The 57,671-nt window shown below is 70.9% G+C and carries 47 protein-coding genes and 1 pseudogene (2 of these 48 running past the window's edge); 26 read left to right on the plus strand and 22 right to left on the minus strand.

Annotation, left to right across the window (positions count from 1 at the left end; translation table 11 throughout):
* The 4 genes in view from STSP_RS15375 to STSP_RS15390 are tightly spaced (at most 20 nt apart) and all read right to left on the minus strand, a layout consistent with a single transcriptional unit that may run on beyond the window.
* Positions 1-729: the 5' portion of an ABC transporter ATP-binding protein gene (locus STSP_RS15375; protein ID WP_067277539.1), read on the minus strand. It extends 21 nt beyond the left edge of the window; only the first 729 of its 750 coding nucleotides appear in the window; it begins with the start codon at positions 727-729; its stop codon lies off the left edge, out of view.
* A gap of 3 nt (positions 730-732) precedes the next feature.
* Entirely contained in the window at positions 733-1,635 is a 903-nt protein-coding gene (locus tag STSP_RS15380; RefSeq protein WP_198547351.1) for an ABC transporter ATP-binding protein, read from the minus strand.
* Positions 1,625-2,617 (minus strand): branched-chain amino acid ABC transporter permease, encoded by a 993-nt coding sequence (locus tag STSP_RS15385; protein ID WP_067277542.1) that lies wholly within the window; start codon positions 2,615-2,617, stop codon positions 1,625-1,627. The genes STSP_RS15380 and STSP_RS15385 overlap by 11 nt, the downstream gene beginning before the upstream one ends.
* Before the next feature lie 20 nt (positions 2,618-2,637).
* A complete protein-coding gene (locus STSP_RS15390) occupies positions 2,638-3,627 on the minus strand; it encodes a branched-chain amino acid ABC transporter permease (protein ID WP_067277544.1) in 990 nt (329 codons plus the stop codon).
* A 330-nt stretch (positions 3,628-3,957) separates the two neighbouring features.
* Here STSP_RS15390 and STSP_RS15395 point away from each other — a divergent pair, with 330 nt between their 5' ends.
* The 4 genes from STSP_RS15395 (at position 3,958) to STSP_RS15410 (ending at position 9,132) form a co-directional block, all read left to right on the plus strand.
* Complete coding sequence (locus STSP_RS15395; RefSeq protein WP_078067194.1) at positions 3,958-5,505, plus strand: NCS1 family nucleobase:cation symporter-1; 1,548 nt, start codon at positions 3,958-3,960, stop codon at positions 5,503-5,505.
* Positions 5,506-5,857: 352 nt separating this feature from the next.
* Positions 5,858-6,709, plus strand: coding sequence for a helix-turn-helix domain-containing protein (locus STSP_RS15400; RefSeq protein ID WP_067277547.1), 852 nt, complete (start codon positions 5,858-5,860; stop codon positions 6,707-6,709).
* A gap of 206 nt (positions 6,710-6,915) precedes the next feature.
* A complete protein-coding gene (locus STSP_RS15405) occupies positions 6,916-8,361 on the plus strand; it encodes a S1 family peptidase (RefSeq protein WP_067277551.1) in 1,446 nt (481 codons plus the stop codon).
* A 108-nt stretch (positions 8,362-8,469) separates the two neighbouring features.
* Complete coding sequence (locus STSP_RS15410; protein ID WP_067277553.1) at positions 8,470-9,132, plus strand: 4'-phosphopantetheinyl transferase family protein; 663 nt, start codon at positions 8,470-8,472, stop codon at positions 9,130-9,132.
* A 71-nt stretch (positions 9,133-9,203) separates the two neighbouring features.
* Here the strand turns inward: STSP_RS15410 and STSP_RS15415 are convergent, their stop codons facing one another.
* On the minus strand, positions 9,204-10,112 hold the full coding sequence (locus STSP_RS15415) for a hypothetical protein (protein ID WP_408646297.1): 909 nt from the start codon (positions 10,110-10,112) through the stop codon (positions 9,204-9,206).
* Between the two features lie 265 nt (positions 10,113-10,377).
* On the opposite strand from STSP_RS15415, the gene STSP_RS15420 reads away from it, so the two are divergent.
* Complete coding sequence (locus tag STSP_RS15420) at positions 10,378-11,034, plus strand: MerR family transcriptional regulator (RefSeq protein ID WP_078067196.1); 657 nt, start codon at positions 10,378-10,380, stop codon at positions 11,032-11,034.
* A gap of 60 nt (positions 11,035-11,094) precedes the next feature.
* On the opposite strand, the gene ku is transcribed toward STSP_RS15420, so the two are convergent.
* Positions 11,095-12,219 carry a non-homologous end joining protein Ku gene (gene ku, locus STSP_RS15425; RefSeq protein WP_067277818.1) on the minus strand — a complete coding sequence of 375 codons (1,125 nt, stop codon included), beginning with the start codon at positions 12,217-12,219 and terminating at the stop codon, positions 11,095-11,097.
* A 51-nt stretch (positions 12,220-12,270) separates the two neighbouring features.
* Between ku and ligD the strand changes: the two genes are divergently transcribed.
* Together ligD and STSP_RS15435 are read left to right on the plus strand one after the other, a co-directional pair.
* A complete protein-coding gene (ligD, locus tag STSP_RS15430) occupies positions 12,271-13,152 on the plus strand; it encodes a non-homologous end-joining DNA ligase (RefSeq protein WP_067277559.1) in 882 nt (293 codons plus the stop codon).
* A gap of 11 nt (positions 13,153-13,163) precedes the next feature.
* A complete protein-coding gene (locus tag STSP_RS15435) occupies positions 13,164-14,075 on the plus strand; it encodes an ATP-dependent DNA ligase (RefSeq protein ID WP_232789655.1) in 912 nt (303 codons plus the stop codon).
* 111 nt (positions 14,076-14,186) lie between these two features.
* On the opposite strand, the gene STSP_RS15440 is transcribed toward STSP_RS15435, so the two are convergent.
* On the minus strand, positions 14,187-14,990 hold the full coding sequence (locus tag STSP_RS15440; protein WP_067277827.1) for a nuclease-related domain-containing protein: 804 nt from the start codon (positions 14,988-14,990) through the stop codon (positions 14,187-14,189).
* A 282-nt stretch (positions 14,991-15,272) separates the two neighbouring features.
* Between STSP_RS15440 and STSP_RS15445 the strand changes: the two genes are divergently transcribed.
* The 3 genes from STSP_RS15445 to STSP_RS15455 all read left to right on the plus strand — a co-directional run bounded on the left by STSP_RS15445 (position 15,273) and on the right by STSP_RS15455 (position 18,594).
* Positions 15,273-15,632 carry an SH3 domain-containing protein gene (locus STSP_RS15445; protein ID WP_067277561.1) on the plus strand — a complete coding sequence of 120 codons (360 nt, stop codon included), beginning with the start codon at positions 15,273-15,275 and terminating at the stop codon, positions 15,630-15,632.
* An 83-nt stretch (positions 15,633-15,715) separates the two neighbouring features.
* The gene (locus STSP_RS15450; RefSeq protein WP_067277562.1) at positions 15,716-17,074 is read left to right on the plus strand and encodes an FtsW/RodA/SpoVE family cell cycle protein; all 1,359 of its coding nucleotides are present in this window, start codon (positions 15,716-15,718) and stop codon (positions 17,072-17,074) included.
* A complete protein-coding gene (locus tag STSP_RS15455; RefSeq protein ID WP_078067197.1) occupies positions 17,071-18,594 on the plus strand; it encodes a penicillin-binding transpeptidase domain-containing protein in 1,524 nt (507 codons plus the stop codon). The genes STSP_RS15450 and STSP_RS15455 overlap by 4 nt, the downstream gene beginning before the upstream one ends.
* Before the next feature lie 248 nt (positions 18,595-18,842).
* On the opposite strand, the gene STSP_RS15460 is transcribed toward STSP_RS15455, so the two are convergent.
* Both STSP_RS15460 and STSP_RS15465 read right to left on the minus strand, forming a co-directional pair.
* Entirely contained in the window at positions 18,843-20,996 is a 2,154-nt protein-coding gene (locus tag STSP_RS15460) for a sensor histidine kinase (protein ID WP_078067198.1), read from the minus strand.
* Positions 20,997-21,193: 197 nt separating this feature from the next.
* On the minus strand, positions 21,194-22,309 hold the full coding sequence (locus STSP_RS15465; RefSeq protein WP_067277830.1) for a ferritin-like domain-containing protein: 1,116 nt from the start codon (positions 22,307-22,309) through the stop codon (positions 21,194-21,196).
* 185 nt (positions 22,310-22,494) lie between these two features.
* On the opposite strand from STSP_RS15465, the gene STSP_RS15470 reads away from it, so the two are divergent.
* The 4 genes from STSP_RS15470 to STSP_RS15485 all read left to right on the plus strand — a co-directional run bounded on the left by STSP_RS15470 (position 22,495) and on the right by STSP_RS15485 (position 25,901).
* On the plus strand, positions 22,495-23,424 hold the full coding sequence (locus STSP_RS15470; RefSeq protein WP_067277567.1) for an AurF N-oxygenase family protein: 930 nt from the start codon (positions 22,495-22,497) through the stop codon (positions 23,422-23,424).
* A gap of 38 nt (positions 23,425-23,462) precedes the next feature.
* Positions 23,463-24,137, plus strand: coding sequence for a TetR/AcrR family transcriptional regulator (locus STSP_RS15475; RefSeq protein WP_067277569.1), 675 nt, complete (start codon positions 23,463-23,465; stop codon positions 24,135-24,137).
* A 10-nt stretch (positions 24,138-24,147) separates the two neighbouring features.
* Complete coding sequence (locus STSP_RS15480; RefSeq protein ID WP_067277571.1) at positions 24,148-24,429, plus strand: hypothetical protein; 282 nt, start codon at positions 24,148-24,150, stop codon at positions 24,427-24,429.
* Positions 24,430-24,719: 290 nt separating this feature from the next.
* Positions 24,720-25,901, plus strand: a complete 1,182-nt coding sequence (locus STSP_RS15485) for a C40 family peptidase (protein ID WP_067277573.1) — start codon at positions 24,720-24,722, stop codon at positions 25,899-25,901.
* A 213-nt stretch (positions 25,902-26,114) separates the two neighbouring features.
* Here STSP_RS15485 and STSP_RS15490 read toward each other — a convergent pair whose 3' ends face one another.
* From STSP_RS15490 to STSP_RS15510, 5 genes are all read right to left on the minus strand, one after another.
* On the minus strand, positions 26,115-27,368 hold the full coding sequence (locus tag STSP_RS15490) for a styrene monooxygenase/indole monooxygenase family protein (protein WP_067277603.1): 1,254 nt from the start codon (positions 27,366-27,368) through the stop codon (positions 26,115-26,117).
* Positions 27,369-27,478: 110 nt separating this feature from the next.
* Complete coding sequence (locus STSP_RS15495) at positions 27,479-28,123, minus strand: GTP-binding protein (protein WP_067277606.1); 645 nt, start codon at positions 28,121-28,123, stop codon at positions 27,479-27,481.
* Positions 28,104-28,511: a DUF742 domain-containing protein gene (locus STSP_RS15500; RefSeq protein WP_067277607.1), complete on the minus strand. Its 408-nt coding sequence runs from the start codon at positions 28,509-28,511 to the stop codon at positions 28,104-28,106. Before STSP_RS15500 ends, STSP_RS15495 begins: the two co-directional genes overlap by 20 nt.
* The gene (locus STSP_RS15505; RefSeq protein ID WP_067277833.1) at positions 28,508-28,993 is read right to left on the minus strand and encodes a roadblock/LC7 domain-containing protein; all 486 of its coding nucleotides are present in this window, start codon (positions 28,991-28,993) and stop codon (positions 28,508-28,510) included. The genes STSP_RS15500 and STSP_RS15505 overlap by 4 nt, the downstream gene beginning before the upstream one ends.
* Before the next feature lie 77 nt (positions 28,994-29,070).
* On the minus strand, positions 29,071-32,139 hold the full coding sequence (locus STSP_RS15510) for a nitrate- and nitrite sensing domain-containing protein (protein WP_456300504.1): 3,069 nt from the start codon (positions 32,137-32,139) through the stop codon (positions 29,071-29,073).
* 695 nt (positions 32,140-32,834) lie between these two features.
* On the opposite strand from STSP_RS15510, the gene STSP_RS15515 reads away from it, so the two are divergent.
* A complete protein-coding gene (locus tag STSP_RS15515) occupies positions 32,835-33,620 on the plus strand; it encodes a protein phosphatase 2C domain-containing protein (RefSeq protein ID WP_067277835.1) in 786 nt (261 codons plus the stop codon).
* A 195-nt stretch (positions 33,621-33,815) separates the two neighbouring features.
* On the opposite strand, the gene STSP_RS15520 is transcribed toward STSP_RS15515, so the two are convergent.
* Positions 33,816-34,343: a MarR family winged helix-turn-helix transcriptional regulator gene (locus STSP_RS15520; RefSeq protein WP_078067200.1), complete on the minus strand. Its 528-nt coding sequence runs from the start codon at positions 34,341-34,343 to the stop codon at positions 33,816-33,818.
* Positions 34,344-34,899: 556 nt separating this feature from the next.
* On the opposite strand from STSP_RS15520, the gene STSP_RS15525 reads away from it, so the two are divergent.
* From STSP_RS15525 to STSP_RS15550, 6 genes and pseudogenes are all read left to right on the plus strand, one after another.
* On the plus strand, positions 34,900-35,208 hold the full coding sequence (locus tag STSP_RS15525; RefSeq protein ID WP_067277611.1) for a site-specific integrase: 309 nt from the start codon (positions 34,900-34,902) through the stop codon (positions 35,206-35,208).
* A gap of 183 nt (positions 35,209-35,391) precedes the next feature.
* Positions 35,392-36,354 (plus strand): site-specific integrase, encoded by a 963-nt coding sequence (locus STSP_RS15530; protein ID WP_067277613.1) that lies wholly within the window; start codon positions 35,392-35,394, stop codon positions 36,352-36,354.
* A gap of 162 nt (positions 36,355-36,516) precedes the next feature.
* A complete protein-coding gene (locus STSP_RS15535) occupies positions 36,517-38,235 on the plus strand; it encodes a hypothetical protein (protein ID WP_157902841.1) in 1,719 nt (572 codons plus the stop codon).
* Entirely contained in the window at positions 38,232-40,328 is a 2,097-nt protein-coding gene (locus STSP_RS40205; RefSeq protein ID WP_067277617.1) for a hypothetical protein, read from the plus strand. Before STSP_RS15535 ends, STSP_RS40205 begins: the two co-directional genes overlap by 4 nt.
* Positions 40,325-40,723 (plus strand): hypothetical protein, encoded by a 399-nt coding sequence (locus STSP_RS15545; RefSeq protein WP_067277619.1) that lies wholly within the window; start codon positions 40,325-40,327, stop codon positions 40,721-40,723. Before STSP_RS40205 ends, STSP_RS15545 begins: the two co-directional genes overlap by 4 nt.
* 229 nt (positions 40,724-40,952) lie before the next feature.
* A pseudogene (locus STSP_RS15550) lies at positions 40,953-41,135 on the plus strand (IS256 family transposase); the annotation flags it as partial.
* A 337-nt stretch (positions 41,136-41,472) separates the two neighbouring features.
* On the opposite strand, the gene STSP_RS15555 reads toward STSP_RS15550, so the two are convergent.
* From STSP_RS15555 to STSP_RS15580, 6 genes are all read right to left on the minus strand, one after another.
* On the minus strand, positions 41,473-43,263 hold the full coding sequence (locus STSP_RS15555; protein WP_067277624.1) for a coagulation factor 5/8 type domain-containing protein: 1,791 nt from the start codon (positions 43,261-43,263) through the stop codon (positions 41,473-41,475).
* 146 nt (positions 43,264-43,409) lie between these two features.
* Positions 43,410-44,876, minus strand: a complete 1,467-nt coding sequence (locus tag STSP_RS15560; protein WP_067277841.1) for a glycoside hydrolase family 32 protein — start codon at positions 44,874-44,876, stop codon at positions 43,410-43,412.
* A gap of 47 nt (positions 44,877-44,923) precedes the next feature.
* Positions 44,924-45,802: a carbohydrate ABC transporter permease gene (locus STSP_RS15565; protein ID WP_067277625.1), complete on the minus strand. Its 879-nt coding sequence runs from the start codon at positions 45,800-45,802 to the stop codon at positions 44,924-44,926.
* Positions 45,799-46,641 (minus strand): carbohydrate ABC transporter permease, encoded by an 843-nt coding sequence (locus STSP_RS15570; protein ID WP_067277627.1) that lies wholly within the window; start codon positions 46,639-46,641, stop codon positions 45,799-45,801. The genes STSP_RS15565 and STSP_RS15570 overlap by 4 nt, the downstream gene beginning before the upstream one ends.
* A gap of 169 nt (positions 46,642-46,810) precedes the next feature.
* Positions 46,811-48,220 (minus strand): ABC transporter substrate-binding protein, encoded by a 1,410-nt coding sequence (locus tag STSP_RS15575; protein ID WP_067277629.1) that lies wholly within the window; start codon positions 48,218-48,220, stop codon positions 46,811-46,813.
* Positions 48,221-48,313: 93 nt separating this feature from the next.
* Positions 48,314-49,375 (minus strand): LacI family DNA-binding transcriptional regulator, encoded by a 1,062-nt coding sequence (locus STSP_RS15580; protein ID WP_067277635.1) that lies wholly within the window; start codon positions 49,373-49,375, stop codon positions 48,314-48,316.
* Positions 49,376-49,726: 351 nt separating this feature from the next.
* On the opposite strand from STSP_RS15580, the gene STSP_RS15585 reads away from it, so the two are divergent.
* Both STSP_RS15585 and STSP_RS15590 read left to right on the plus strand, forming a co-directional pair.
* Positions 49,727-50,521, plus strand: coding sequence for an SDR family oxidoreductase (locus tag STSP_RS15585; protein WP_067277638.1), 795 nt, complete (start codon positions 49,727-49,729; stop codon positions 50,519-50,521).
* Positions 50,522-51,254: 733 nt separating this feature from the next.
* Positions 51,255-52,115 (plus strand): lysozyme, encoded by an 861-nt coding sequence (locus STSP_RS15590; protein WP_067277640.1) that lies wholly within the window; start codon positions 51,255-51,257, stop codon positions 52,113-52,115.
* A gap of 123 nt (positions 52,116-52,238) precedes the next feature.
* On the opposite strand, the gene lon is transcribed toward STSP_RS15590, so the two are convergent.
* Positions 52,239-54,656, minus strand: a complete 2,418-nt coding sequence (gene lon, locus STSP_RS15595) for an endopeptidase La (RefSeq protein WP_067277643.1) — start codon at positions 54,654-54,656, stop codon at positions 52,239-52,241.
* Between the two features lie 386 nt (positions 54,657-55,042).
* Between lon and STSP_RS15600 the strand changes: the two genes are divergently transcribed.
* The 3 genes in view from STSP_RS15600 to STSP_RS15610 are tightly spaced (at most 33 nt apart) and all read left to right on the plus strand, a layout consistent with a single transcriptional unit that may run on beyond the window.
* Positions 55,043-55,792, plus strand: coding sequence for an SAM-dependent methyltransferase (locus STSP_RS15600; protein WP_067277648.1), 750 nt, complete (start codon positions 55,043-55,045; stop codon positions 55,790-55,792).
* Complete coding sequence (locus tag STSP_RS15605) at positions 55,789-57,015, plus strand: DUF3626 domain-containing protein (RefSeq protein ID WP_067277651.1); 1,227 nt, start codon at positions 55,789-55,791, stop codon at positions 57,013-57,015. The genes STSP_RS15600 and STSP_RS15605 overlap by 4 nt, the downstream gene beginning before the upstream one ends.
* Before the next feature lie 33 nt (positions 57,016-57,048).
* Positions 57,049-57,671: the 5' portion of a spermine/spermidine synthase domain-containing protein gene (locus tag STSP_RS15610; RefSeq protein WP_067277653.1), read on the plus strand. Its footprint extends 70 nt past the window's final position; 623 of the gene's 693 nt are visible here — the first part of the coding sequence; it begins with the start codon at positions 57,049-57,051; its stop codon lies beyond the right edge, outside the window.

Raw genomic sequence — 57,671 nt, forward strand, 5'->3', positions numbered from 1 at the left:
GCCCAGGTAGCACGCGATCACCTTCTCGTCGTGCAGCAGATCCGTGCCCCGGCCCGTGTACGCGTTGCGGCCCTGGTCGAGGACATAGCCGCGGTGGCAGATCTGCAGGCATCTGCGGGCGTTCTGCTCGACCATCAGCACGGCGACGCCCGCGCCGTTGATCTCCCTGACCCGGTCGAAGACGTGGTCCTGATGCAGGGGGGACAGGCCGGCGGACGGCTCGTCGAGCAGCAGCAGCTGCGGCTCGGTCATCAGCGCACGCGCCATCGCCAGCATCTGCCGCTCGCCGCCGGACATCGAGCCGGCCTTCTGCCTCCGGCGGGCGGCCAGGACGGGGAAGAGCTCCTCGACGGCCGCGGCCCGCCGCGCGTAGTCCCGGGGCCGCAGATAGACGCCCATCCGGAGGTTCTCCTCGACGGTCAGCGAGGCGAACACGTTCTGCAGTTGCGGTACGTAGCCCACGCCCCGGCGGACCAGTTCGTGCGCCGGCCGGCCGGTGACGTCCTCGCCGTTCAGCCGCACGGTGCCGGCGCGCACGCGGAGCAGGCCGAACACCGCCTTGGCCAGGGTCGACTTGCCCGCTCCGTTGGGCCCGATGACACCGACCAGCTCGCCGGGGCCCACCTCGATGCTGCAGCCGCGCAGGACGTCGACGCCCGGGAGGTACCCGGCGACGATGCCTTCGGCCGCCAGCACCGGCGTGTTCCTCTCCCGCTTGTTGGCCCGCATCGGCTACTCCTCCTCCGTCGCCTCCGGCTCGTCGTGTCGTCTGCCCAGGTAGGCGTCCACGACGGCCGGGTTGCGGCCGATCGTGTGCGGTGGGCCCTCGGCCACCAGGCGGCCGTCGGCCATGACGGCGACCCAGTCGCTGATGCCCATCACCACGTCCATGTCGTGCTCGACGAAGCAGACGGTCAGCCCCTCGTCGCGCAGCTCGGTGATGTGGCCGAGCAGCGACTGGGTCAGTGCGGGATTCACCCCGGCCACCGGCTCGTCGAGCAGCACCATGACCGGCCGGGCCATGAGCGCGCGGGCCAGTTCGAGGAGTTTGCGCTGTCCGCCGGAGAGCGTGCCCGCGTGGTCGTCGCGCAGCGGCCCGAGCCGGAACCGCTCCAGCATCTCGTCGGCGCGCTCCTCGATCTGCCGTTCCTGGCCGCGCCACAGCGGCGGCAGCAGCGCGGGCAGCAGCCGCTCGCCGCGCTGCCCGGTGGCCGCGAGCTTCAGGTTCTCCAGGACGGTGAGCCGGGCCAGGGTCCGGGTGAGCTGGAACGTACGGACGAGTCCGCGCCGCGCCACCCGGTGTGCGGGGCGGCCGGTGAGCGGGTGTCCGTCGAACCACCAGCGGCCGCCGGCGGCCCGGTCGAAGCCGCTCACCACGTTGAACAGCGTCGTCTTGCCCGCGCCGTTGGGCCCGATCAGCGCCGTGATGGTGCCCCGCTGCACCTCCAGGTGGCCGACCCGTACGGCGGTGATGCCGCCGAAGCTGCGGGTGACCTGGTCCATGACGAGCAGCGGGTCGGGCTTGCGCACGCCGGGCTCGGGCGCGACCCCGGCAAGGCGGCCGGTGGCTGCGGTACCGCCAGGACCGGCCGCAGTGCCCGGGGTGCGCCCCGAGGACGCCTGGTCAGCGGCCACTGAGCAGCATCTCCTTCCGGCTGCCGAGGATGCCCTGCGGCCGGAACGTGACCAGCAGGATCAGGGCCAGCCCGACCAGCGCGAAGCGCACGGCACCGACCTCCGACGTGCTGATCAGCTCCGGCGACACGTACCCGGCGTCGATGGCCTGCCGCAGCGCGCTGTCCAGGAACGTGAGCACGAACCAGAAGAGGACCGAGCCGACGACCGGGCCCAGGATCCGCCCGGCGCCGCCGAGGACGAGCAGGGTGTAGAGGAAGAAGGTGACGGCCGGGTCGAAGCTGTCCGGGTTCACCGACTGCACCTGGATGGCCTGGAGCATGCCGGCGGCGGCACCGATCACGCCGCCGATGACCAGGCTCTGCATCTTGCAGGCGTAGACGTTCTTGCCGAGGCTGCGCGCGGCGGTCTCGTCCTCGCGGATCGCGCGGACGACCCGGCCCCACGGGCTGCGGACCAGCAGGGCGAGCAGCACTCCGGTCACCGCGACCAGGGTCCAGCCGACGGTCAGCACCCACAGATCGCGGGCGCTGAAGCGCACCAGCCACACCCCGTACGTACCGCGCGGGATCGGGCTGAGGGCGTAGAACTCGTTCGCGAACCGCTGCAGTCCGAACACGCCGCCCGTGACGGGCTCGGCCCAGCTGGACCGGTAGAACAGCCGCAGCGTCTCCCCCGCCGCGATCGTGGTGATCGCGAGATAGTCGGCGCGCAGCCGCAGCGTGGGCAGGCCGAGCAGCAAGGCCAGTACGACGGCGGAGGCGAGACCGGCCAGGATGCCAAGCCACAGAGGGCCGCCCCAGGTCGCCACCGTGACCGCGAGCCCGTAGCCGCCGACCAGCATGAAGCCGACCTGCCCGAAGTTCAGCAGCCCGGTGTAGCCGAAATGCAGGTTCAGGCCCATCGCGGCCAGCGCGTAGACGGCGGCGATCGGGCCGATGCCGGAACGCAGGGCGTCGGAGACGATGACCGAGATGTCCATGGCGCACTCCCCTGCCGCCCTCAGCCGACGCGTTCCGCGCGGCCGAGGATGCCCTGCGGCCGCACCAGCAGGACGACGATGAGCACGAGCAGCGCCCACGCGTACTGCAGGTCGACCGGGAACCACAGCGTGGACATCTGCGCGACGACGCCGATGACGAGGCTGCCCGCCATCGCGCCGTAGGCGGAACCGAGCCCGCCCAGGATGATCCCGGCGAACATCATCAGCAGCAGCTTGAAGCCCATGTCCCAGGTGACGGTCTCGACCAGACCGAAGAAGACCCCGCCGAGCGCGGCGAGACCGCCGCCGAGCATCCACACGAACAGCACCACCCGCCGCACGTCGATGCCCGACGCCTCCGCCAGGTCCCGGTTGGCGGAGACGGCGCGGACGGCCGTGCCGGTCCGCGTCCGCTGCAGCAGCACGGCGACGCCGAGCAGGACGAGCACCGCCAGCACGGTGACGGTGAGGTCCCGCGGGGTGATGCCGACCGGCCCGAGGCCGATGGCGCTCTGGATGTCGTACTGGGCGTAGGAGCCGGGCCGGGTTCCATACAGCACGAGCACGATGTGCCGCAGCAGCAGCGACAGCCCGATCGTGACGATGAACAGGTTGATCAGGCCGGTGCCGCGCGCCCGCAGCGGCCGCCAGACGCCGCGGTCGACGGCCGCGCCCAGCAGCGCCCCGAGGGCGACCGCGGCGACGGCGGCGGGGATCAGATGCCAGCCGGGACCGGCAGGCGACGCGTTGAGGAAGAACGCGAACGTGGCGCCGACGGTCACGAATTCGCCGTGCGCGAAGTTGATCAGGTGGATCGTGCCGAAGACGAGCGAGAGGCCGACCGCGGTGATCGCGATGATGACGCCGAACTGGATGCCGTCGACCAGCGCCTGCAGCGCGCGCCCGCCGAACGCGGGACCAACGGGACCGCGCGGAGCGTCCTCGCCCCGCGCCCGCGCGGTGACCGCGGGCAGCATCACGAGACCCAGGGCGAGCGCCGCTGTGAACACCCGCTGACAGCGCACGACAGTTCCGAGAGTTCCGGGGTTCCGGGGTTTCCGGGTTTCCGAGGTCCGGATGACCAGGCTCCGGTCGTCCTTGGTCCGGGCGTCCGGGCGTCCGGTCGTCCAGGGCGTTCGCGGAGTTCCGTTCCGCGAACGGCCTCTGTCACTCAGTGTAAGCGCGACTTCGGGCGGTGGCGCGGCCGCGGAAGCGGCGCTGAGCGGGGGCGTTGACATGTCTGTAACAGATCCGGCATCAGGGTGAAAGATGCCGCCTTTTCCCTGTACGTCATCCCGCACCCGTAAGGAGCGATTCCGCTCAGCAAGGAGAAAGCGACGATGGCGGCGACGGAGAACACGGCCTCGGCCCCACCCCCAACGGACTACTCACCACGGCTCTACAACGACGACCTCGCTCCGGCCACCGAGCGGAAGTGGGGCGCGTTCAGCATCTTCAACGTCTGGACCTCGGACGTGCACAGCCTGTACGGCTACTTCCTGGCCGCCAGCCTGTTCCTCGTCGCCGGCAACACCGTCAAGTTCCTCATCGGCATCGGTATCGGCTCGCTCGTCATCTACTGGCTGATGACGCTGATAGGCAAGGCGGGCGTCCGCACCGGTGTGCCGTACCCGGTCCTGGCGCGGGCGTCCTTCGGCACCTTCGGCGCCAACGTCCCGGCGCTGGTGCGGGCGGTCGTCGCCACCTTCTGGTACGGGGCGCAGACCAGCGCGGCGGCCGGCGCGATCGTCGCGTTCCTCATCCGCTACGACGGCCCGAAGCACTTCCACGAGACGACCCGTCTCTTCGACCACAGCGGGCTCGAGGTGGTGTGCTACCTCGGTGTCTGGGCCGCCCAGCTGCTGATCATCAGCAAGGGGATGGAGACCGTCCGCCGGTTCCAGGACTTCGCCGGGCCCGCCGTGTGGCTCATGATGCTGATCCTCGCCGTCGGGCTCTCGGTGCAGGCCGGTGTGCTGTCCTTCTCGGTCGACATGCCCGCCGGCGACCTCGCCGCGCTCGCCAAGAGCGCGACGGGCCTGAGCGTCACGCCGGGCTCAGTGGCGGCGATCGCGGCGATCGCCGCCACATGGATCACCTACTTCGCGGCCCTGTTCCTCAATTTCGGGGACTTCGCGCGGTTCACACCGAGCGAGAAGGTGCTGCGCAAGGGCAACATCTGGGGCCTGCCCGTCAACCTCATCCTCTTCTCGTTCGTCGCCGCCCTGACGACGGCCGCGGCCAGCAAGGTGTACGGCGAGGTGATCCTCGAACCCGCGAAGATCTCTGCCAAGTTCGACAGCGCCTTCCTGGTCCTGCTCGCCGCCCTGACCTTCGCGGTCGCAACGCTCGGCATCAACGTCGTGGCCAACTTCGTCAGCCCGGCCTTCGACTTCGCCAACGTCGCGCCCCGCTACGTCGACTTCCGGCGCGGCGGCCTCATCGCCGCGGTCATCGCGCTCCTGCTGTACCCGCTCCACCCCTGGGACAACGCGCCGAGCTTCGTCAACGCCATCGGCTCGACCATGGGCCCGCTCTTCGGCGTGATCGTCGTGGACTACTACCTGGTCCGCAGGGCCCAGCTGAACGTCCCGGCGCTCTACCAGGAGCACGGCGAGTTCCGCTTCCAGGGCGGCTGGAACATCCGCGCCTTCGCCGCGGCCGCCGTCGGCGCGGTCTTCGCCAGCATCCTCCCGGTCTACGGCCCGTCGGGCTACGCCGATGCCCTGGGCCCGTACTCCTGGTTCATCGGCGTCATCGTCTCCGGCCTGCTCTACTTCGCCCTGTGCGGCGCGAAGAGCCGCATCGTGGGGACGGGGAGCGAGGCCGCGGCCAAGGCGGAGGAGGAGCCGGGGGCGGCGCCCGAACCCGAGCCGGAGACCGCCTGACCCGGCGTCGGACGACGGCCCGCGATGGCGGTCGTCGCCCCGGCATGACAGTTCCCGTGCTCAGCCCGGTCAGCCGGCCGGGCTGAGCGCGATCGTCCAGCGCACGTGGCCACCAGGGCTACGGAGCCGCCGACGCCCCGGTCCGCCCGGCTGCCCGGCAGGAGCGGCTGTGGTGGGGGCCGGGCCCGGATTTCCGTACCACGTCCCGAGGACCTTGCGGTAGCCCGATCGAGCGAAACCCCCACAAGCGCCGAAACCGCAGGCGCCTCGCGGATCATCATCGGAAGTCAGCGGGTCCACATTCGTGACCGCCTGCCCGCCGACCGACCCCCACCTGCCGCGGGAGGCACCGATGCAGCAGAGCGATGACGTACGCCGCCGCAACCTCAGCCGCCTGTTGATCAAGCAGCGGTCCCTGCTCACGCCTCAGGACGTCGGGCTGCCGCAGCAGACGCGTCATCACAGAGGGCTCGAGCAGGAGCAGGTGGCGTTCCTGTCGGGGACCACCCTCCGCTGGTACAGCGCGCTGGAGAACGGCGAGCTCAGCGAGGTCGACCCCGGCCTGCTCTCCGACGTCGCGACCGCCCTGCGCCTCAGTCCCGAGCAGCGCACCGATCTGTTCTGCCTGGCCGCCCGCGTCGTCCCTCCGAGCCTCAGCCACCGCAGGCCGGTGCCGGACCCGTGCCACCTCGCCGCCCTCGAGGCCGCCGAACCCAACCCGGCGATCCTCACCGACCACGCCTGGAACGTGCTGGCCGCCAACGATGCCGTGGCCGACTGGTTCGAGGACCCGGGCACGATCGAGCCGCACGACCGCAACGCCGTGCTCTGGCTGTTCACCGGCACGGCCGCAGCCCGCATCGCGGACATCGCCGACGCCCGCCGTCTCGCCATCGCCCGGCTGCAGATCGTCTACACCATGTGCCGCGGTGAAGCCGCGCTGGACGCCCTCGTCTCCCGCATCAAGGAGCACCCGGTCGCGGAACCGCTCTGGCGCGACGAAAGGGCCAGCCTGGGCCCGGGTTTCTCGCTGCGCAGAGTCCGCCACCCCCAGCACGGGGAGAGCCCGGCCCTCATCACCTCGACGGATCTGCCGGGCGGCCTGCGGCTCATCGTCTGCCTGCCGCGGCACCTTCCGCGGCACCTTCCGCGCCCCACGACCGCTGCCGCCGGCGTCTCCGCCCCCCTCGACGCCGGGATCTGAGGACCGGACGAGTCCGACGCCGTGACGCAGACACCGTGACGCAGACGCCGTTTGCGCAGAGCTGACGCCGTGACGTCTCCGGCGGCCGGTGAACCGTATCGGCGACCGGCACGTACTGGAGGCGGGTCATACTCCCGTGGCCCCGCGCGGGCGACGCCGTGCCGGACGACGGATGACGGACGACGGATCAGGCTTGGGGGCCGGGGATGAGGCACGTACGGCAGAGGACCCACCGACTGGTGCGGCTGGCGGCCGCCTGCGGGCTGGTCTGCGGTGCGGTGATGGTGTCGACCGCCATGGCGAGCGAGAGCTCCGGGCGGACGACGGCCGCCCCGGCCGGTGACTCCGCGGCCTCGAACCCGCCCGACGCCTCGGCGCTGGGCGCGCGTATGGTCACGCGGCTCGGTACGTCCCGTACCGCGGGCAGTTGGATCGGTTCCGACGGGCGGCCGGTCGTGGCGGTGACCGACGCGGAGGCGGCGGCCGAGGTGCAGCGGGCGGGGGCGCGCGCCAAGGTCGTGGCCCACAGCATGGACCGGCTCCGCCAGGCGACCGAGACGCTGGGCGCGGCGCCCCGGGTGCCCGGCTCCGCGTGGGCCCTCGACTACGCGTCCAACAAGGTCGTGGTGCACGCGGACAGCACCGTCTCGGCGGCCGACTGGTCACGGCTCTCCGGGATCGCGCGGGGCATCGGCGGCTACGTGGAGATGGAACGGACCGGCGGCGCCTTCACCACCAGGGTGAACGGCGCCGCCCCGATCTTCGCGGGCAACGGCCGCTGCTCCGCCGGCTTCAACGTGACCGATGGCCGGGGCGACTTCGTCCTCACGGCCGGGCACTGCGGACCGGTGGGCACCACCTGGTTCCAGGACGGCCAGGGCACCGCGCAGCTCGGCACCACTGTGGCCGGCTCCTTTCCCGGCAGCGACTTCTCGCTCGTGCGGTACGAGAACGCCGGGAGCGGCACCCGCGGCGGGCCCGGCGTCGTGGACATCGGCGGCGGCCGGGCGGTACGCATCGTCGGCGCGGCCGATCCGGTCGTCGGCCAGCAGGTGTTCCGCAGCGGCAGCACGACCGGTCTGCACTCCGGGAGGGTGACCGCGGTGAACGCGACGGTGAACTACCCCGAGGGCACGGTCACCGGCCTCATCGAGACCGACGTCTGCGCCGAACCCGGGGACAGCGGGGGCCCGCTGATCGCACAGGGCCTCGCGCTCGGCGTGACGTCCGGAGGCAACGGCGACTGCGGCTCCGGGGGCACCACCTTCTTCCAGCCCGCCACCAAGGCGCTGGACGCCCTTGGGGTGAAGCTGACCGATCCGAGTACCGACCCGGATACCGACCCCGGAACCGGGGCCGGGGACGACGACACGGCGGCCGCCCGCGGGGAGGGCGAACCACCGGCCGGCAGCGCCGCCGTGCCGCCGGCCGTGCCGGAGTCGCCGGGGCTGACGGGACCACCGGGGGCACAGGGGGCACCGGGAACCGCAGGGGGACGGCCCGCACTGACCGAGATGGTCAACTTCCGCATTCTGGCCCCCGGGTTGGCGGTCATCGCGGTGAGCCTGCTCGTTCTGCTCGCCACCCACTTGATCCGGACGAGCCAGGACCGCCGGCGCTTCCGCTCCTCCTACTCCGAGATGTGGGGCTGACTCCGTGATGTGGGGCTGAGCTTCTGCTACGCCTTCGCTAGGGTGCGACGCATCCACGACCTGCGCGCCCGAGGGGACGGATGTGACCGCAACAGCTGAGAGGCCGTCGTGATCGGCGAGTTGCTGCCGCAGGCGGTCCGCTGTTCGGCGACCCGCACCGATCATGCCGCGCCCGGTGCCCTGTTCCCGCAGGAGGAGTCCCTGCTGAAGAAGGCGGTGTCCAAGCGGCGCAACGAGTTCCGGACCGTCCGGGTCTGCGCGCGGCTGGCCATGGCCGACCTCGGGCTGCCGCCGGTGCCGGTGCTCCGCGGGCCGCGCGGCGAACCCCAGTGGCCGGCCGGAGTGGTGGGCAGCATGACGCACTGCGAGGGCTACCGGGCGGCGGCCGTCGCCCGGACCGACGACATACGCACACTCGGCATAGACGCAGAACCGCACGGGCCGCTGCCCGAGGGCGTCCTCGACGTCATCGCGCTGCCCTCCGAGCAGGCGCGGCTGGCACGGGACCTGCCGGACGGCGCCATCCACTGGGACCGGCTGCTGTTCAGCGCGAAGGAAAGCGTGTTCAAGGCGTGGTACCCGGTGACCGGCGTCGATCTCGGCTTCCATGAAGCTGACCTGACATTCCGGCAGGCTGACGGCGCGACGACGCGCGGTGTGTTCACGGCGCGCCTGCTGCGGCCGGTGCCGGCTGCTCCACAGGAGTTCTGCGGGCAGTGGCTCGTACGGGATGGTCTGGCGCTCACGGCGGTGGTGATCCCCCGGGGGTGAGCGCCCGTATTCCGCCGCGGCCTCTGAACGCGGGGCGGCCAGCCAGAAGGAGAGCTCGAACAGGAATCCGGTCATGGCACGAGTTCCTTCGAGGCGTTGGAGTCGTCGGCGTCAGTGGCCTTCGGCGGACAGGGCGTTGGCACCCGGAGGGATCCGTACGTTCCGAGAACGACGGCCGTCAGGATCAGGCCGGCCACCCCCAGAGTCGCGCTGTCCGGGTGGATCAGCGCCTGGCCCCGCAGCGCCTGCCAGAGGACCAGGGCGAAGGCGGCGGCGTACGTCGCCGAGGCGAGCAGCACCAGGCGCAGCCGTACCCGGTCGTCGGCGAGGCGGGCGAAGCGTGGCGCGAGGGCGGTCAGCATCATGACCAGCAGCGGCAGGAGTTGGAGCGCGTGCATGCCGACGAAGTGCGGGATCCGCAGATCGCCGCCGGTCGTCGACCAGCCGGTCAGCGGCATGGAGGGACCGCCGTCCGGCACGCCCACGCTGTGCGCGCCGACCACCTTGGAGACGCCGCGCTGCTGCCCCGGCGCGGGCTGCGTCATCAGGAATCCGACGGCGGCCCCGGCCAGCGCCAGGATGATGCCGGAGCGGATCGCCCAGGCGGACGCACGGTCGGCGATCCGGGTGCGGAGCAACAGCACGGCGACGGCGAGCGTGCCGAGCCACAGGATGACGACCGTGACGGCCATCGCGTTGAACAGCGCCTCATCGAAGGGCGTTTCATAGTTGAAGTGGCTGCGCTTCCCGCGTGCCGCCTGCCCGGTGATGATCACCATCTCGACCAGGCTCGCCACCGTGACGACGGTCCCCGCCCACCAGCCCACACGTCGGCCGCGGGTGAGCAGCGACAGCATCCAGGCCAGAGAAGGGCAGTACGCCACGAAGGAGACCGAGAACTTGAAAGGCTTGAACCAGATGGGCGCACCCGCCAGAACGCGGTCGTCGATGACGAGGCCCACACCGGATAAGACCGCCATGACGGCCACCGCCGCCGAGAACATCACCAGCGGTCGGTGCCATGACCGCCATGGAGCCGAAGGCCACCGCCATGGAGCCGCAGGCCACCACGACGACGAAGCCCACGAAGACGGACCTGATGAAGACACAGCTATCCCCCTCGAACAAGGCAGAGTAGATAGTGGCACTATCTACTATCTGATAGCGCCACTATCTATGATGAGGGGACGGGCTGGCAAGGGTCGGCGCAGGCGGGCAGGACCGAGGTCGAGGAGTGAACCGACGGTGCGTATCGGAGAGTTGAGCCGCCGAACCGGGGTGCCGGTGCCGACGATCAAGTACTACGTCCGGGAAGGGTTGCTGCCTCCGGGGCAGCTGACCAGCCCGAACCAGGCGGCTTACGGTGAGACACATGAGCGCCGGCTGCGGCTGATCCGCGCCCTGCTCGACGTGGGCGGCTTGAAGGTGGCCGAGATCGCGGACGTCCTGGCGGCAGTCGATGATCCGGAGCGCCCACTGCACAAAGTGCTCGGTGCCGCGGCGGAGCGCTTCGGCACCGCCGAGAGCGAGCACGACGACGCCGAGTCGGCGGCCGCGCATGCCGTCGTCACCGACCTCATCTCCAGGCGCGGCTGGCGGACGCATGAGTCGAACCCCGCCGCCGACGACGTGTCAAAGGCCCTTGCCGCCATGGCCCGGCTGGGACACGGGGATTTCGTCGAGGTGCTCGACGACTACGCGGACGCCGCCGAGCAGGTCGCCCGCGCCGACCTCGCGTACGTGAACCGGCGGGTGGCGGTCGAGGACATGGTGGAGGGTGTGGTGATCGGAACCGTTCTGGGTGAGGCGGTGTTCAGCGCGTTGCGCCGGCTGGCCCATGTGGACGCCTCGGCGAAGCTGTACGGCGCGGATGGGCCGCCTGAGCGGAAGCCGAAGGCCTGACCTCGGCTGCACTCGAGCCACCCTCCGGCAGGTGGCGCACCCCACCACCCGCCGGAGGCATCAGGCAGACGTCCGCCGACGCGAAGCCGTCTTCTTGGCCGACGCCCCGCCCGACGCCCCGCCCCGCGCCCCGGCTCCCGCCTTGGCCTTGGCGCCCGACTTCGCCCCGGCGGCGCTCTTCTTGGCCGCCGATGAAGCCGACGCAGTCGACTTCGTGGCCGTCGACCTCGTGGGACTGGCCTTCTTCGCCGCCGTCTTCTTCCCCGTCGCCGCCTTCTTCGTGGCCGTGGCCGTCGACTTCTTGCCGCCCACCTCCTTGGGCGCGCCAGGCGCGGACCGCCCCGCCGCCTGCTTGCGCTGGCCCGCTCTGCGGGCGGGCAGCGGCGTCACCTCTGCCTCCCCCTCACCACGCGCGGCCTGAGCGGCGCGTACGGAGTTCTCCAGCGCCGCCATGAGGTCGATGACCTTGCCCGCCCGCTCCTCCGCCACGGGCACGTGCTCGAGCGGGGCGCCGGAGATCTTGGAGGCGATGAGCTCCTCGACGGCGTCGCGGTAGTCGTCGTGCAGCGTGTCCAGGTCGACCTCGCCGAGCGTGTCCATGAGCGCGTCCGCGAGATCCAGCTCCGCGTCGCGCACGGTCACGTGCGTGGTCGGCGCGGCGTCCTCGGCGGCGCGGATCTCGTCCGGCCACAGCAGTCCGTGCATGGCGATCGCGTCGCCGACGACGCGCAGCATGCCGAGGCGCTCCCGGCCCCGGAGCGCGAACTTGGCGATGGCGACTCTCTGACTGCGCTTGAGCGCCTCGCGCAGCAGCGTGTACGGCTTGGCGGCGGGCACACCGTTCGCGACGAGGTAGTACGCCGCGTCCATCTGGAGGGGATCGATACGCTCGGCCGGGATGAAGGCGACGATCTCGATCGTCTTGGCCGTCGGGATCGGCAGCGAGGCCAGGTCCTCCTCGGTGATCGGAATGATCGTTCCGTCCGCATCCTCGTACCCCTTGCCGATCTCGGCCTGGGTCACCTCCTTCTCCTCCAGTTCGCACACCTTGCGGTAGCGGATCCGTCCGCCGTCCTCGGTGTGGATCTGGCGGAAGGCCACGGAGTGGCTCTCGGTGGCGTTCACGAGCTTGATCGGAATGCTGACCAGCCCGAAGGAGATGGCTCCGTTCCAAATCGATCGCACGTTCAGCACCTTTTGAGTAGGTTTCATGTCATTTCATGCGATTCTCATCGTATGACGCCCATCACAGAGGTGGAGGGGCGGCGCCTGGCGCTCAGCAACCTGGACAAGGTCCTGTATCCGGCGAGCGGCTTCACCAAGGGCGAGCTGCTGCACTACTACGCGACCACGGCCGAGGCCCTGCTCGGCCATCTCGCCAACCGGCCGCTGTCGTTCCTGCGGTTCCCCGACGGCCCCGACGGCCAGCAGTTCTTCGCCAAGAATGTGCCGCCGGGTACGCCCACCTGGGTCAGGACAGCCGATGTGCCCCACTCCGACGGGCACGCGCGGCAGATCGTGGTCCAGGACCTGGCCACGCTGATGTGGGCGGCGAACCTCGTCACGGAGTTCCACACCCCGCAGTGGCAGTGCGACGCGCCGGGCATCGCCGACCGGCTCGTCCTCGATCTCGACCCGGGGGAGCCCGCCACCGTCGTGGAGTGCTGCCGGGTCGCGCTCTGGCTGCGCGAGCGGCTGGCCGCGGACGGGATCGAGGCGCATGCGAAGACGTCCGGCGCCAAGGGGCTGCACCTGCTCGCGCACCTGGAGCCGACGCCGTCCGAGCAGGTCACGGCGTACGCGAAGCAGCTCGCCGTACAGGCCGAGCGGGAGATGCCGGACCTCGTCACGCACCGTATGAAGCGGAGCCTCAGGCCCGGCAAGGTCTTCGTCGACTTCAGCCAGAACGCGGCGGCGAAGACCACCGCGACGCCGTACACGCTGCGGGCCCGGGCCGAGCCGACCGTGTCCGCGCCCGTCACCTGGGACGAGGTCGCGGACTGCACGGACCCCGCTCAGCTGGTGTTCCTGGCGACGGACATCGCGCCGCGCCTGGACCGGTACGGGGACCTGCTCGACCCGCTGCTCGACACCGGCCATGCGAGGCCGCTGCCGTGACGCCGCCCCGCGTGAGGCCCCAGTCGCGCTCCGCCGCCGTCACGCCGCCGGTGCGGGTTGCACTGGCCGAGTCGGTCACGGCGCTGCCTGAGGGAGCGGGGTGGGCGTACGAGCCGAAGTTCGACGGGCACCGCCTCGTCGTCTTCCGGACCGGAAACGGGGTGACCCTGCAGGCGCGCTCCGGGCGCATCGTCACCAGCGCCTTCCCCGATCTGGTCGAGGCGGCGGAGCGGCTGCCGGCGGGCGCGGTGCTGGACGGGGAGGTCGTCGTCTGGTCGGACGGCTGCGTCGACTTCGCGGCGGTCCAGAAGCGGGCGGCCGCCACGCGCGCGCGTGCCGCCGCGCTGGCGCGGGCGCTGCCCGCCTCGTACGCGGCCTTCGACCTCCTCGCCGAGGGGGGCGCCGACCTGCGCCCGGCGCCGTACACACGGCGGCGGGAGCGGCTCGTACGGATGCTGGAGCCGCTGGGGCCGCCCCTGCAGCCCGTACCGGTGACGACGGACCGGGCGACGGCGCTGACCTGGTACGAGACGCTGGTGGACTGCGGCGTGGAGGGGCTGGTGATCAAGCGCGTCGACCAGGGTTACCGGGGCGGCACGCGCGCGTGGCTGAAGCTGCGGCACAGCGACACCCGGGACGCGGTGGTCGTCGGGTTCACCGGCCCCCGGACACGCCCGGGGGCCCTCGTCCTGACGCTGCCCGGGGACGGCGTGCCGGTCGTCTCGTCGCCGCTGTCCGCAGGGGTGCGGACCGCGGCGGGGGGCTTGCTGCCGGAGCCGGTGGGCGAGGGCACGGCGACGGCGACCGGGATCGGCGACGTCACGTACCGCGCGCTGCCGGCGGAGCCGCAGCTGATCGTGGAGGTACGGCAGGAGACGACGCGGCATGCGGTGGCGGTGGTGGCGGTGGAACGGTTCCGCTGACCCCAGCGGCTTTCAGCCCGTCTGGGGGCACCTCCCAGCGTTAGCTGGGGGAGCTTGAGGACGAGCCCGAAGGGCGACCGGGGGTCCAGGGGCGGAGCCCCCCTGGTTCCGTCACACCCGAAGCCAGGTGTGACGGTCACGCGCCATCGCATGCAACGCCTCCACATCCGCCGGCTTCAGCACACCCCCCGTCCGCCCCAGCCCCACCAGATCCGCGTCCTGCACCACCCGCACCCCCCGCGGCACCCCCTCGACCTCCACATCCGCCGGCCCCGCCACCGCCAGAACGCCCCGCACCTCCGCCGTGAGCGCGAACGAGGCCCGGCTCGCGTCGCTGCGCGCCCACCGCAGCAGCGGCCGCGGCTCCCCCCGCCCCACCACGACCACCGGATCGGCGACCCGCAGCCGCTGCTTGCGCGCGTACACCGTGTGCAGCGCGAAGATCCCGCCGGGCCCGATCAGCAGATGGTGGATGCGGTCCCCGCCGGGGAGCGGAATCGAGTGGAGGGTGCGCCAGCCCGCGCCCTCGAGACCGTCCAGCACCTCGCCCACGGCCTGTTCCGCGGCGAGCGCCCGGCGCCGCGGATCGGGGCGCAGCCGCCGCGCGGGCGCGGGATCGCGGTCGAGGGATATCAGCAGGGCCTCGCCGGGGCGGTTCGGGGCGAGGTCGTCGTCCGGGTGGAGGGTGAGGCGGGCGATGTCGGCGGGCGTCGGCACGGGCGGCGGGCCCACGCTGACCGGGCCGGTCAGAAAGGGGCCGAGAACGCCCATCACGTCCTCTCGCCGGTCCTCGCTCAGCAGGCTCACCCGGGCCGCCTCACGGTCGTACCAGGCGATGTTCCTGCCGTCCGGGAGCAGGACGTGGAGCCGCTCCTGGCCGCGAGTCCAGATCGGTACGACGCGCAGTCCGCTCATGGCCATCACCCCATGACCATGGGAACAGGCGGGCGCTCCGGGGGCAAGAAGCCGGAGTAGGGGGCCGGGGCGGCCGTGCGCGACGGCCGCCCCGCGTCTCCTCACCCGCGGCCTGCCGAACGACGGCCGCCCGACGGTCGTACGACAGCCGGTCGCCCCCCGATGGCGCAGTGTGACCTGCGCAGATGAAGGGCCGCTCCTAATGTGGCAATTGATCATGTGGCGATGGATCGGCCGGTCGTCGCGATCCGCCCGGTTCCCAGCCCCACCCACGGAGGCCCCATGTCCCCCCGGTCCACCCCCGCCCGGCTCGCCATGGTCGCCGCCGGCGCGGCGCTCTCCGCCCTCGCCGCCGGCACGCCCGCCCTCGCCTCGGGCGGCGACGGCGATCCGGTCACGGGATACGAGACGTACAAGGGCCGGGTCATCGCCCGCACCGGGCTGGTGCTCCGCGACTCCCCGGCCCGCGGTGGCCGCGTCCTGCGCATCGAGCCGTACGGGGCGATCGTGTCGATCTTCTGCAAGACGGCAAGCGAGGAGGTCGACGGCAACAACCGGTGGTACCTCCTCACCGACGGCACGTGGGCGTGGGGCGCGGCCCGCTACATCGAGAACGTCGGGAAGGCGCCTCGCTGGTGCTGACGGGCGGTCCAATGAACCACTAGAACAGCCCGATTATCACGACATAACGGGACATCAGGCGTGCCGCTTGCTACGTTCCCGCCATGACCGGAACGACAGCGGACACCGCGGCCCCCACCGCGATCCCCGCTGTCCGCCTCCCCCGCCGCCGCGGCACCGAACTCGGCCTGCTCGTCCTCGCCGTCCTGCTGCCCGTGTACGGCTACTGCGCCGTCGGGCTCGCCAAGAGCGGATCCATCCCGCCCGGCGCAGCCGGATACGGCGCCGGGCTCGGCGCGCTCGCGCTGCTCGCCCATCTCGCGGTCCGCATCCGCGCCCCGTACGCAGATCCGCTGCTGCTGCCGATCGCCGTCCTGCTCAACGGCATCGGCCTGGTGCTGATCTACCGCCTCGACTTGGAGACCCCGGCCGACCGGGCCGCCCCCACCCAACTGGTCTGGTCGACGCTCGGCGTGGGCCTGTTCATCGCGGTCGTCGTCCTCGTGCGCGACCACCGGGTGCTGCAGCGCTATGCGTATCTGTCGGTGGCCGGGGCGCTGCTCCTGCTGATGGCACCGATCTTCTTCCCGGCGGTGAACGGCGCGAAGATCTGGATCCGGCTCGGCGGGTTCTCCATCCAGCCGGGCGAGTTCGCGAAGGTGCTGCTCGCCGTGTTCTTCGCCAGCTATCTGGCGGCCAACCGGCACGCCCTCGCGTACACCGGCCGCCGCGTCTGGAAGCTGCAGCTGCCCACGGGCCGGGTGCTCGGGCCGATCGTCGCGATCTGGCTGTTCAGCGTCGGGGTGCTCGTCCTGGAGCGGGACCTGGGCACGTCGATGCTGTTCTTCGGGCTGTTCGTGATCCTGCTGTACGTCGCCACGGGCCGCACCGGCTGGGTCGCGGTGGGCCTGCTGCTCGCGGCGCTCGGCGCGTTCGCCGTGGGCGGCCTCGAACCGCATGTGCACAGCCGGATCGAGGACTGGCTGCATCCCTTCGCGTCCATCGACGCGGGCCAGGGCCCGGGCCAGCTCGCGCAGTCGCTGTTCGCGTTCTCCGCGGGCGGGATGCTCGGCACCGGTCTGGGGCTCGGCCACTCGATCCTGATCGGTTTCGCCGCGAAGTCGGACTTCATCCTGGCCACGGCGGGCGAGGAGCTCGGCCTCACCGGCCTGTCCGCGATCATCCTGCTCTACGGACTCCTTGTCGAGCGCGGTTTCCGGGCCGGGCTCGCCCTGCGCGAGCCCTTCGGCCGGCTGCTCTCCCTGGGCCTCGCCTCGATCGTGGCGCTCCAGGTGTTCGTGATCACGGGCGGTGTGACGGGGCTGATCCCGCTCACCGGTATGGCCATGCCGTTCCTCGCGCAGGGCGGCTCGTCGGTCGTCACCAACTGGATCATCGTGGCGCTGCTCATCCGTATCAGCGACTCGGCGCGCAGTCAGTACGACGGGACGGCACCGCCGTGACGAGCTGTATCCGCCGCGCCGCGATCGTGTGCGCCCTGCTGCTGGTCGCGCTGCTGGTGAACGCCACCCGCATCCAGGTCTTCCAGGCGGGGTCGTACGAGGACAATCCCGCCAACCGCCGCCAGGCGATCGCCCGTTACGCCCAGGCGCGCGGCGACATCCTCGTGGGCGGGACGCCCGTCACGTCGTCCGAGGACACCGGCGAGCAGCTCCGCTTTGAACGCCGTTACAGCGACGGCCCGTTGTACGCGCCGGTGACCGGCTACGCCTCGCAGGCGTACGGCACGTCGCTGCTCGAGAACACCGAGGACGAGGTGCTCTCCGGCACCGATCCGCTGCTCGGTCCCATCCCCGGGTGGAACGACCTCACGCGCGACCGCAGCCCGGGCGGCCGGGTCGTCACGACGATCAACGCGGCGGCCCAGCAGGCCGCGTACCGGGGGCTCGGCAGCAGGAAGGGCGCGGTCGCCGCGATCGAGCCGGCGACCGGGCGGATCCTGGCGCTGGTGTCCACGCCGTCGTACGACCCGGGGCGGCTCTCCGGCAACGGCGACTCGGTGAAGGAGGCCTGGGCGCAGCTGAACGCCGACCCGGAGAAGCCGCTGCTCAACCGGGCTATCCACCAGACGTATCCGCCCGGCTCGACGTTCAAGGTGGTCACCGCGGCGGCGGCGCTGGAGGAGGGCGTGGTCGGGGACGTGGACAGGCCGACCGACTCCCCCGATCCGTACACGCTGCCCGGCAGCGAGTCGCGGCTGAGCAACGAGGTGGACGACTGCGAGGACGCGCCCGTGCGGTACGCCTTCGAGTGGTCGTGCAATACGGTCTTCGCCAAGCTCGGGGTAGAGACCGGCCTCGATGCCATGGCGGGCATGGCGCAACGCCTCGGCTTCAACGACGGCGGGCTGACGATTCCGCTCCCGGTCTCCGCGAGCAACTTCGACACGAAGATGGACGACGCGCAGCTCGCCCTGTCCTCCGTCGGCCAGTTCGACACGCGGGCGACGCCCCTGCAGATGGCGATGGTCGCGGCGGCGGTCGCGAACGGCGGCTCGGTCAAGTCGCCCCGCCTGGTGGACCGGACGACCACGGACGACGGCTCCACGGTACGGACGGCCGGTGTGCGGACCCTGCGTCAGGCGATGTCGCCGTCCACCGCGGCCCAGCTGCGCGAGCTCATGACGGGCGCCGTCGAGGAGGGCACGGGCTCGAACGCGGCGATCCCCGGTGCGACGGTCGGCGGCAAGACCGGCACGGCCCAGCACGGCGTCGGCAACACCGGCACCCCGTACGCCTGGTTCATCTCCTGGGCACAGGCCGACGGCGCTCCGGAGCCCGCCGTCGCGGTCGCCGTCGTCGTGGAGGACGCGGCGGCGAACAGGGCGGAGATCAGCGGCGGCGGATCCGCGGCACCGATCGCGAAGGCGGTGATGGAGACGGTCCTGAACCTCCGGGCCACCCCACGCCCGGACCCACGCCGCGACGCCTCGGCAGGCGGTCGGCCAGCCCACCGCCACTGAGCCGGGCGGCCGCCCACCCGCTGTGGGCAGTCGTTCCGCTAGGGGCGGAACGGGTGGGCACAACGGGACCCCGACGACGTCGGGCAACGCACTCGACCCCCGGGCAACCCACCAGAAGCGCACCCTTCGTCGTGGGTTGTGCCCACCCTCCCCCAGCTACCGCTGGGAGGTGCCCCCAGCCCAGCGGAACGATTGCCCACAACGGTTGGAGCGCTGGCCCCAGCGCCCGAGCACCCGCCGGCGCGCGCTCAGCCCGGCGTCGGTGTCGAAGTCGCCGGCTGGTGGTCCGGGCGCTGGACGATCGCCGTGGGCAGGGCGACGTACGCCGTCGTGCCCGGACCCTGGGAGCGGCGGAGTTCGACGTGCGCGCCCAGGCGGGCGGCGAGCCTGCCGACGACGTAGTGGCCGAGGGTGCCGCCCGCTCGGCCGGCGGCGGCGCCGGCCGGCGTGATCAGGAACGACTCGCGGCCGGAAAGCCGCGCGTTCGCCCGGGCCAGCTGCTCGTCGCTCATACCGATCCCGTGGTCGACGATCGCCAGGCAGTACTCGCCCGCGTCCCGCCAGCCGTAGATCTCCACGGGCTGCGCGGGCGGGCTGAACACCAGGGCGTTCTCGACGAGTTCGGCCAGCAGATGGGCGAGCTCGGCGACGGCGTGGCCGCGGACACGGGACTGCTCCAGGTCCGGGACCTGCACCCGCTGGTACTGCTCGACCTCGGCGACGGCCGACTGCACCACCTCCGTCATGGTGACCGTGCCGGGCCAGGAGCGGGGCGGGGTCTCTGCGCCGGCCAGCACGAGCAGCGACTCGGCGTTGCGGCGCATACGGGTGGCGAGATGGTCGAGTTCGAAGAGCTCGGCGAGTGCGTCCGGGTCGAGTTCCTGGCTCTCCAGGGTGGTGATCAGGCCGAGCTGCCGGCCGAGCAGCGCCTGGTTGCGGCGGCCGAGGCTGGCCAACGACTCGGTGGTGTTGCGGCGGAGCACGGCCTGCTCGCCCGCCAGGCCGACCGCGGTGCGCTCGACGTTGCGCAGGGCGGCCGCGAGCCGGGTGATCTCGCGTGCGCTGCCGGGGACCGCCTCGGCGTCCTTCTTCGTCTCAGGAGCGACCGGTTCGTCGAGAGCGCGGATGTCGTCGGGGCCTGCCTCCTGGATCCGCCGGACGGCCGCGGGCAGCCGGTTGCGGGCGACCGCGTCCGCCTGGTCGGCGAGGGCGCTCAGGGGACGGGTGATGGAGCGGGCGGCGAGCACGGCGAGTGCGGTGGCCACGGCGAGGATCAGCGCCCCGAGCGCGAGGAACCCGGCGAGCTGGTGTGTGGCGGTGGACCCTTCGTCGGCGGCGTGGGCGCGCACGTCCTCGCCGACCTGCCGCTGCACACCGTGCAGATCGTCGACGAGGGCGGTCATCGTGCTCCACCACGCGGACGCGTCGACCGAGAGCGCCGATCCGGCCGCTCCCCCCTCGGCCTGCTTCTCGTAGGCCGTGGCACGGCGAGCGGCCGCCGTGTCGAACGCGGCGTCGAGCGCCGCCTGCTGGTCGGGCGTGGCGAGCTCGGCGTACTGGTCCAGGGCTGCGACACGGGCCGCGCGGATCTCGGTGAAGTCAAGGTACTCGCGGGTGCGGAAGCGGCCGGCGGCGAAGACGCCGTTGAGGGAGCCGCGTTCGAGGGCGACGGCCTCGGTGGCGCGGGCCAGCGCCTGGAGCGCCTGGAGGCCGTCGGTGATACGGCGGTCGCCCGCGGGCATGTGCGCGGACTCGGCGTCGATGAGCGCGGTGACCGCCGTGGTGTAGAAGCGCAGGGTCCGGGCGCGGTCCGCGGATCCGGCATCGACCTCGTCCCGCGTGGTGGCGAGGCCGTCCAGCGGCGTCAGGGCGTCGTCGAGGGCGGTGGTGGCCGCCGTGGGGTGATCACTGCTCTGCTCGTGGAGCACCGCTTCCACGTCGGCGAGGACGTCGTCGGTACGCACGCGCTGCGCGTCGACGTCGTCGCGGTACTTCCCCGCCCCGCCCAGCAGCCCGTTGGTCAGGCCGCGTTCGCGCTGCAGCTCGCGCACCAGGTCCTGGGCCCGCACCAGCAGACCGACCTGGTCGACGGTGTCACGGGCGGCGGACCAGTCGGCCGCCCGGTCGGCGACGCCGAGCCCCGTGAGGGACAGCAGCAGACAGGTCGGCACGGCGAGCACGATGGCGACGCGACCGCGGATGCTGCGCCAGCCGGGGAGCTGCCGGAACCGACGGCCCGGGACCGTGCCGGGGCCGGAGCGGGTGCCGGATGGGTTGCCGGGGACCGTGCCCGGACCAGGGCCGCCTTCCGCGCCGGCGAGGGAGGGTACGAGTCGGAGGAGCCGGGCGGTGGTCGTCCGCCCGGCGGGCATCTGCCTGTGGTGCGATGTGTTCCCCGTCATGCCGCGCGACGCTAGGGCCTGCCCGGCGAGGGTGCGGTTTCCCGGCCGTAAGACGTCGGTTCCCAGGTACTCACCCGGTCAACATGCCTCTGGTGAGGAGGAGTTCGAGGGAGCTGTGCGAATCCGGGAGCCGAGTCGGCCGGAAGGTTGCAGCGCCCGAGCCGCCGGGAAACCCACCCGAGCGCCCGCCGGTTCCGTCAGGAAGCCGCGCCCGCCGCCCCCGCGTCGATCGCCCCCTGGACCTCCGCGACCCGCTCGGCCTCCTCCGCCGCGAAGCGCTCCGCGTCCAGTTTCTCCGCAATCTCCTCGTCCTGCGCCATCAGCAGGTCGAGGTTCGAGTCGCCCATCTCGAAGACGCCCATGTCGACGTAGGCCTCCTGCAGGCGCTTGCCCCACAGGCCGATGTCCTTGACGCACGGGACGATGCGGCTGAAGAGCAACTTCCGGAACAGGTGCAGGAACTCGGACTGCTCGCTGTACTCCTCGGCCTCCGCCTTCGGGATGCCGAAGTTCTCCAGGACCTCGACGCCGCGCAGCCGGTCGCGCATCAGGTAGCAGCCCTCGATGACGAACTCCTCGCGTTCGCGCAGTTCGGCGTCCGTGAGCTGCTTGTAGTAGTCGCGCAGCGCCATCCGGCCGAAGGCCACGTGCCGGGCCTCGTCCTGCATGACGTACGCGAGGATCTGCTTGGGCAGCGGCTTGTCGGTGGTGTCGCGGATCATGCCGAACGCGGCCAGCGCCAGGCCCTCGATCAGCACCTGCATGCCGAGGTACGGCATGTCCCAGCGGGAGTCGCGCAGGGTGTCGCCGAGCAGCGACTGCAGGTTGTCGTTGATCGGGTAGAGCATGCCGATCTTCTCGTGCAGGAACCGGCCGTAGATCTCGGCGTGCCGGGCCTCGTCCATCGTCTGGGTGGCCGAGTAGAACTTCGCGTCCAGGTCGGGGACGGACTCGACGATGCGGGCGGCGCAGATCATGGCGCCCTGCTCGCCGTGCAGGAACTGGCTGAAGTTCCATGCCGCGTAGTGCTGCCGCAGCTCGCCCTTGTCCTTGTCGGTCATCTTCGCCCAGTGCGGGGTCCCGTACAGGGTCATCGCCTCGTCGGGCGTGCCCAGCGGGTCGTACGGGTCCACCTCCAGGTCCCAGTCGATCCGCTTCTGGCCATCCCACTGCTTGTCCTTGCCCTTCTGGTAGAGGGCGAGGAGCCGGTCGCGTCCGTCGTCGTACTCCCAGCTGAAGCGGGCGGCACCGGACGCCGGGACGACCCAGTTCGGTTCGCCCGGGGCGCTGGTGTAGAGCTGATGCGTCGACATGGACAGCAGGCTCACACCTATCAGTGACCCGGTCAACAAGTAGACACCCAGTCAATAAGTCCTGCGCAAGGGATTGACGACCTTGCTGACAGCCAGTCTCATAAGACGCGACCGCCGGTAACCTCCGCGCGGCGGCGCGGAAATCCCTGACGACGGAAAACCCTGACGACGAGGTGGGGACAGCCATGACGACGGCGACGGAGGCCGAGGTGCTGCGCGACGCGCTCGGCGCGCTGAAGGACCGGGAGCAGGTGGCGAAGCGGCTGCTCGAGTCGTCCGCCCGGCACTCCTTCGACCCGGACAAGGAGCTCGACTGGGACGCGCCCTTCGAGGAGGGCAAGTGGTTCTGGCCCCCGGAGCTGGTGTCGCTCTACGACACCCCGCTGTGGAAGCGGATGAGCGAGGAGCAGCGGATCCTGCTCTCCCAGCACGAGGCCGCGGCGCTCGCATCGCTCGGCATCTGGTTCGAGCTCATCCTGATGCAGCTGCTCGTACGGCACATCTACGACAAGGCTGCGACGAGCGCGCACGTGCGGTACGCCCTCACCGAGATCGAGGACGAGTGCCGCCACTCGAAGATGTTCGCGCGCCTGATCAGCCGCAGCGGCACCCCCCACTACCCGGTGAGCCGGGTGCACAACAACCTCGGCCGGGTGTTCAAGACCATCTCCACGACCCCCGGCTCCTTCACGGCCACACTGCTCGGCGAGGAGATCCTCGACTGGATGCAGCGGCTGACCTTCCCCGACGAGCGCATCCAGCCGCTGATCCGCGGGGTCACGCGCATCCACGTCGTGGAGGAGGCGCGCCATGTCCGCTACGCGCGCGAGGAGTTGCGCCACCAGATGCTGACGGCCCCGCGCTGGTCGCAGGAGTTCACCCGGATCACCTCCGGCGAGTTCGCCCGGGTCTTCTCGGTCGCCTTCATCAACCCCGAGGTGTACACCAACGTCGGCCTCGACAAGAAGGAGGCCGTCGCCCAGGTCAGGGCCAGCGGCCACCGGCGCGAAGTCATGCAGACCGGCGCCAGGAAGCTCACGGACTTCCTGGACGACATCGGGGTGCTGCGGGGCCTGGGCCGCAGGATGTGGCGGTCGTCGGGGCTGCTGGGCTGAGGGGCGGCCGGCTGCGGGCGGACGTTAGGCTTCCGGTCATGACCTCCGCAGCCGGTACCCGGGCGTATCGACGGCTCAGCGTGGAGGAGCGGCGCAGCCAGCTCATCGACGCCGCGCTGTCCCTCTTCGCGCACCGCGCGCCCGAGGACGTCTCGCTCGACGACGTCGCGGAGGCGGCGGGGGTGTCGCGCCCGCTCGTCTACCGCTACTTCCCCGGCGGCAAGCAGCAGTTGTACGAGGCCGCGCTGCGGTCGGCCGCAGACGCCCTGCAGCTGTGCTTCGAGGAGCCCCCCGAGGGCCCGCTGACCCGGCGGCTGTCCCGCGCGCTGGACCGCTACCTCGCCTTCGTGGACGAGCACGACGCCGGGTTCAGCGCCCTGCTGCAGGGCGGCAGCGTCGTGGAGACCTCGCGTACGACCGCCATCGTGGACGGCGTGCGCAGGGCAGCCGCCGAACAGGTCCTGTCCCACCTTGGGGTGACCGAGCCGGGGGCGCGGCTGCGGATGACCGTACGGGTGTGGATCACCACCGTCGAGGCCGCGTCGCTGATCTGGCTGGACGAGGACAAGCAGCCGCCGCGGGAGGAACTGCGGGACTGGCTCGTCGAACAGTTCGTCGCCGTACTCACGGTGACCGCGGGGCGGGACCCGGGGACCGCCGATGTGCTGCGGGACGTGCTGTCCCAGGAGGCCGCCGACGGGCCGGGTTTGTGACACTGGTGCCATGAAGAGCGAGAACACCCCCTTCGTGGGCGGGCCACTGGACGGCCGCGTCCTGCCGGTGCTGCTCGGGATCACCGGTCACCCCCCGAAGGTGTACCGGGTACCGGTGCCGGACGCCGCGGGCGGTCCGCCGACCGTGCTCGTCTACCGCCGGGTTCCGGTGGATCCCGGCGGCCGGACCCTGTCGCTGCACCGGGGGTGGAGGTACGAGTTCGATCCGGAGGGGGAGGCCGAGGCCCGCTCAGGGCTCCGGTGGCCCTGGTCGAAGCCGGGTCGGCGGTGAGTGAAGCCTGGGGATCGAGCCGGCGCTGACTGCCGCCTGAGGATCGGGATCCCGCCACGCCCCCTTATGCCGGTAGCCGTCTGACGGCCGCCAAGTCCCTTGCCGCGCCGCACGTCCGAGCACACTTTCGCCCTGTGGGAAAGCACGCTCACGGCGCTCGCGGTGAAGGAGCGACCGAAGGAGTGGACGATTTGATCCACGTTGCCCAGTTGTAGGGTATTTCCTCTCGTGCCTGGTTGCATGCTCACCGTGGTGGATGGACGACCCACCCCCCAAGCGGAGGTGATGACGTGTCAGGCAAACTTCTGCGGCTGGTCTGCACCGGGGCGGCGACGGCGGCGCTGGCGGTCGGGAACACGGGCACGGGCACGCTGGGCGCTCCCGCCTCCGCCGCCGGTTCCGCGGCGGTCACCTCACCCGGGCCCGGCGGGCGGTCCGTCTCCCAGCTGCTGAAAGACCTTCAGAGCCTGTATCGCAGCGCCGAGAAGGCCACGGAGACGTACAACGGGACCGCGGAGAAACTGAAACGGCAGCGCGCCGAGGTCGCCAGGCTCGACGCCCGGCTGGCCAAGGCGCGTCTCGATCTGTACGACAGCCGGGAGGCCGCCGGACGGCTGGCCCGGCAGCAGTACCAGGGCAGCAGCGACATCTCCCCGTACGTCCAGCTGCTCCTCGCCCGCGATGTGCAGCAGGCGCTCGACCAGGGACATGTGATCCAGCGCGTGGCCAGGGAACGGGCCGCCACCGTCGACCGGCTGGTCCGCGGCGAGCAGCACGCCGACACGCTGGCGACCCGCGCACGCAGCGCACTCGACCGGCAACTCTCGCTCGCCGAGCAGCAGAAGAAGGACCGCGACACGGTACGGAAGCGGCTGGCGGACGTCGAGCGGCTGATCGCCTCGCTGAAGGCCGAGCAGCTCGCCCGGCTGCGGCGGGCCGAGGAGGCCGAGGCGGCCAGGGCCCAGCAGCAGTTCCTCGCAGCCGGGCTGCTGAGCGGTTCGCGGACGCCGTCTCAGAGCGGGGCCGAGGCGCTGCGGTACGCCGTACGGCAGATCGGCAAGCCGTACCAGTGGGGGGCCGAGGGGCCCTCGTCGTTCGACTGCTCAGGGCTGACCTCGCAGGCGTGGGCCCACGCGGGGCGGACCATCCCGCGGACCAGCCAGCAGCAGTGGGCGCAACTGCCGCGGGTGTCCCTGCGGAACCTCCGGCCCGGGGACCTCGTCATCTACTTCCGCGACGCCACGCATGTGGCGATCTACCTCGGCAACGGCCTGGTGGTCCAGGCCCCGCGGCCCGGCGCGAAGGTGAAGGTCTCCCCCATCGCGGCGAACCCCGTACTGGGCGCCGTCCGCCCGGACCCCGGCCGCAAGGCCCTGGCGAAGAAGTCATATGTGCCGCCTGAGCTGCCGCGGGGGGCTACGGCGGGGGCGGACACGGGGTATGGGGCAGCCTCCGGCCCGGGAGGCGGGTGACACCACCACCTGCCGGTGGGTGGTTCCGCCACCTGCCGGTGGGACCGACCGTTGTGGGCAATCGTTCCGCAGGGCTGGGGGCACCTCCCAGCGGTAGCTGGGGGAGGGTGGGCACAACCCACGACGGCGGGTGCCCTCGCGTACGGCCTCAGCGCAGCTTCGGGGGGCGCCCCGGTACCCGGAAACCCCGGGTACCGGAAGAACGGGGGCAGGCTACGCCTGCGCCACCGAGGCGAGGTACGCCTCCGTCTTCGCCGGCTCATAGAAGAAGTTCTCGAAGTCCGCCGGTTCGTTGAACCCGTTGGCGAACCGATCAGCCACCGGCTGAAGCTCCCCCGCCGCACCGATGAGGTTCAGGACATGCTCCGGCGGCACGCCGAGCATCGCGTTCGTCCACTTCGTGACGTGCTGCGCAGTCTCCCAGTACCGGTCGAACGTCCCCTGCATCCACTCCTCGTCGAACGGCTTCTCCCCGTGCTCGAGGATCGACGCGAGATACGACGCCGCGCACTTGGAGGCGGAGTTGGAGCCCTGACCCGTGATCGGGTCGTTGGCCACGACGACGTCGGCGACGCCGAGGACCGCCCCGCCACCGGGCAGGCGGCCGATGGGCTTGCGGACGGTCGGCGCGTACCGCCCGGCCAGCGTGCCGTTCGCGTCGGTCAGCTCGACCTTGGTGGCCCGGGCGTACTCCCACGGCGTGAACTTCTCCATCAGCTCCAGCGTCAGCGCCAGGTGCTCGGACGGGTCCTTGACGCCCTGGAAGACGTCCAGCGGGCCACCGGGGATGCCCTCCCAGAAGAGGATGTCGGCGCGGCCCGACGTGGTGAGGGTCGGCATGACGAAGAGCTCGCCGACGCCCGGCACCAGGTTGCAGCGCACCGCGTCGAACTCGGGGTGCTCGGGGCGCGGGCCGAGCCCGTGGACGTAGGCGACGGCGAGGGCGCGCTGCGGCTCCGCGTACGGGGAGCGGGAGGCGTCCCGGCCGAACATCGACACGACCTCGCCCTTGCCCGCCGCGACGAGCACGAGGTCGTACGTGCGGGAGAAGTAGTCCAGGTCGGACACGGCGGCGCCGTGGATGACGAGCTGCCCGCCCCGCTGTGCGAACGTCTCCATCCAGCCGGCCATCTTCACGCGCTGGTCGACGGACTGGGCGTACCCGTCGAGCTTGCCGACCCAGTCGATGGCGCGCTGCGACGGGCCCGGGTCGAAGGAGCCGGGGGCGGCGACGGAGACGCCGAGGCCCTCGATCTTCGGGGCCTGCGGCTCCCAGAAGTTCAGCTGCAGGTCGCGCTCGTGCTGGAGCGCGGTGTGGAACATGCACTGCGTGGACATGACCCGGCCGGACCGGATCTCGTCCGCCGTACGGTTGGACATCAGGGTGACCTCGTACCCGTGCGACTGGAGTCCGAGGGCGATCTGGAGCCCGGACTGGCCGGCTCCGACGACGAGTATCTTCCGCATGGCGGGGTCTCTTCTTCCTACTGGGGTGAACTGGCCGGACCTGTGGATGGATGGGGTGGGGGGTCAGGTCCTGCGGGTGACGGCCCTGGCGGCGGCCCGGGGCCGGAGGTTCATTCGGGGGCGGCGTCCAGCGCGTGGCCGACCAGCGCAAGCAGCGTCTCGACCACGGAGATCCGCTGTCGCGCGTCCATGATCAGAACCGGTATGTGCGGCGGTATCGTCAGCGCCTCGCGCACATCCTCGGCCTGGAACCGCTCCGTGCCGTCGAAGTGGTTGACGGCCACGACGTACGGCAGTCCGCAGCTCTCGAAGTAGTCGAGGGCCGGGAAGCAGTCCGGCAGACGCCGCGTGTCGGCGAGGACCACCGCGCCGATGGCCCCGCGCACCAGGTCGTCCCACATGAACCAGAAGCGCTGCTGGCCGGGCGTACCGAAGAGGTACAGGACGAGGTCGTCGTCGAGCGTGATGCGGCCGAAGTCCATCGCGACCGTGGTGGTCGTCTTGTCCGGCGTCGCGGCCAGGTCGTCGGTGTCCTCGCTGGCCTGCGTCATCAGCGCCTCCGTCTGGAGGGGCTGGATCTCCGAGACCGCGGTGACCAGCGTGGTCTTGCCGACGCCGAAGCCGCCCGCCACCACGATCTTGGTGGCGATGGGGGCGCGCGTCCGGTCGGTCTGCCAGGCCTGCAGTTCCTCCTCGGGTTCCACACCGCCCGCATACGGGTCGGAGGGGAGCAGTTCAGAGACGGCGGAGTCCACCCAGCACCCTTTCCAGCAGCGCGCGGTTCGGCTGTCCCGGGCCGTGGCCGGTTCCGTACACGCGGATCTTTCCCTGGTCCGCGAGGTCGCTCAGGAGTACGCGGACCACGCCGAGCGGCATCTTCAGCAGCGCGGCGATCTCGGCCACCGTGCGCATCCGGCGGCAGAGCTCGACGATGGCCCGCATCTCGGGCATGACGCGCGTGGACAGCGAGCCGTTGGTGAGCTCGAGGCGCTCCTCGGGGGCGTCGAGAGCGGCCACGAACGTCTCGACGAGCAGCACGTGCCCGAAGCGGGTGCGGCCGCCCGTGAGCGAGTAGGGGCGTACCCGGGCCGGTTTGCGGTCGCCGCCTCTGGTCGGCAGCTTCGACGGTTTCGACGTGGTCACTTGGCGCTCTCCATCGACTTGCTCCCTATCGGCTCGCTCTGCATCGACCGGCGCAGTTCACTGCGGAGTTCGGGGGTGAGCACATGTCCGGCACGGCCGACGAAGAGCGCCATGTGGTACGCGACGACGCTCATGTCGCAGTCCGGGTTGGCATGCGCGCCGAGCAGGGAGCCGTCGCTGATGGACATGACGAAGAGGCTGCCCTCGTCCATCGCGACCATGGTCTGCTTGACGTTGCCGAAGCCCATCACCTTGGCCGCACCGATGGTGAGGCTGCCGACGCCGGAGACGATGGTGGCGAGGTCCGCGCTGGACCCCCGGGGGCCCTGCGACCTGGCGGCCGGCTGCTCCGCATGGCGTCCGGGGTCTGAGGAGAGCAGCAGCAGCCCGTCGGAGGACACGACGGCGACGGACAGCAGTCCCGGCACCTCCTCGACGAGGTTGGCGAGCAGCCACTGCAGGTTGCGGGCTTCACGGCTCAGTCCGTGCCGGCTCGGGGATCCGTCCGTACGGTCGGTGCTGGGCGTACTGGGAGTGCTGGGCGTACGCGCGGGCGCAGTCAACTGCTTGCCTCCTCGACTGTGTCCCCCTTGGCTTCGTCGGTAGTACGTGCGATGGGTCCCGGCTGCGGAGTTCCGTACGCCGCCTGCGCCGCCCCGGACGCCCCCTGCGGCACCTCGGCCGCAGCCCCCGACGGCCAGGCCGCCGGCCCCTCGGCCATCGGCTCCGGCGACCAGAACGCCCGCTCCCGCGACTCGGCCATCCCCTCGGGCGCCTCCACCGTCCGCTCCCGCGACTCGGCGGCCCTCTGCTCCGGCACCGCGACCGTCGGGAGCTGCGGCGGCTCCGGTGACTCGAACAGCGAGGGCTGCGGCGGCTCGCCGAGCGGCTCCGGCGTCTCGGCCGTCGAGGGCTGCGGCGACTCGCCGAGCGGCTCCGGCGTCTCGGCCGTCGAGGGCTGCGGCCTCTCGCTGAGCGGCTCCGGCGTCTCGGCCGTCGAGGGCTGCGGCCTCTCGCTGAGCGGCTCCGGTGTCCGGGCCGTGGGCGCCGGTGACTCGGCTCCCTCTACGGCGAGTTCGGCCTCGACGTCGCGGCGGCCCGCCTGGGAGCCCTGCTGGAAGCCGCCGAGCCGGCGGCGCAGGGCCTCGGCGTCCACGGAACCGCTGCGTGGCTTCGGCACGGACGCGGCAGGTGCGACCCTGGGCGTCCGCTTGGGCAGTCCCTTGCCGGTGACCCGGTCCCAGGTGGGCGGCTGGAGCGGGGATTGCGGCTGCTCCGCGGACGGCTGGCGCCCGGCACCGGGCTCCTCGCCTTCGTCGGCCGCCCGCTCGTGGGTGTCCCGGTCGTCGGCGGCACGCCGTGCCTCGGCGGCGGCCCGTCCGTATACGTCGCCGTCGGCGGTCCCACCGGATGCTCCGTCTTCGCCGCCGTCGCCTGCGCCGCGGTCCTGCTCGGCCGTGGCCCCGGCCTCGCGCAAGGACTGCTCCGCCGCGGAGATGAGCGGATCGCGCCCCGGGCGCCCCGGCAGCACGTTCGAGTTGGCCTCGGCCTCCGAGCCGGGCAGGGCCAGGGCGGGTGCGCCACCGACCACGGGGGCGGCCGTGGGCGCCGAGATCCCGGGCGCCGCGGCGAGCAGGGCCTTGGGCAGCACGGCGACGGCCGTGATGCCCCCGTGCTTCTGCTCCCGCAGCTGCACCCGCAGCCCGTGCCGTGCGGCCAGCCGCGCCACCACGTACAGGCCGAGCCCCAGCCCGTCGTCGCCGTCCCGGTCGTAGTCGTCTTCCGGGTCGAACGCGGCGAGGCGGGTGTTGACCTCCTGCAGCCGCTCGTCGGTCATGCCGATGCCCTCGTCCTGGACCGAGAGCATCACCTCGCCGTTCTCCAGGAGCCAGCCGGAGACCTCGACGGAGGCGTCGGGCGGCGAGAACGACGTGGCGTTCTCGAGCAGTTCGGCGATGAGATGGCTCAGATCGTCCGCGGCGAAACCGGCCACATGGGCGTGCGGCGGAAGCGAGGAGATACGGACCCGCTCGTACCGCTCGATCTCACTGACCGCGGCCCGCACGACGTCGACGAGCGGGACCGGCCCCGGGTTGTGGTGGCCGTGCTCGGTGCCCGCGAGGACCAGCAGGTTCTCGCTGTGGCGGCGCATGACGGTCGCCAGATGGTCGAGCTTGAAGAGCGTGGACAGCCGCTCGGGATCCTGCTCGCGCTCCTCAAGCCGCTCGATGATCGCGAGCTGCCGTTCGACGAGGCCGAGCGTGCGCAGCGAGAGGTTCACGAACGTGGAGTGGATGCTGTCACGCATCCGCTCCAGACCGGCCTGGGCGTCGGCGAGCTGGGCGCGCAGCGCCTCGCGCTCGTCGGCCATGGTCTGCCGCTGGCCGACAAGGTGCTTGCGGTCGGCCTCGAACGTCGCGAGGCGCTCGTGGAAGCCGACCGCGTGGGCGTGCAGCGCGTTGACGGAGCGTACGACCTGCGCGAACTCGTCGTTGCGGCCGGTGAACCGGACCGGTTCCTCCGCGGCCGGGTCGGCGGCGACGCGGGCCGAGCCGATGCGCAGGACGGCGAGCGGGCGGGTGAGCGTACGGGCCATGGCCATGGAGACGCCGACCGCGACCAGCAGGCAGACGCCGACCAGCGCGATACGGATCTCCAGCGCCGTCACGTCGTCGTCGCGCAGCTGGGCCAGGTCCTTGGTGCGCCGGTCGTTGAGGGACGCCTCGACGCCGCGCATCAGGTCGACACGGGCGGAAAGGGCCGCGTCGAGCTTCTTGGCGCTGTAGCGGAGGTCCGCGGCGGACAGCTTCGGCTGGTCGGTGAGGCGGGCGAGGTACTTCTCCGCGGCGGTGACGTCCGGGCCGTTGACCGTCGAGTCGTACCGGGCGCGGTCGGCTGACGGGGCGGAATCCTGGAAGTCGGCGAGGGCGGCCTGCTCCCGCAGGCGGGCCAGCTGGGCGGCGGCGCTGAGCTCGTTACGGGCCTTCGTGGCGGCGGCCGACTCGGTGGCGACGGTGGCGGGCAGGCCGGTGACCGGGTCGATCGTGGTGGTGGTCCTGGTGTTCCGGGGCACCGCGTAGGCGGCGAGCAGGAGCCCGCGGGCGGCCGCCGCCTGCTCGACGGCGCTGTCGAGATCGACCAGGGCATGCGCTCCGGAGCCCGCGCGGGGCGGCAGCTGGTCGGCCAGCTCCTCGGCGAGGGCGTGCAGTTCGGTGATGACCTCGGAGTACGCCGCATGGACTTCGAGAGCAGTGCTCTTGCCGGTGAGCGCTGTTCTCCGTACGGCCGCGATGTCCTCGATGTCGCGGAGCAGCGCGGCGGGGGCGTCGGTGCGCAGTTCGCCGGCCTGCCGGTCCACGCGGGCGCTGCGCTGCTCGGAGAGGCCCTGGCCCTCCGGGCGGCCGGCGGCGATGTAGGAGGTGACCTCGTCGCGTTCGTCGGCCAGGGAGTGGGCGAGGGTGAGAGCCTGCTGCGTCTGCTCGGAGAGCGTCACCAGCCGCTGCGATTCATGCAGTTGCCCGGAGGCCGCGACGATGGCCGGCGCGCCGGCACCGGCGATCGCGGCGGCGACGACAGCGACGGCGACGATGAGGCGGTTGCGCACGTGGGCGCGACGCCGCCGGTCCACGGCACCCAGGGCCGCCGCTCCGGGGGCGCCCGACGCCCCCGCGGGACCGGCACCGGCACCGGACGCGGCGTCTGCGGCGCCGGAGTCAACGGCAGTGGCCGCACCTGCGGCGGTCGGCGCACCAGCGGCCGTCGGCGCACCAGCGGCGGTCGGCGCACCGGCGATGTTCTGTGCACCGGGTCCCCAGGCGGCCTCCACCGCGTCGGGCGTGGACTGCATGTTCTGCGTACCGGACGTACCGGAAACGGAGGCGCCGGGCGCACCCCCGCCGGCCGTGTCGAACGCCGTCTGCCCGCCCTTGCGTCGCCGAGGCCGCATCTTCTGCACCGGTGCTCGCATTCCTGACTCGTCCAACCCCTGGGCCCGGGTGACGGTCCGTCAACGCGAGCGCCTCCTCGTACGGCTCCAGACCATCCCAGCGCCGATGAGCAGCGGCCGCCCATCGCCTTGCCCGCCACCCGAAGGAGTGAACATCGGCGAGGAGTTGGTGGGCAAGTTCCGGGAGCCACCCTCACAACCCGTGCACGCAGCCATGGGTGGACGTCTCCCCGGAGCTTTGGCAAGATGCCCCGCCACAGCCAGGCGGAGTGGACCATTCCGGCCGAAATCCGGCGGCTGACCTGCTGGTTCGCCCCATGTCCCGGGTGTTCACCTGGAGTTGCGGTTCGTGTGAAGACCTCGTGCAGACTGGCCCGATGCGTATCGAGCTCGCAACGACCCCGGGTACCCCTGCCCGGCCCAATGAGGACTATGCGTCGGTGGCGGTTCCGGCTTCAGGACAGGGTGGTTCGCTCGTCCTGCTCGACGGCGTGACACCGCCGCCGGACGGAACGGGCTGCCTGCACTCCGTTCCGTGGTTCACGGCACGTCTGGGCGGCGCACTGGGCGAACTGTCCGTTTCGCGACGAGATTTGACGCTGCAGGACGTCCTTTCGGAGGCAATCCGGCGCACCGCCGAAGCCCACCGCGAAACCTGTGACCTTTCTCACCCGCGCACGCCGCAGGCGACGGCCGTGGTGGCGCGCTGGGACGCGGAGCAGTTCGAGTATCTGGTGCTGTCCGATTCCGCCCTGCTCATCGAGGGCCGGGACGGCACGGTCCGCGCCGTCCTGGACGACCGCCTGTCGCGCCTGCCGCGCTCCTCGCTCGTCTCGGACGCGGTCGCCGACACGACGGTGCGCAACAAGGAGGGCGGCTTCTTCACCGCGGCGGCCGATCCGTCCGTATCCGCACGTGCGGTGACCGGAGCGCTGCCACGGTCGGGCGTACGAGCGGTGGCGGCGCTCACGGACGGCGCCACGCGCTGGGTGGACAGGTTCCGTGAGGGCGACTGGACCGACTGCCTCACCTTCCTCCGCAAGGAGGGCCCCCAGGCCCTCATCGACCGCGTCCGCGCCCTGGAGACCGCGGACACGGACCGCCGGTTCCTGGGCCGCGGCAAGAGACACGACGACGCGGCGGTGGTGTACGCGGAGCTGTGAGCCACCCGCGGGGCCTGGCCGTGGGGCGTCCGCGGATGGTGGCCGCTCAGCATGCCGGATGAAGTCGGCTGCGGTTCGGCTGCGCCCCGAAGGGGCGCGGGGAACTGCGCGACCAGCCACAACGGCGCCGCAGCGAACCGACGGCACATCGCGGCACTCCCAGCGGAGCACTAAGCGGCACTCCCAGCGGAGCGCCTACCCTTCGGCGCGCGCGTTCAGCTGATGGAGGAGGCGGGCCAGCTCCGCCACCTCCGTGCGGTCCCAGTCCGCGAGTTGGCGGACGTACCGGGCGCGGCGGGCGTCGCGAACCGTGCGGAAGCGGTCGCGTCCCTCGTCGGTGAGGTGCACGAGCCAGGCGCGCCCGTCCGCGGGGTCGGGCTCCCGGGCGACGAGCCCGAGTTCCTCGAGCGCGCGCAGCTGCCGGCTCATGGTGGCCTTGCCGACGCCGATGTAGGCGGCGAGTTCGGTGGCCCGCTGCGGCCCGCGCTCCTCCAGCCGTACGAGGAGTCCGTACGCCGCGGGCTCGAGGTCGGGGTGGACCTCGCGGGCCATCTCGCCGGACGTGGCCCGGGCGCGGCGCAGAAGGACGGTCAACTCGCGTTCGAGTGAAAGGAATTCGGGGTCCGCACCGTGTTCCGGCGTCTCGGATCCGGTCGCGCGCGCCGCGCCGATTCCGGCCTCGCTTCTGCCTTCGTTCCCGTCCTCGTGCACGTCAGCACCCATGCCCCGGTTTCCCGACTCTGAAAGTTTCCCTCGATGCGCAGCCGTTGCCGCAGCTCGACCAGTATTTCGCAGGAATAGACCAACGGCAGCCGCCCGGCCCTCTTCCCTCTCCCGTATCTACGTGCGTAGAGTCCCCGATCGAGCAGGCTCTGACATGCGCACGCCATTCATATCCGGCGCACACCGGGTCGACGAGGACTCGGTGGCCCTGGCGGCGTACCGGCACAGCGGCACCTTCCCCCACCTGTGGGCTCCACCGAGCTCACCGAGGCCTTCGGAGGTTCACCAGACGCCTCAGAGTGTCTCGGCTGTGAGGGGCGGGCGGCGCGATGGTCGCCCATGGGCAGGAGACGTGCAGGTGTGTCATGGGGTGCTTCCTTGTCGTCTCTCGCTGATCTCCAGTGCCCTGCTCTTCACCGTAGACCTTGTTCGAATGTTTGTGCGAGAGATGTGTGTCTCTTACGAGTGAGTCGGCGATGTTGCTGTGGCCGCTTCCGTACTGGTCGGACAGGGTGGCTGTCGGGTTTCTCGATCTGCGAGGTCGCCGGGAGGCTCGGTGCAGCTGTTCTTCACGGATCGGCGAAAGGTCTGGAGGGTGGGGACCGTCGCCGGAATCCCCTCTGCAGAGCTGGATGAGCTGTTCGGCCGAAGGCGGCTGGCGGCGGGTACGCCGATCCTTCTGGACGAGGCGATGCGCCCGGTGGAACCGCTGTCGAGCTGGTTTCGGGTGCTTGGCCAGCAGGGCCTCGACGTGAAGACCATGCGGGCGTACGCCTACAGCGTCCTGATGCTGCTCCAGTTCCTCACGGCGCGGGGCCTGGATCTGAGACTGGCCACCGAGGCGGATGTGCTGGATTTCAGGTAGTGGCGGCGGACGGACGCCGAGGAGACGGTCGAGGAAGCCACGTGGGATCGGGACGCCGCAGCGATCGGCGGGCTCTACGACTACCTGGCCCAGATCGGCTATGTGAGCGGGCGGCCCTGGCGCGCGACGGGACGCGGGCAGTCCCTGGGCAGCGGGGCGAGCCGCGATCTGCGGGTCCGTCATATGGAGCTTGATCAGTACCTGTTCTTTCGGGACGTCGGGTTCGGCGGCCTGGAGCCTGGCGGCGGCCTGGACTTGGGCTTCCGGGGATGGCGGCCGCACCGCAACCGCTCGGCCTTGGAGCTGGCTCTGATGACGGGGATGCGGATCCAGGAGTGGTCGACCCTGCTGCTGCCCGAGCTCGGCCTGGCTGGCGGCCGTCGGCCCGCGGTCGCGGACGTCGACCTGGCGGCGTGTGCCAAGTACGGGCGGCAGCGGTCGGTCTACGTGCCCAGAGACGCGATGGAACTGCTGGACCCCTATCTGCTGCTGGAGCGGCCGGGGATCGTGGCGACAGCGCAGCGCACGCTGCGGCGCCAGGTGCGCGACCTGTTCGTGGTCCAGCGGATCGAAGGGGAGGGCACCCGGGTCCGCGGGGTCCTGGAGGGCGTCACGGTCACCCGGGTGATCAAGGACATGAAGCCGGACCTGCGGCGGATCACCGTGCTGGAGACGGGCGGCGGCCTGGACCCGCTGGCGCTGTTCATCGGCCAGGGCGGCCGGATGCTCACCGGCTCGGGCTGGGACCGCGTCCGCTGGCGGGCGTGGAAGCGGATGAAGGAGTGGAGCGTGCACGAGGCGGCCCCGGTACTGCCCCGGCGCTGCTGGGTCTTCCACGACACGCGGCACACGTTCGCGCTGCGGCTTCTGATCTTCCTGACCCGCGAGGCTCTCGGTGACGTCGATGAGCGTGCGCCGATGGCGACGCTGCTGGAGCACATGGTCGGCAACCCCTTGCTGGTCGTCCAGCGTCGGCTCGGCCATGCCCATCCGGCCACGACCTACCGCTACATCCGGTACCTGAAGGACCCGATGCGGGAGGTCGACGCCGCTTTCCGCCGCTGGAGCGCGGCGGGAGGCGCCTCCTACGTCACCGTCGCCCGCCGCCTGATGAGTCTGGAGGGCTCCGGTGCCACGCAGGGGTGAGTACAAGGGAGGGTTTCCCGGCCGCACGCTTCCGCCGGTGGAGGACGTGCGTATCGGGCTGCGGCAGGTGACCGGGCTCGATCCGCAAGACCGCCCGGTGACGGTCGTCTTCGACCCAGCAGCCCACACCTGCGCCGGGCTGGCCGGCGAGCTCGCGGACGAGTGGGTCGAGTTGGCGGCATCGGCGGGGTTCCGGGAGGATCTTGCCGCACGTACCGGCACGCCATCAGCGGCTTTTGCACCCACGTCGACGCGACGGTCGCGGCGGCACGGGACGCCTCGCTGGCGCGGGAGGTGCCGGATCTGCACCACGCGGTGACGGAGTGGATCCGGCTGCTGCCAGCCGGCTACCCGGCGGCATCGCGGCACCCGTACGCCCTCGCCGGGCGGCTGAGGATGCTCATCGCGCGCCGAATCGCGCACCCGGGCCGACCGGTCGCCGGACGCCTGGATGGCTGGGTGCAGGGCGCCGTAGGTCTTCGGCGCGGCCGGGGCGAGGAGGTGGACGAGTTCACCCGGGCCGACAAGAAGAAGCTCATCCAGGCCGCCTGGACGGACCGGCTGGCCACCGAGGCGAGAATCAGATCCGGATGGGTGCTCGCGACCGCGGGGTGCGATCCCGCCCATGGCGGCTGGACGGAGCCGCGCAACCTGCTGTGGGCACTGGCGAACGACGCGTGGACCTGCGAGGACATCGCGCGCCATCTGCCCGCACTGCCACAGTGGCCGCCCGCGCTTCGTGAACTCGTCCCGGGCAACGTCCTGCCACATCTGGCCCGCGGGTACCTGCTGCGTCACCTCGTAGGGATGTTGTTCCCCAGTGACATGGATCTGCACAGCTACCGGATCTTGCTGATGGCCGCCACCGGCAGGGCCTCCGAGGAAGTCGCCGCGCTCGACGAGGACGACCTGGAGTACAGCTCCCGGAGCGTGCTGATCGACTTCACGAAACGACGTGCCCGCACCGTGCAGCGCCGCTCGTACGGTGCGGACCCGGATGAGGACCAACGTGACCTGCACCCGGCAGCGCCGCGGCTGGATGCCGTCGAGCTGACCCGCCGGATGCTGCAGCTTGCCCGCCCGTTGGCCGATCGAGCCGGTATCACCCCGGTGCCGCTGTTCCTGCGCGCGTCCGTCGACCACTATGCGCTGACGATCCGGCGGTTCGCCGGAAAGGGCAGCGGCGCGGCGCTGAGGGACTGGCTGCGGGCAAGGGAGGTGACGGTCCAGGGCCCGGCCGACATCCGCCGGCTGCGTAAATCGGGGAAGGTCGAGAAGGCGATCGCGTTCAAGGGCCGCATCAGCGACATCGCCGATGACCACACCGCCGAGACCTTCCGCACCCACTATGCCCACGGCACGACCCTGCGCGTCATCTCCGGCCACGTCATCACCACCGCCCAGCGGCACTGGCTCGACAAGGCCCTGAACGGCCCGGTCGTGCTCAGCGACGAGGCCGAGCAAGCCCTGGCGGAACCGGACGCCGCCGAGGTTCTCGGCCTATCCGCAGAGGACGTCGAGCAACTACGTTCCGGTGAACTGGACATGGGCGTCTCCAGTTGCCGGGACCCGTTCGCCTCTCCGTTCGGCCGCCCCGGCCAACTGTGCCCGGTCGCCCCGACCCGATGCCTGGAGTGCCGTAACGCCTTCGTCTTGCCCTCCAACCTCCCTCAACTGTTGCTGTTCGCCGCCCATCTCGAACAGCTCCAGCACCGCCTGTCCCCGGCGCACTTCCACGCCTTGTGGGGGCAGAGCCGCGCCAACGTCCTTGAGGCCCTCAGCCTGCGGACCAGCGACGAGATCACTCATGCCCGCCAGCGCATCGCCGACGAAGGGCTGGCTCTCAACCTTCCACTCGCCACCCAGGTGGAGTTCGAATGACCGGCCGCCAGCACCCCCTCGCCCCGCGGTCGAGCGTCTTCGCCGACGACGAACCCGTCCTGCAGTCTCTGCCGCTGCTGGCCGGCGCGTCATCGCCCACCTTCGGCGAGAGCACCTGCTGGGACTTCAACGGTGTCCTGCGCCGCCCGGCGAGCCATTTGACCGGCCAGTGGAGGCTGCCGTTCACCGACCTCAGCCTGGGCCAGAACCTCCTCGCCCGGGAGTTGGCGATGATCGAGTTCAACCCGCGCCATCCCGCGGTCCTGACCGCGGGTGTGCACCTTCCGCCGACCCCGCGAAAGGTCCCCACCCAGCGGGCCCGCGGCCAGGTCCTGCGGGCACTTGCCGCGTTCGGCGCCACCGAGGACCTGCCCGACGATTTCGGCCACTGGTCGGTCGAGGACTTCCACCGCTACATCACCCAGCGCCGCTGCATCACCGACGACACCGCCGTCCGCGCCCACATCACGGTGGTCAAACTGCTGCACCAGTTCGCCCCAGTGCTCACCACAGGCCTGCCTGCGGACCCCTGGCCCGGTCAGACCGGCGCGAAAGTCCTGGGCCTGGTACGGGAGGCGAAGCTACGCACTGCGGTGGTCGAACCCGGGACCTGGTTCCCCCTCATTCACGCGGCTTGGACGTACGTCGACGTCTTCGGCCCGGACATCCTGCGCGCCCGCGCCCACTGGAAGAAACTCCAAACCACGAGACGGCACCTGGGAGCTGCACAGCAGCGGCGCCGACTCGACGCGTGGCTTGCCGACCCTGAAAGCAGGGTCCCCGTATGGCATCCTGACGACCCGCTGCGCCACCCGCGCGCCACGACGCCGGTGAACTGGGCGTTGCTGACCGCCATGCTCGGCCTCGGCAACACGTCGAATCTCTTCGCCCCCGGTACGACGGCGGGCCGCCTAGCCCGCGCCCGTGTGACCGAGATGGTCGCCGCCGGCCGCACGCAGCCCGGGCTCCTGCCCGCCCTGGCCGCGGTCGAACGCGCTGACGGCACCCGCGGCCCCTGGCGACACTCGCTGCACCCGCCCGCCCTGTGGATCGAGTACACCGCGCTGCGCAACGCGGCGTTCGTGCTGGTGGTGGGGCTGTCAATGATGCGCAACATCGAAGTCCGCGACATCCTCAAGGACTCGGTCGTCGAGTACTACGGCAGCCCTGCCGTGAAGGCGACCAAGCACAAACTGGACCCGGACCTGCCAGTCCGGCACTGGTGGATCATCGAGCCGGTCGCCAAGGCAATCGCCACGGCGGCCGAGCTGTCGGTCGATGCCGAGTACGCCTTCGCGTCCGTGCAGGACAAGTCGCCCATCAACCACTTCGACAGTAGTGACGCGATCACCTGCTTCGTCCGGCACGCCAACAACAACCGGCACGTCACCGGGCTTCCGCAGATTCCCGAGCAGAAGCTGGCCCCGCACATGTTCCGCCGCACCATGGCGATGCTCACCCGGGAGTTTCCCGGCTCGGAGATCGCCGTCGGAATGCAGCTCAAGCACGTCGCCACCCGGGCGCTCGCGAACACCACCACTCAGGGCTACACCGAGCCCTCGCCCGCCTGGGCCCAGCACCTCAGGACCGCCATCAGTGAGCGCCGCTTCGAGCGGCTGGCCGAGCTCTTCGCCGCCGACGGGCGTGGCGAGCCGATCGGCTACGGACCGGGCGCCGACCGCCTGCGCGAGACCTTCGCCGCCATCCGGGCCAAGGCCGCCGAGATGAGAGCGACCACCCAGGCGCAGCGCGGCGACCTCCGGGTCGAACTCGACCTCCTGCGCCGCACGCGCTTGTCCGTCCGCTTCGGCAAGCTCAACCACTGCACCATGGACGACGCCAACCCAGTCGGCGCCAGATGCCTCGAGGACGCGATCGTTCCCGAAGGCCACCACGGCCCCCTCATCGACCGCTGCCAGCCCTCCCGCTGCGCGAACAGCATCATCGCCCCAGCTCACCTGCCCATCTGGACCGCGGAACGAGCCTCGCTCACCGACCTGCTCGCCACCCGAAAGCTCCCGACCAACCGCCGAGCACTGCTCACCGAACAGCTCCACGAGGTCGACCGCGTGATCCGAAGGAACACCCCATGACTGCTCCGACGGTGTCCGCCCGGACTGAGCAGGCCCTGCGCGAGGCGATGGAGCGCCTGTTCGCCGGCAAGGCCGCCCGAACCGACGGCAAGCTGACCAAGAACAACCTTTGGCGAGAGGCCGGCGTCAGCCGCGCCACCATGAACCGCGCCTCCAACGTGCTCGCGGAATGGGACAACCGTGTTGGCCAGAGCCCCGCCAGCGTGCGCGATCAGAGGCAGAGCGACGAGATCACCCGCCTCCGCCGGCAGCTCAAGGACCAGCGGCGCGAGCGTCAGCGCCTCCAGCAGCAGGTTGACGCCGCAGCGACCGTCATCGCCACCCTTCTCGCCGAGAACGCCGCCCTGCGGGAGCAGCTCGTCAAACGCTCCGCCGTCGTCATCCCTCTGCCATAGGTACAGCGCGAGTGAGTTGCGACTGCGGCGTCGACGCCAGGGCCACCATGGGAAGAGGCCTGGCCGCCTCCCCCATGACCGGTCGCCCGCCGGGATCGCCGCCTCAGGCAGGAGCTGGCACCCGTCTGGTTCTGAGTGCGGAGTGTGTCTGAAAGATCGTGTAAGTCCGTGATGTGACAGGCTGGTCGGAGCCCAGGCTCTGCCCCTGGTCAGCCGGGACGAACACAGCATGACGGACACCGAGAACGCTTCGGCTGTCGAGTCGGTCGAGGACAGGCTGGTGGACGAGGGCGTCGAGCGGCTGATGGACCGCGCCGACGCCTCCGGAGCCGCCCTGCTGGGCGAGGGCGGGCTGCTGACCGAGGTCACCCGTGCCGTGCTCGAGCGGGCCGTGGACGCCGAGATGAAGGAAGAGGGGGTGGGACTGGCTATCGCCAACCGGCTCCGCCACGCCGCCGGGTCCCGGCCAACTGCGGAACCAGCACCCGACGCCGTTCGATGAACCTGCCGGCAGCGCACCTGACAAGCCCGCCGGTAACCCGCCCAGATTGTGGCTCAGTCGATACCGCAGCAGGAGGGCGGTGGTGTCGGCAAGAGGGCCGCAGGTGGCTGTCCACAGGCGGCCGGATGTCCATGCCCCTGCCTCCCCGCCCGCGCACCGGCCAGGGTCAGCCGTTCGAGGGACTTCGGGACCAGAGGGAGTGCAGCCGCCCGCCAGGAGGTTGATGCCCATCCAAGCGGATGGCGTCTCAGGGATAGGAGACCACGGTGGACGGGATGGTCGATGTGCCTGAGGTTGGGGCGCCAGTGTCGTTGATGACGTGTTCGTACTGGCCGTTGCCGCCGAGGGAGATGACCAGGAGGCCGTGGAATTTCACGCCCGGTGTGGTCGGGGCGGCGAAGCCGTTGTGCTGGACGATGGTCGGGTCGACGTTGTAGTTGCAGTAGCTGCCGAGGCCCCAGGCCTCGTGCGTGGTCACCGAGTCGGCCACCTTGTATGCCGCGTAGCCGTTGACGGAGCCGTTCTGGATGGCCGCCTGGTTCGGGGCGTCGTATGCCTTCTCGTTCTGGTAGAAGATCGTGCGGCCGCGCTGTCCGTTCCATTGCACGTCGTACTTGTTGAAGTGCTCGGCGAACAGGCCGGTGGCCAGGACATCGTCGCCGTTGACGACGAGGCCGTAGTCGGCCCGGTTGGTCTCCCAGCCCACGCCGTCACCGTGGTCGGCGCGCCAGAGCCAGGTGTGGTCGATGATGGTGTGACGGCTGTTGATCACCATGCTGGTGGTTGCCTTGCCCGGGCCGGTTCCGCCGATGCGGATGAACACGTCCTGGACGGTGATCGGGTTGGCGCTGTGGCCGGCCGAGCAGCCGGGTTCGCCGACTTCGAGCAGGGTACGGGAGTTGACCGGCCCGGCGTCGATGAGGAAGCCGGCCAGGCGCACTCCGTCGACGTCGGCGACCTTGAGGGCGGTGACGCCGTTGTTCGGGATCAGCGTGGCGTAGCCGAGTCCGAGCACCACTGTGTTGGGCCGCCTGACGCGGACCGTCTCGTCGAGGTGATAGATCCCTGGGGTCAGCAGCAGGTGGAGTCCCTGGGCGAGTGCCTGGTTGAGTGTGGCTGCGGTGACACCGGGTTTGGCCACGTAGAACCGCGACAGGGGCAGTGAGGTGCCTCGCGGGGTGCCGTTGCCCCAGCTGACACCGCGGGCGTTGGTGCGCTTGGCGGGCAGGAAGACCCGGTACTCGCTGCCCCGGAGGTAGAGGAACGGCTTATCGCGTGAGACGGGGGTGGTGTCGAGTGTGGTGTAGGGCGGGTTGGGGAAGCTCTGCGCGGGTGCGCCCTGGACGCCGGAGAACACCATGTTCCAAACGGCGTTGGTCCAGCCGCCGATGGCGCTGTCGCGGGTGTACCACTGCTGCTGGGAGTACGTTCCGACCTGGCCGTCGATGCGGCTGTCGGCGATGTAGCCGCCGCTGGCCCAGCCGTAGCCGGTGGGGGCGAGGGTGAGGTTCCCGCGGACGTGCATGCGCCGGAAGGGCGCCGCCTGGGAGACGGCCCAACGGTTCGTGCCGTTGGCCGGTACCACCGCGAGGTTCTCGGCGGACCGCCAGAAGTTCGACGTGGCCTTGCCGCCGTTCCATTCGGCGTCGACGGTGATGTCGCCGTTGATGGTCGTCTCGTCGGGAGTCAGCCCGAGGCCGGCGATGGAGGTGTGGAACCCGATCTGGGCGTTGAGCCCGTTGTAGGTGCCGGGCTTGAACAGGAACGCGTACCGGCCGGTGCCGAACTCGTCCGATTCCTGCTGGTGGAACACCTCGTCCAGTCTGGTCTGGATGCCGGGGGTGGACGGGTCGAAGACGATGACGTTCGGGCCGAGATCGCCGCCACCGGGCAGGGGCCGCGGCCCCTTGCTCTGGGGGGCGGCCGACGCCGGCACGGGAAGGGTGACTGCTGCGGCGGCCGCAGCGCCTGCCGCCCCGAGAACGGTGCGGCGGGCGACGGCGGGACGTCCGGGCGAGGAGGAACGCGAAGCAGACATGGGTCTTTCTCCCGGTTTGAGGACGTGAGCGAATGAGGCGGCGGAGAGCGCGCTCTGAGGCCGAGTGGTTCCTTCGGGAACGGCAGGCAGGCGGCCGGGATGCTCTGCCGGAACGTGGGGTAATCGCACGGTGATCGAGGCGGCGTTTACGCCGCGCGGCCCTTCTCGGTGGGCGTGTCGGTGCTCGATTCCTTGATCTCCAGCGGCAGGAGCTGCCATGCGTCGATCGTGTAGGTGAGCTGCGCGCCGGGCGCCGTGTGCGCCTGCAGGCGCCAGGGGCCTTCGCCCACCGGGTAGAAGCGCACGTTGAGGACCTGGCCGGTCGAGAGGAAGATCTCGGCGATGGAATGGTCGACGACGACGCGCACGTCGACCGGCTGACCGCTGGGGCAGGGCATCGTGTAGGTGCCGCCGTGGGCACGCGGGTCCAGTGAGGCATGGTCGCGGTCGACGACCAACTGACCTGCGTCGGCGTCGAGGAGGATGTCGCTGTACTCGGAGCCGTCGGCCGCAGTGACCAGGCGCAGGCCGGCCTTGCCGGTCGCTTCGAGACGGGCCGTGAGGTCGAAGCTGCGGCCTACTTCGCCCAGATCCACCGGAGCGGAGTTCAAGGCCAGCCCCGATGCGTGGACGGTGCGTTCACCGCGGAGCGCGAGCAGTTCCGCGGCAGGCCGCTGGTAGATGCGACCGTCCTCGGTCAGTTCTATCTCGCGGGGCACCGTGAGCGTTCCCGCCCAGCCTTCGGCCGCCGACCACTCCTTGTCGCGGGCCTCCCACGACCATCCCCACAGCAGCCATCTACCACCGGGTGCGCGCAGCAGGGCCGGGGCGTAGAAGTCCGGACCGTGGTCGAGGAGTTGGGGCGGGCCCGCTTCGAAGACACCGCCGCGCTCCTCACCGGCCAGGACCAGCACGCCGTGCGGGCCGTCGCGCTCGTACCAGGCGGAGAGGATCAGGGCACCTCGCCCGTCGGCCGCCGGCAGGTATTGGGGGCACTCCCAGCCTTCGCCGGTGAGCAGTCCCCTGTCGCCGAGGGGCTCTGGTGCGCCAGCGCAGAAGGGTCCCCGGTAGGTCCAGGTCTGCAGATCGGGCGAGTCGTACAGCAGGGCCGCGGCGCGGCCGTCGGCGAGTGCGGCGCCGACCAGCATCCGCCAGCTGTTGCCGTCCTGCCAGACGTAGGGGTCGCGGTACATGGTGGTGCCGTCGGGCGGCTCGGGTATGAGCAGGTCGCCGCGGGGGTGGAAGGTCAGGCCGCCGTCGCGGGAGATGGCGGTGGTGATCAGCTGGTGTTGCGGGCGCTCCTGGCGGTGCGCGGAGTAGAAGGCGACGAGCCGGTCGCCGTCGGAGACGGCGTTGCCGGAGAAGCAGCCGTCGGCGTCCTCGCCCCCCGGGGTGGGGGTGAGGGCGATCGGCAGCGGCTCCCAGCTGATCAGGTCGGGGCTGCGGAAGTGGCCCCAGTGCATGTTGGCGTGGTCGGATCCGTACGGGTTGTACTGGTAGCAGACGTGGTAGTGGCCGTCGTGGTGGACCAGCCCGTTGGGGTCGTTGATCCAGTTACGGGGCGGGCGCAGGTGCGCGACAGGGCGGTGCACGTCAAAGGGCGCGGTGGACACACGCGTGCCTTTCATATGTGGGAGAGCGTCGGGGAGATGAGGGTGGCTCAGCGGAAGGAGCCGGCCACGATGCCCTCGACGAAGTACCGCTGGGCGGCAAGGAAGATCAGCACGCTGGGGATCAGGGCGATGATCACTCCGGCGAGCACGATGGAGATGCTGCCGGTGCCCAGGTTTCCCTGCAGGGTCACCAGGCCCAGGGGCAGGGTGAAGTTGTCGGTCGACTGCAGGAAGATCAGCGGGCGGAAGAATTCGTTCCAGTAGGCGGAGAACGTGAGCACCGCCAGGGTGGCCATCGGGGCCCGCGCCATGGGGGCGTAGATACGGGCGAAGACCTGGAAGTGGGAGGCTCCGTCCACCCGTGCCGCCTCGCCGAGTTCGCGTGGCATCTGCAAGAAGTACTGCCGCATCAGGAAGGTGCCGAAGGCGCCTCCGACGGCGGGCAGGACGAGCGCCATGCGGCTGTCGGTCAGTCCCAGATACTTGATGATCAGGAAGACCGGGATGATGGTCGTCTGGATCGGGACCATCATGGTGGCCAGGATGATGGCGAACAGGGCCTTGTTGCCGCGGAAGCGGACCATGGCGAAGGCATAGCCGCTCATCGTGGAGGTGATGAGCTGGCCCACCACGATGAGCCCGGTGACCACCACGCTGTTGAGGAAGAACCCCGTAAGGGGCACCTTGTCGAAGACGGCCTGGTAGTTCGACCAGACCGGATCCGTGGGGATCCACTGCGGCGGATTGTCGAACGACGTGGCCGGGGTGCGCAGCGAGGTGGCCAGTGCCCACACCAGCGGCGCCACCACAGCCGCGGCCGCAACCGTCAGCACGGTCAGCGACAGCAGACGTCCGATCCGCACCCGTCGGCGCCGGCGCGGGGCGCGGGCGGTGGTTGCGGGCTGCGTGTCGAGGATGGCGGTCACGAGTAGAACACCCACTTTCGGCTCACCGTGAACTGCACGGCCGTGATGATCAGCAGGACGGCGAACAGCACCACGGAGATGGCCGAGGCATAGCCGAACTGGAGGTTCTGGAAGGCCGTCTGGTACACGAGCAGCACGGTGGTGTAGGTCGACTCACCGGGGCCGCCCTTGGTCATCACGTAGGGCTGGTCGAACAGCTGCATCGTGTTGATCAGTCCGACGGTGGAGGCGAACAGCACGGTGGGGCTGATGAGGGGCAGCTTGATCCGCCAGAACATGCGGGCGGGGGATGCGCCGTCGATCTGCGCGGCCTCCAGGACGTCGCCCGGTACGGAGCCGAGGGCGGCGACGAAGAGGATGAAGGTGAAGCCCAGTTGCTGCCACACGGCGACCAGCACGATGGTGGCCGTCGCTCCCCCGGTGGAGCTCAGCCACGAGACCTCGGGCAGGTGAAGCAGGTCCAGGTAGTAGTTGATGACGCCGAACTGGTCGTTGAACACGTAGGCCATCACGATCGAGATGGACGCCGCGGAGGCCAGCATCGGCAGGAAGAACGCCGCGCGGAAGAGGTGCTGCACGATCTTCGACGCCCGCTGGGCGACCAGCAGCGCCAGTCCCAGGCCGAGGGCGACCTGGAGGAAGACGATGATCACGGCGAGACCGGAGGTCACCAGCAGCGAGTGGGTGACCGACTCGTCGCTCAGCAGCGCGTCGAAATTGTCCAGCCCGACGAACTCGGGGCTGGAGATGGCGTCCCACTTGAACAGGGCCAGGACGAACGAGGCGAGGATCGGCGCCACGGTGAACACGACGACCACGACCAGGGCCGAGGCCACCATGGCGTAGCCGAACAGGGTCTCGCGGCGGGCGCGCCGGTTTTGCGCGCGGCGACGCAGCGACGCGCTCTGGTCTTCCTGTTGCTCGGGAGGGCGGCCGGACCGCGCACCCGACGGGGCGGACGCGCGGCCACGGTTTCGGACAGCCTGTGAAGCCTGTGACATCAACGCCTCACCCTGTCTTCATGGCGGTCTCGAGGTCGCTCTGCAGACCGTCCAGGGCCGCCTTCGCCTTGCCCGAGGACATCGCCTCGGTGGTGCGCTTGTTCAGCGCGATGGCCATCGCCTGGTAGTACGGCGGGGCCGGGATCGGCGCGGTCTCGGGGAACTTGGTGAGGGTGTCGTAGAAGACGTGCCAGTTCTTGGGGCCGGTGGTGGAGTACCTCTCGGCCGTCATCATCGACTTGCGCGGGAACGTGGTGGTGTTGCCCGGCATCAGCACGTCCAGGTTCTTCGCCGACACCAGGGACTTCACGAACTCCCAGGCGAGGTCCTTGTTCTTGGACGACTTGAGGATGCCGTAGCCGCCCGCGCCGAACAGGTGCCGCTGCGTGCGCCACTTGGGGAAGTACTGCACGTCGAAGGAGCCCGTCTTCATGCCGGCGTTGTGCAGGCCACCCGCCCAGAACCCGCCGCCGACCGACATGCCGATCTTGTTGCTGGCGAACAGGCCCTGCAGCGTGGCGCCGCCACCGACGTCAGGCTTGGCCGACAAGCCCTCTTTCTGCAGCTGGATCATGTAGTCGAGGGACTCGACGACCGGGGCGGAGTTGGCGGTCGGATCCCCCCAGCGCCAGCCGCCCTTGCGGCCCGAGGCGGCGGGGTCGTTCGGGTAGAAGGTGTTCCACAGCCAGTCGCCGCCGTCCCACTTGCCCTCGGTCAGCAGGTTGCCGCCGTTGGCGTACATCCAGGACGTCCAACTGCCCCACAGCCGCACCACCCAGTTGTAGGGGACGGCCGAACCGCCCTTGCGGGCGATCTTGGTGGCGATGTCGTAGAAGTCGTCCTTGGTCCAGTCGTCGGCCGGGCGTCCCACGCCGGCGCTTTCCAGCAGGGAGGTGCTGTAGAACATGTTGCCGGCGTTGAAATCGGTCGGCAGTTCGTACAGGTGGCCCTGGTACATCATCGCTTCGATCAGCGCCGGGTGGACGTCGGCGAAGTACGACTTGAGCTCGGAGGCGTCCCGCTTCACGTAGTCGTCCAGCGGTTCGGCCAGGCCCTTGGCCGCGAAGAGCTGCAGGCCCTCGGTGGCGACGGAGACGATGTCGGGGGCGTTGCCGGCGGCGATCTGGGTGAGCAGCTTGCTGAAGAAGTCGTTCCAGTCCGTGCCCGTGATGCCGGTGAACTTCACCTTCATGCCGGGGTGCGCCGCCTCGAACGGCGCGGCCGCCGTGCTCAGCTTGTTCGCGGACGCCTGGTCTGTGAAGACCAGCACGTTCAGCACCTTCGAGTCGGAGGAGCTGGACGAGCCGGAGGAACAGGCGGAGGCCAGTCCGCCCACGCCCGCCACCGCGGCGGAGGCGACGCCGGCTCTCAGCACGCCACGGCGGCTGAACTGCTCCTTGAGAATCCCAGAGGACATGCGTGTACCCTCACTGTGTTTCAAGTACTGACAGGGATGACGACCGATTGCGACGGTCGCCTGTCGTTGTGCGAATGCTTCGCCGTCCCGGGTTCAGAGCCGGGGCGGCGAAGTGACCGATGCCCGCGCCACCAGCGGGCAGTGCAGCATCTCCTGTGCGACCGGGCCTGGTGGCGAACCCGACGTTCCGGTGAGCGCGAGCAGCTGTGCGACGGCCTGCGCTCCCATCTCGTAGTGCGGAAGCTGGACCGTGGTCAACTGGGGGTAGAGCGCCTCGGCGACCAGCTCCTGGTTGTCGAACCCCACGACCGACAGGTCATGAGGGATGGACAGTCCCAACTCGGCGGCAGCCCGGTAAGCGCCGGCGGCCATCCGATCGGTGTAGCAGAACAACGCCGTCGGGCGCGGCTCGGCCGTCAGCAGACGCCGGGCGGCCCGGTAGCCCGAGTCCACATCACCGCCCACCGTGTCGAAGGGCACCGCCGTCTCGGCGGCGACCAGGGACGGGTCGTAGGCGATGCCGGCCTCGGCCAGCGCCCTGCGGTAGCCCTCCAGACGGCCCTCCCGGGCGGGAAGGTCGCGGGTCTGCACGGTCACACCGATCCTGCGGTGCCCATGGGCGATCAGCTCGCGCACCGCGGTGTAACCGCCCTGGACCTCATCGGGCACCACGAAGGGGACGGCCATGTCGTCGCAGCGCGCGTCCAGCAGCACGGTGGGCGTCGAACGCAGCGCCTCGGGCAGTACCACGATGCGGTGGTACATGGCCGCGTACAGCACGCCGTCCACCTGCCGCTGGAGCAGCATCTCGATGCTGGTGCGCTCGAGTTCGGCATCGCCGCTTGTGTTGACCAGCAGCAGTACCAGGCCCGCGGCCGCGGCGGCCTCCTGGGCGCCGAGGATCATCCGGCCGGCGTGCGGCGTGGTGGCGATCTCGTCGCTGACGAAGCCGATGGTCTGCGACCGCTGCGTCGCCAGAGCCTGCGCCAGGCTGTTCGGCGTATATCCGAGCTCCTCGGCGACCCGCCAGATGCGCTGCTGGGTCTCTTGGCTGATCCGCTTGCCCTCGACCCGGTTCAGGACGTGCGACACGGTCGCCTTGGACACGCCTGCCGCCGCGGCCACGTCCTTGATCCCGATCCGGCGCGCCATCATCCCCGCCCATACTGGTAGAAACCGAGCTGCCTAACCGGTTAGGCAACCGTGTGCACATGAGAGTGCCTTCGGCCAAAGCTCCTGTCAATGGCTGGTTACAAACTCATGTCCACGCGTGTGCGAGGTGCCATGGACCGCCTTGGCTTTGCATCTCAGTGCGAGAGTCGTTTCGAGGTGACTGCGGGGAGGCACCTTCTGGCCGAGTTTGCGATGTCGGTTGGTTTTGACGTCGCCCAGGGGCTTGCGGGGACGGTGGAGCGTGCTTCTGCCGCAGGGGGCCGCTATGGGGAAGCCCGCAGGGGGCTGAATGCAGTTGAAGCGACAGTCGGGGCTGGGTCATGATCCCGTCTCATGTCGAACGCCACGCCCTCCAGTCCCCGACCCGTCGCCCTCGTCACCGGTGCGGGCGGACGCACCGTCAACATCGGCTCCGCCGTGGCCCGCCGCCTCGCCGAGACTGGCTGGGACGTTGCTTTCACCTACTGGCGCCCCTACGACGAAGAGAAGCCCTGGGAGCCCGAGCCCGATGCGCCCACCGCGCTCGGTCGCCAGTTGGGCAGCCTGGGTGCCCGCCACAGCGCTGTGGAAGCAGACCTCGCAGACCCGGCCGTCCCAGCGGCCGTCTTCGACTCCGCCGAGAAGGACCTTGGGCCCGTCAGAGCTCTGGTGATGTGCCACTGCGAACAGCGCGACCTGAGCCTCATGACCACGACCGTGGACAGCTTCGACCGGCACTTCGCGGTCAACGCCCGCGCCGCGTGGCTGCTCATCCGCGAGTTCGGGCGGCGCTTTCAAGGGACGACCGACGATGCCGATCCCGGGCGCATCATCGCCTTCACCAGCGACCACGTCGTCGGCAACCTTCCCTACGGCGCCAGCAAGGGCGCCCTGGACCGCATCACCCTTGCCGCCGCCCACGAGTTCGCCCATCTTGGCGTCCGCGCCAATATCATCAACCCCGGCCCCATCGACACCGGGTGGATGACGGACGAGGTCCGCGCTTCCGGCACCAAGCAGACGCCCGCAGGGCGGATCGCAGGCCCCGAGGAGCCTGCCAATCTTGTTGCTTTCCTCTGCTCCCCGCAGGGCCAGTGGATCAACGGCCAGCACCTCTTCAGCAACGGCGGCTTCCGCACCGCTCTCTGAGAAAGAGCAGGTCGAGCCAGTGTCGGCCTCGAACCACAGAGCGACGTCACTTCTCACTGACATTGATCATGGAGATGCGCGGCAAGTGACTCCCGAACTCGCGTGGAAATGACGTCCACGGAGGTGACACAGCCACCGCCTCTTTACAGGACCGGCCACCGCCTCCAACGCCGGCCTCACCGTCGCGCCCTCGCCGCCGAGGCCGACGGCCACCGCTGGCCCCCCAAAACGCCGCGCACCCAGCAATCTCGGTGCGCGGCACGCACAACTCGCCGCGCAAGCGCCAGCGCTAACCGGCCGTGGTGTCAACCGAGGTCCACTAGTCTAGAGGCTGGCCGAAGCCATCCGCAGCAGCCGCCTGGCGGAACCACTCCGCGCGCCCAGCCGCATGGCCTCCAACGCAGCTATGCCGCCACCCCTTCCAGCCCGAGGCCGGCCAGCGCAGCGCTCAGCGGCCCTGTCGTACCGACGAAAGAGGCGGCATCAGCCGCCTCGACGAGCTCTACAACGGCTGAATAGCGCCCCGAGACTGGAGCGGTGGCTGATGCACCGCTGGCAGTAGCGCTTTGGCGTCGTCGTCCCACTGCCTCTCGCCCGGCGAGAGTCAGCCGACTTGAGGGACAGGACAGGCGGGCGTCGGCCCAGCGGGACCGCCTCCCTAATGGTCGAGGACAGTGGGTGGGCGTTGGGGTGTCTCGTGAGACATCTATCAGCCTGGAGAACCCTGGCACGTATGCCCGTGCACAGACCCACGCACCGTCCCCACCCTCCGCGCCGCCCGATGCTGTCGGCGGCCGGGACCCTCCTCGCGGCACTCTCACTGCTGCTCGCGCTGCCGTTCGCGGCGCAGGCGGCCGGCACCGGCGGCACGGCCACCGCGGACATACCAGCGCGGGGCTCCGCCTCTATGGGCATGGGTGTCATCGAGCACGACGGCCAGGGCGGGCTGCCGCCGGACACCCGCGCCGTCCAGACGGAGGGCGTGGACGTCAGCAGCCACCAGGGCAACGTCGCCTGGTCGACGCTCTGGAGCAGCGGCGTGAAGTGGGCCTACGTCAAGGCCACCGAGGGCACGTACTACAAGAACACCTACTTCACGCAGCAGTACAACGGTTCGTACAACGTCGGGATGATCCGCGGGTCGTACCACTTCGCGACCCCCGACACGACGAGCGGCGCCACGCAAGCCAACTACTTCCTGGACAACGGCGGCGGCTGGTCCAGGGACGGCAAGACGCTGCCGGGCGCGCTGGACATCGAGTGGAATCCGTACGGGACGGACTGCTACGGCAAGACGCAGAGCGGCATGGTCAGCTGGATCAAGAGCTTCCTCGACCAGTACAAGGCGCGTACGGGCCGCGACGCGGTGATTTACACCTCGACGAGCTGGTGGAAGCTGTGCACCGGCAACTACAGCGGCTTCGCCTCGGCCAACCCGCTGTGGATCGCCCGCTACAACACGACGGTCGGTGAACTCCCCGCAGGCTGGAGCTACCAGACGATGTGGCAGTACACGTCGACCGGCCCCACCGTCGGCGATCACAACAAGTTCAACGGGGCGCTGGACCGGGTGCAGGCACTGGCCAACGGCTGATCCCGGATACGCGCGGGCCCGGGACCCACAGTGAGTCCCGGGCCTTTGCGTTCCGGTCGCGTCCGTCACCCCGCGACCGAAACCTTGTTCATCCAGGCTCGCCGGGCGTGCCGGGCTGCCGGGTCACGCGGCGACCGGCACCTCCGCGGGCGCGCCGTTCGTCGCCGGTGACAGCGCCAGCTCCAGCACCTGGCGGACGTCCGTGACCGCGTGGACGTCGAGCTTGTCGAGGACCTCGGCCGGTACGTCGTCCAGGTCGGGCTCGTTCCGCTTCGGGATGACGACCGTCGTGATCCCGGCCCGGTGGGCGGCCAGCAGCTTCTGCTTGACGCCGCCGATGGGCAGGACCCGTCCGGTCAGCGAGACCTCACCGGTCATCGCCACGTCCGTACGGACCAGACGGCCGGACAGGAGCGAGGCGAGGGCCGTCGTCATCGTGATGCCCGCGCTCGGGCCGTCCTTCGGGACCGCGCCCGCCGGGAAGTGGATGTGCACACCCCGGTCCTTCAGGTCGCCGACCGGCAGCTCCAGTTCGGCGCCGTGCGAGCGGAGGAAGGAGAGCGCGATCTGCGCGGACTCCTTCATCACGTCCCCGAGCTGGCCGGTGAGCGTCAGCCCCGCGGCGCCCGTCTCCGGGTCGGCGAGCGACGCCTCGACGTAGAGGACGTCGCCGCCCGCGCCGGTGACGGCGAGGCCGGTGGCGACACCGGGCACGGCCGTACGCCGCTCGGCCGGGTCCTGCGCGGACTCGGGCACGTGGTGCGGCCGCCCGATCAGCCCGCGGAGGTCGCCCTCCGTGACCGTGAACGGCAGTTCGCGCTCGCCGAGTTCGTGCTGGGCTGCGATCTTGCGGAGCAGCCGGGCGACGGAGCGCTCGAGGTTGCGGACGCCCGCCTCGCGTGTGTACTCGCCGGCGAGCTTGCGCAGCGCGCCCTCGTCGATGACGACCTCGTCCGTGCTGAGCCCGGCCCGCTCCAGCTGACGCGGCAGCAGGTGGTCCCGGGCGATGACGACCTTCTCGTCCTCGGTGTAGCCGTCGAGCCGGACGAGCTCCATCCGGTCGAGCAGCGCCTCCGGGATGGCCTCCAGGACGTTGGCGGTGGCCAGGAACACGACGTCGCTCAGGTCCAGCTCCACCTCCAGGTAGTGGTCGCGGAAGGTGTGGTTCTGCGCGGGGTCGAGGACCTCGAGCAGGGCGGCCGCGGGGTCGCCGCGGAAGTCGGAGCCGACCTTGTCGATCTCGTCGAGGAGGACGACGGGGTTCATGGACCCGGCCTCCTTGATGGCGCGGACGATACGGCCGGGGAGGGCACCGACGTACGTACGCCGGTGGCCACGGATCTCGGCCTCGTCGCGCACACCGCCGAGTGCGACGCGCACGAACTTCCGCCCCATCGCGTGCGCGACGGACTCACCCAGGCTGGTCTTGCCGACACCGGGCGGGCCGACGAGCGCGAGAACGGCACCCCCGCGCCGCCCGCCGACCACGCCCAGTCCCCGGTCGGCGCGCCGCTTGCGCACCGCCAGGTATTCGGTGATCCGCTCCTTCACGTCCTCCAGGCCGGCGTGCTCGGCGTCGAGCACGGCCTTGGCGCCCTGGATGTCGTACTGGTCCTCGGTCCGCTCGTGCCAGGGGAGTTCGAGGACGGTGTCGAGCCAGGTGCGGATCCAGGAGCCCTCGGGCGACTGGTCGCTCGCCCGCTCGAGCTTGTCGACCTCCTTGAGCGCGGCCTCCCGCACCTTCTCGGGAAGGTCGGCGGCCTCCACGCGCGCGCGGTAGTCGTCGGACTGGTCGTCCCCGTCCTCGCCGTTGAGTTCGCGCAGCTCCTTGCGTACGGCTTCGAGCTGGCGGCGCAGCAGGAACTCGCGCTGCTGCTTGTCGACGCCCTCCTGGACGTCCTTGGCGATGGACTCGGCCACGTCCTGCTCGGCGAGGTGCTCGCGGAGCTGCTCCGTGGCGAGCTTGAGACGCGCGACCGGGTCGGTGGTCTCCAGGAGCTCCACCTTCTGGGCGGTGGTCAGGAACGGCGAGTAGCCGGAGTTGTCCGCGAGGGCCGACACGTCGTCGATCTGCGCCACACGGTCCACGACCTGCCACGCGCCGCGCTTCTTCAGCCAGCTCGTGGCCAGCGCCTTGTACTCCTTCACCAGCTCGGCGACCGCGCCGGGCAGCGGGTCCGGCACGGTCTCGTCGACCTGCATGCCCTCGACCCACAGCGCCGCACCCGGCCCCGGCGTCCCGGCGCCGATCTGCACGCGGCCGCGGCCGCGGATCAGCGCGCCCGGATCGCCGCCGGAGAGCCGCCCCACCTGCTCGACGGTGCCGAGCACACCGGTGGCGGCGTACGTCCCGTCGATGCGTGGAACAAGCAGCACCTTCGGCTTGCTGTCCCCACTGGACCGCGCGGCGGCCTGAGCGGCCTCCACCGCGGCGCGTACGTCGGCATCGGTGAGGTCCAGCGGAACCACCATCCCGGGCAGCACGACCTCGTCGTCGAGCGGCAGCACGGGCAGGGTGAGCGGTGTGGACGTCGAACCCATGATCTCCCCTTCGGCAGTCAAGTTGAGCTGTACAGGCTCAATGCATATGAGCCCTGGGATGTTCCCAGGGCTCTGTTCGCTCTGAGCGATCAAGGGCTCCGCCCAGGTCAGAGGTGTAATGGGCGGGCACAGCCTGCATGCGCGGGGCGTACGCTCGCGAGCATCGCGCTCGACCGGGGCGCGACGACGGCGTGCTGGGGGCCACCGTGGAGGGACGGGCGCTGTACGAGTCACTGGGCTGGACGGTCGTCGCGCCGCTGACCAGTCTCTTCTTCGACGCTGCGAACTGACGCTGAGCACCGTCTCCCCCGCCGGCGCCACGCCGTCGGCGCTCACGGGCGGCTAATTACCGGGACACGGGCGCCGGTTGGCGCCAGGATGCCCGCATGGACCGGCAGACGATCAGCGCCCTCGCCCACGGCGACCATCCGATCGCGGCGCCCCTGAGCGACGACTCGGTGGGGCGGCTCCTGGAGCGGGCGCTGCCGCACGGCGAGGCGCGTCTGCTCGATCTCGGCTGCGGGTCCGGCGAGTGGCTGCTGCGGGCTCTCGCCGGGCGGCCGGAGCTGCGGGCCGACGGAGTCGACCTCGCCGCCGCTGCCCTGGACCGCGCCCGGGCGGCGGCCGAGTGGGACGGCATCGGGGACCGGCTCACCCTCCACCACCAGGACGCGACGGAGTTCACCGCCTCCGGCCCGTACGACCTGGTGCTCAGCGTCGGTGCCGCGCACGTCTGGGGCGGGCTGCTGCCCACGCTCCGGACCGCCCGCAGCCACCTCGCCCCGGGCGGAAGCGTCCTGGTCGGGGACGGCTTCTGGGAGCGGGAGCCGGACCGGGCGACGCTCGACGCGGGGTTCGCGCCGGACGAGTACGCCGATCTCCCGACCACCGTCGACCGGATCACGGCCGACGGCTGGCGCCCGGTGTACGGGCACGTCAGCACCCCCGAGGAGTGGGATGACTACGAGTGGTCCTGGACCGGGACCCTCACCCGCTGGGCCCTTGACCACCTCGACGACCCCGGCCACGACGACGCCCTGGAGGCCGCGGCCGCCCACCGCGAGGCATGGCTGCGCGGCTACCGCGGCACCCTCGGTTTCGTGACGCTGGTGCTGCGCCGGGCCGGCGACACGTGAGGGGCCTGACTGCGGCGCAGGCGGCGGCCCTGCACCACGTGCGGGCCGCGGGCCGGGCACGCCACGCGACCGCGGTGGCCCGTATCGCCGCCGCCATCGGCGCGGAGACGACCGCATCGGCCGCCACCATCAGTGCGGAAGCCACCGCATCGGCCGCCACCATCGGATGGGAATCGACCCCCTCGGCCACCGCCGTCAGCCCGCCGGTGAGCCCCGCCACCCACGTCCAGCACCTCGTCGAGCAGCTCACCTCCCTCATACGCGAGCACGCGCGCGTGACGCTCAACTTTCACCCGGACCGGCTGCTCGCAGACGGCCGCACCGTCGCCGAGTCCCTCTGCTCGGACGGGCGATACCGCAGCCAGTACGAGACAGGTCTGTCCAACGGCAGCCGCACCGCGTATACCGGCGGGGACCGGGACGGATGGGAGGAGCGGCTGTTCGGCGGGGCGTATCACGCGCCGGGCGTCACCGCGGGTGAGCGGCCCAGGTACGGGGGGCTCAACCTGATGAAGCACCCTGACGGCGCGTGCCCGCGCTACGGCTCCTGCCATGTGCGCCTGCGCCCCGCCGTGCACGCCCGCGCCACCTACTGCTTCGGTGACAGCCACGTCGGCCCGGACGACATCGGCACCATCGACGCCTTCGCACCCGTACTCGCCGGGCTGTGCGAGACGGCACGGGACACCGGCCGGATCCTCGGTGTCACGGGCGCCGACCCGGTGGCGGTCCTGCACGAACTGCCGGAGCCCATCCGTCCCGTACGGAACGGGCGGGCGCTGGACGAGTACATCGAGGTGCAGGTCCACGGCCCCGTCGACCTGCACCGCAATGCGGAAGCCCTGGTCCTGGACCCGTCCTTCCGCGGCACACGAACCGGGGCGCTGCTGGTGGCGACCGCCGCGCGCCACGGGCTGACGGTGGAGTGGCACGAGGGGTTCCGCCTTCGAGCGCAGGACCTGGACGACGAGTTCAGGGGACCGGTGATGCGCCCCCTCGCCCTCCGCATCTGTGCGGAATTCGCCGGTCCGGACGGACTGCTGGACGCGCAGGTCCTGGGACGCGCCGCCGCATCCGTCGTCACCGACCCGCAGGAGTGGGCGGAATGGGGCACTCAGGACGAAGTGCTGCAGTACGTCAAGCAGTTGTGGCACTGCCTGGTGCAGTTCGGCGAACCGGACCATCGACCCGCCCCGCCGGGTGGATGGTCCGCAAAGAAGTAGCCGTATAGCGACGGCCCGACCAGGATGGGAACCATGCCCACCCCGCACAACACCCCCGTCCCGGAAGGCCCCGTCGTCCTGGACCGGCGGGAGGGCCCCCACGGCGAGGTGGTCCTCCGCCGCCACGGCGGGCTGCTGCAGATCATCGCCAACGGCTGCTTCCTCATGGACACATCGGACGGCCGCTCGGAGCGGCGCCTCGTGGACGCGGCCCTGGACGCGCTGGACGACCGCCCCGCACCCACCGTCCTCATCGGCGGTCTCGGCGTCGGCTTCTCGCTCGCCCACGCGGCACGGAACCCGCGCTGGAAGCGCATCGTGGTCGTCGAGCGCGAACAGGCCGTCATCGACTGGCACCGTGACGGCCCGCTGTCGGAGCTCTCCGCCGAGGCGCTCGCCGATCCTCGTACGGAGATCGTGGCAGCCGACCTCGTCGCATACGTACACGAGTCGGAAGAGGCATACGACGCACTCTGCCTGGACATCGACAACGGCCCGGGCTGGACCGTGACCGACGACAACGAGGGCCTGTACTCGCCTGCCGGGCTCGCGGCATGCCGTGAGCGGCTCACGCCGGGCGGTGTGCTCGCCGTCTGGTCCGCCCAGCCATCGCCTCGTTTTGAACAAACCTTGCGGAATGCCGGATTCCAAGGGGT

The organism is Streptomyces jeddahensis (genome assembly GCF_001642995.1).
GTDB classification, from domain to species: domain Bacteria; phylum Actinomycetota; class Actinomycetes; order Streptomycetales; family Streptomycetaceae; genus Streptomyces; species Streptomyces jeddahensis.

Coding starts and splice junctions, on each gene's coding strand:
- STSP_RS15460 (WP_078067198.1), bottom strand. CDS start 20,996: ATGACGGGGAACACATCGCACCACAGGCAGATGCCCGCCGGGCGGACG.
- ligD (WP_067277559.1), top strand. CDS start 12,271: ATGACGCCCATCACAGAGGTGGAGGGGCGGCGCCTGGCGCTCAGCAAC.
- STSP_RS15530 (WP_067277613.1), top strand. CDS start 35,392: ATGGAGCTTGATCAGTACCTGTTCTTTCGGGACGTCGGGTTCGGCGGC.
- STSP_RS15580 (WP_067277635.1), bottom strand. CDS start 49,375: ATGATGGCGCGCCGGATCGGGATCAAGGACGTGGCCGCGGCGGCAGGC.
- STSP_RS15470 (WP_067277567.1), top strand. CDS start 22,495: ATGACGACGGCGACGGAGGCCGAGGTGCTGCGCGACGCGCTCGGCGCG.
- STSP_RS15465 (WP_067277830.1), bottom strand. CDS start 22,309: ATGTCGACGCATCAGCTCTACACCAGCGCCCCGGGCGAACCGAACTGG.
- STSP_RS15545 (WP_067277619.1), top strand. CDS start 40,325: ATGACTGCTCCGACGGTGTCCGCCCGGACTGAGCAGGCCCTGCGCGAG.
- STSP_RS15400 (WP_067277547.1), top strand. CDS start 5,858: ATGCAGCAGAGCGATGACGTACGCCGCCGCAACCTCAGCCGCCTGTTG.
- STSP_RS15450 (WP_067277562.1), top strand. CDS start 15,716: ATGACCGGAACGACAGCGGACACCGCGGCCCCCACCGCGATCCCCGCT.
- STSP_RS15520 (WP_078067200.1), bottom strand. CDS start 34,343: ATGGGTGCTGACGTGCACGAGGACGGGAACGAAGGCAGAAGCGAGGCC.
- STSP_RS15415 (WP_408646297.1), bottom strand. CDS start 10,112: ATGGCGGTCTTATCCGGTGTGGGCCTCGTCATCGACGACCGCGTTCTG.
- STSP_RS15385 (WP_067277542.1), bottom strand. CDS start 2,617: ATGGACATCTCGGTCATCGTCTCCGACGCCCTGCGTTCCGGCATCGGC.
- STSP_RS15480 (WP_067277571.1), top strand. CDS start 24,148: ATGAAGAGCGAGAACACCCCCTTCGTGGGCGGGCCACTGGACGGCCGC.
- STSP_RS15445 (WP_067277561.1), top strand. CDS start 15,273: ATGTCCCCCCGGTCCACCCCCGCCCGGCTCGCCATGGTCGCCGCCGGC.
- STSP_RS15515 (WP_067277835.1), top strand. CDS start 32,835: ATGCGTATCGAGCTCGCAACGACCCCGGGTACCCCTGCCCGGCCCAAT.
- STSP_RS15440 (WP_067277827.1), bottom strand. CDS start 14,990: ATGAGCGGACTGCGCGTCGTACCGATCTGGACTCGCGGCCAGGAGCGG.
- STSP_RS15570 (WP_067277627.1), bottom strand. CDS start 46,641: ATGGTGGCCTCGGCCCTGGTCGTGGTCGTCGTGTTCACCGTGGCGCCG.
- STSP_RS15600 (WP_067277648.1), top strand. CDS start 55,043: ATGGACCGGCAGACGATCAGCGCCCTCGCCCACGGCGACCATCCGATC.
- STSP_RS15405 (WP_067277551.1), top strand. CDS start 6,916: ATGAGGCACGTACGGCAGAGGACCCACCGACTGGTGCGGCTGGCGGCC.
- STSP_RS15475 (WP_067277569.1), top strand. CDS start 23,463: ATGACCTCCGCAGCCGGTACCCGGGCGTATCGACGGCTCAGCGTGGAG.
- STSP_RS15575 (WP_067277629.1), bottom strand. CDS start 48,220: ATGTCCTCTGGGATTCTCAAGGAGCAGTTCAGCCGCCGTGGCGTGCTG.
- STSP_RS15490 (WP_067277603.1), bottom strand. CDS start 27,368: ATGCGGAAGATACTCGTCGTCGGAGCCGGCCAGTCCGGGCTCCAGATC.
- STSP_RS40205 (WP_067277617.1), top strand. CDS start 38,232: ATGACCGGCCGCCAGCACCCCCTCGCCCCGCGGTCGAGCGTCTTCGCC.
- STSP_RS15555 (WP_067277624.1), bottom strand. CDS start 43,263: ATGTCTGCTTCGCGTTCCTCCTCGCCCGGACGTCCCGCCGTCGCCCGC.
- lon (WP_067277643.1), bottom strand. CDS start 54,656: ATGGGTTCGACGTCCACACCGCTCACCCTGCCCGTGCTGCCGCTCGAC.
- STSP_RS15590 (WP_067277640.1), top strand. CDS start 51,255: ATGCCCGTGCACAGACCCACGCACCGTCCCCACCCTCCGCGCCGCCCG.
- STSP_RS15395 (WP_078067194.1), top strand. CDS start 3,958: ATGGCGGCGACGGAGAACACGGCCTCGGCCCCACCCCCAACGGACTAC.
- STSP_RS15585 (WP_067277638.1), top strand. CDS start 49,727: ATGTCGAACGCCACGCCCTCCAGTCCCCGACCCGTCGCCCTCGTCACC.